The organism is Kaistia algarum (assembly GCF_026343945.1).
Classification (GTDB): domain Bacteria; phylum Pseudomonadota; class Alphaproteobacteria; order Rhizobiales; family Kaistiaceae; genus Kaistia; species Kaistia algarum.
The window spans coordinates 1024636-1081699 of the sequence record NZ_JAPKNJ010000002.1; the positions used below are offsets into that span (position 1 = coordinate 1024636).

The following is a 57064-nucleotide window of genomic DNA, read 5'->3' on the forward strand; positions in this document are numbered from 1 at the left end:
GCCCTTGTCGTCGGCGATTCCGCAACCGATGCGGCCGCGCGCCTCGGCGCCGCTGACCGGGTCATAGCGGCGATCGCGCCGGCACTCTCGGTGCCGACAGCCGAAGCCTATGCCCGTATCGCCCGCGACGTCATGGCGACCGAGGCGCCAGATCTGATCGTCATGCCCTATTCGGCGACCGGCCTCGATGTCGCCCCGGAACTCGCCGCGCGCTGCGAACTTCCGATCGTCGCTTATGTCGTCCGCCTCGACCGTGGGGATGACGGGGTCGCCGCGACATCGCAGATCTATGGCGGCAAGGTCATGGCGAAGACCAGGATCACCGGCCCGGCGATCGCGATGCTCAACCCCGGCAGCTTCCCGGAAGCCGCCGCATCGCAGGTGGCGGCCGGAGCTCTCGCGTCGCTTGACCCCACTCCCCTCCTCTCCAACCTGCGCGTCGAACTCCTCGGCGAGGATCAGCCCGATCTCGCCGAGATCGATATCGCGACCGCGGAGCGCATCGTCTGTGTCGGGCGCGGGATCGGCGACGAAGGCAGCATCGAGATCGCACGCGAACTGGCCGGGCTGCTGGGCGCCGAGATCGCCGGCAGCCGACCTGTGGTCGACAATGGCTGGCTGCCGAAGCTGCGCCAGGTCGGCAAGTCCGGGCGCAAGGTCAAGCCGAGGCTCTATCTCGCCCTCGGAGTCTCCGGCGCACCGGAGCATCTCGAGGGAATGTCGCGTTCGGATCTGATCATCGCGGTCAACACCGATCCCAAGGCGCCGATCTTCGGTGTCGCCCACTATGGCGCGACCTGCGATCTGTTCGATCTCGTCGCAGCGTTGAACGACCGCCTCCGCGCGCCGGCCGGAAGCTGAGATGGCGCCCACCCTAACGCTCTGGCTGCTCGTCCTCGCGGCTGCCGGCCTTTTCGCCTGGCGCTCGCGCCGTTTCGCGCGCGCCGTGCTGGCGAGCCCGAGGGTGATGCGGACCGACCAGCCCGGGCGGCGGTTTGCGGGCGTGCTGGAGGCGGTCGGCCTTCACAAGCGCCTGCTGATGCGGCCGTTCTCGGGCGTGCTGCATGCGCTGATCTTCGCCTCGTTCCTGGTTCTCTTCACCGCGATCATCGAAGCCTTCGGCTCGGGACTGCTGCCCGGCTTCTCGCTCGACGCGATCGGCGGCAAGAGCTGGATCGCCCTGCTGCAGGACATCTTCGCGGTGCTGATGCTTGTCGGCGTCGGCATGGCGGCCTGGCAACGCTACGTTATCCGGCCGAAGCGGTTCGAAGGTTCGAATGCCACCGATGCGACGATCATCTATGTCCTGATCTTCGCGATCGTCGCCTCGATGCTGCTGGAAGCGGCGTTTGGCATCCTGGCCGGCGAGCCGTCCGCCTGGCGCCCGGTCTCCGGCGCGATCGCATCGGGCCTTGCGGGCCTGCCCGTCTCCGCCGTGGCGGCGGAGCACGTCTTCTATTGGGTCCACATCGCCGCGATTCTGACCTTTCTTGTCTACATCCCCACTTCCAAGCATCGCCACATGTTCCTGGCGGCGCCCAACGTCTACCTGCGCAATCTCGGCCCCAAGGGACGGACTCCCGACGTTCCGCCGGGCCGGGAGACGCCGGGGATCGAGCGGCTCGACCAGTTCGACTGGAAGCAGAAGCTCGATCTCCTCGCTTGCACCGAATGCGGCCGCTGCCAGGCCGTATGCCCGGCCTATGCCGCCGGTCTGCCGCTCAGCCCGAAGCTGCTGATCACCGACCTTCGCGATGCGATCGTTCCCGAAGGAGAGGCCCGGCCGCTTCTCGGCGGCGTCATTGCCGAAGAGACGTTGTGGGCCTGCACCACCTGCCGCGCCTGCATGGAGGTCTGCCCGGTCGAGATCGAGCATCTGCCGAAGATCATCGACATGCGCCGCCAGCTGGTCGATGCGGGCTCCATCTCGCCAGGGCTGCAGGAGGCGTTCTCCAACCTCTCGCGGGCCGGCAACTCCATGGGCAAGCCGGCCAAGATGCGGGCGCGCTGGACCAAGGGCCTTTCCTTCGCGATCAAGGATGCGCGTGAGGAGCCAGTCGACGTGCTCTGGTTCGTCGGCGACTACGCCTCCTATGATCCGCGCGTTCAGGAGACGACCGTAAAGGTCGCCGAACTCCTCCACGCCGCCGGCGTCGATTTCGGCATATTGTTCGACGCCGAGCGCAACAGCGGCAATGATGCGCGCCGCGCCGGCGAGGAAGGCCTCTACGAGACGCTGGCACAGGCCAATATCGACGCGATCGAGGCCTGCAACTTCAGCCGGATCGTCACCACCGATCCGCACAGCCTCAACGCGCTGAAGAACGAATATCAGAGCTTCGGCAAGCGTTTCGACGTCCTGCACTACACGGCCCTGCTGGCCGAACTGATCGATGCCGGCCGGCTCGCCATCGCGCCGTCATCGGGCGGCCGCGTCACCTATCACGATCCCTGCTATCTCGGCCGCTACAATGGCGGCTTCGACGCGCCGCGCAGGCTGATCGAGGCCGCCGGCTACCAGCTGCATGACATGCCGCGCTGCCGGGAGAATTCCTTCTGCTGCGGCGCGGGCGGCGGACGCATCTGGCAGGGCGACGAAGGCGTCACCGAACGACCGAGCGAGAACCGTATCCGCGAAGCGCTTGCGCTCGGCGATGTCGACCGCTTCGTCGTCGCCTGCCCGAAGGACAAGGTCATGTACCAGGCGGCGGTCGACGCTCTGGGTGTCGCGGATCGGATGCGCGTCTACGACGTCGCCGACCTTCTTGAAATCAGCGCGGACGGCCGGAACCGCGAAACGCAGTCATCGCCGCTCGAATCATCGGCGGCCTAACGATCCGCCAAGATGGCGGTGCGCCCTCCGACGGGCGATAGAGGGAGGTTACACATGGCGCTCGGAACGATCGGCTTCGTCGGTGTCGGCAAGATGGGCAATCCGATGGCGAAACGCCTCATCCAGGCCGGTTACGAGCTTGTGGTCTATGACCGCGACGCGGCGGCGGTGGCCGATCTCGTGGCAGCCGGCGCAAGCGCGGCAGCCAGTGCCCGCGCGGTCGCCGACGCGGCCCCGATCGTGATCGCCAGCCTGCCCTCGCCGCAGATTCTGGAAGCGGTGGTGATCGCCGAGGGCGGCATCATCGACGGCAAGGCAATCCGCGTATTCATCGATATCTCGACGACCGGCCCGCGCATGGCCGCGAAGGTCGCTGCGGCGCTGGAGGCGCGTGGGATCGCGTCGGTCGACTCGCCGGTGTCGGGAGGCCTTGCCGGGGCACGCAACGGCAAGCTCGCCGTCATGGTCTCGTGCCCGAACGATACCTACCCGGCGGTGGAGCCGATCCTCGCCATTTTCGGCCGCCTCTTCTTCATGGGCGAGACGCCCGGGGCGGCACAGACGATGAAGCTCGCCAACAACCTGCTGGCCGCCGCCGCGCTCGCTGTCTCGTCCGAGGCGGTGGTAATGGGCGTCAAGGCTGGGCTTGATCCCAAGGTCATGCTCGACGTCATCAATGCCGGCAGCGGACGCAACAGTGCGACTGAGGACAAGTTTCCCAAGTCGATCCTGCCGCGCACCTTCGACTTCGGCTTCGCCACTGGTCTCTCGTTCAAGGATGTGCGTCTCTGCCTCGACGAAGCGGAAGCCATGGGCGTCCCCATGGTGGTCGGCAGCGCCGTCCGGCAGATGCTCTGCATGACCAATTCGCTCTATGGCCCGGATTCGGACTTCACCAGCATGGTCAAGGTCGTCGAGAACTACGCCCATGTCGAGGTCGGCAAGGCTGTCGAGCCAGCCGTCGTCAAGGCGGGGTGAGGACATGAGCGGAGGAGACACGTACCGGATCTTCGCGATCCGCTACGGCCATCACGAGCGGCGCTCCTGGGAGAATTTCCTCGGCGGCGACAGCCATGGCGTCGATATGCCGCTCGACTATTTTGTCTGGGCGATCGTCGGCGACCTGCGGACCTTCGTGCTCGACACAGGCTTTGACCGGGCCATGGCGACGAAGCGCGGACGGCATATCGTGCGCGAGGTCGAGACGGGTCTCGCGATGATCGGGATCGACCACGCCGCCGTCAGCGACGTGATCATCTCGCATCTCCACTACGACCACGCCGGCAACAATCACCTCTTCCCGGCCGCGACCTTCCATATCCAGGATGCGGAGATGGAGTTCGCGACCGGGCGCTGCATGTGCCACGACATCATGCGCCATCCCTTCGAAGTCGACGATGTGACGGCGATGGTGCACCGGCTCTATTGCGGCCGCGTCGCCTTCCATGGCCAGGACGAGGTGATCGCGCCCGGCATCAGCGTCCACCGCACCGGAGGCCACTCCCGTGGCCTGCAGGTCGTCCGCGTCGAGACCGCGCGCGGCGCCGTCGTGCTCGGCTCCGACGCCGCACATTTCTACGCCAACATGGACCGCGAGCGGCCGTTCCCCGTACTCGACAGCGTCTCCGACGCGCTGGAGGGGGTAAAACGGATGCGCCAGCTCGCCAGTTCGCGGAACCACATCATTCCGGGGCATGATCCGCTGGTCTGCCGCCTCTATCCGAAGGCGATCGACGGGGTCGACGACATCCTGCGGCTCGACCTCGATCCGATCGGGCCGTAGAGCGTTTTCGAGCGAAGTGGGGACCGGTTCGCGTGAAGAAAACGCGACCTAATAAAGCGATAGCGCCTATCCCGCCTTCTTCGACCCCGGCCGCCAGGGCTGCGTCGTGATGATGTCGCGAACCTCGGTTCGAACCGTGCGGATCACGGTGCGGATCATCGAGTTCATCGGACGTTGCGACGAGGTCGCGAGCAGGAGCGTGCGCGTGATGCGCGGCTCGAACGGCCAGACATGGATGCGGCCAGCCTCGACGAGGCCATGCACCGACGCATAGGGCAGGATCGTATATCCGGCCCCCTCCTCGACCAGCAGCAGGGTCGAAGGCATCGCCTCCAGCTCCATCTCGATGCGCGGATAGATGCCGTGCTCGGAAAGCAGCGTATCGATGAGGCGTCGCAGCCCGTGCGGGCGGCTCGGCAGGATCATCGGCAGGGTCGCGAAGACATCGAGCCCGACAGGCCCGTCGCCAAGATCGTGGAGCGGCGGCTCAGGACCGAGCAGAAAGAGCTCGTCCTCGACCAGCGGCTCGGTCAGCACCGAGGGATGGTTGGGCGAGTTATAGAGCACGGCCGCGTCGATGCGGCCCGAGGTCAGCCATTCAAGGCAATGGCCGCTGAAGCCCTCGATAACCTGAAGGGCAATGTTGGGGAACTCGTTCTTGATCTTCTTGACCAGCGGGACGGTCAGCACCGTGCCAACGGATGGCGGCACGCCCAGCACCAGCTTGCCCTTCGGCGAGGCTTGCAGCATGCCGATCTCGCTCCGCGCATGGGAGACGCGATCCAGGATGTCCTCGGCGTGGATCTTGAGCAGTTGTCCCGCTTCGGTCAGCACGACGCCACGGCCATTGCGATAGAAGAGTTCGACACCGAGAGCGTCCTCCAACGCCTTGATATGCCGGGTGATCATCGGCTGCGTCACCGAGAGGGCCAGCGCCGCCTTGGAAAGGCTTCCCGCCGCCGCTACGGCATGGAAGACCTGCAGCTGTCTGATTTCCAATGTTCCAACCCATCCGGCACCGGAGCGCTTTCGCTCGCCGATGCGTGAGATTTTGGAACGATTTTATAGAAGACGGCGATCCGGCGCGAGCCGATATATCCGATATCGGCCCATCGACGGGACCACGTCGCGCTTCAGATGATCGACCGGCGGGAGGCGATGCCGCCATCGACCGTCACAATGGTGCCGGTGACATAGCCCGCGCGATAGGAGGAGAGGAAGACGATCAGGTCCGTCACCTCATGGACATGGGCCGGACGGCCGAGCGGATAGGTGCTTTCGAGTTCACCGTAGCGGCTCTCGTCGCCGAACATGTCCTTCGCGCGCTTCTTCAGCATATTGTAGATACGGTCCGTGTTGACCGGACCTGGATTGACACCGACGACGCGGATCTTGTCGTCGAGGCTGGAGCCGCCGAGCGCGCGGGTGAAGTGCATCAGGCTCGCATTGCCCACGGCGCCGGCGATGTAGCGCGGGTCGGTGACCTCGCCGCCATTGCCGATATTGTTGATGATGACGCCGCCGCCCGCCGCCTTCATGCGCGGATAATAGAGCCGGCACAGATTGATATAGCCGAAGACCTTCAGCTCCCAGCCGGCGCGCCACTTGGCCTCGTCGACGTCGAACAACGAGCCTGAGGGGATGACGCCAGCATTGTTGACGAGGATGTCCACGTCGCCGACGGCATCCGCGAGCCGCTCCGCCGCGCCGCTTTCCGTCAGGTCCATGGGGAAGAGCTCGACCGAGAGCTCGGGCGCTTCGGCGAGTATCTCGGCGCGGATCGCATGAAGCTTCTCGACATTGCGCGCCGTCAGGCGCACCTCGCAGCCTTCATCGGCAAAGGCCCTGGCAAGCCCGGCCCCGATCCCCTGCGAGGCACCGGTGATGAGCACCTTCTTGCCGGTCAGACGCAGATCCATGAAATTCTCCTGTTGTGGCAATGGGTCGGGCCGGTTGCGGCATGCGACGCGCTCGCATGGACCCGGCCGCTCGTGAAGGGTGAATGGGCGCGGCTCATCGATCCGATCCGATCGTGCGGACATCGCGCCAGAACGCCATGGTGCTGGCTTCCTCCGGCGGGACGGAGCGGGAAAGCTGGCCATGCTCGAACAGGAACCGCTCGGCATCCCGCACGCGGGCGGGATCGATATAGCCGATGCCCCTCGCCGCCCCATCCCCGAGACGGGCGAGCGCGGCGACCTCGCGGATCATGATGGCCTGATGCGCGGAATCGAGATCCGGGCTGCGGCGCAGGACGGCGGCGACCGCCTCGTCCTGCCGTTCGAAGGATCTGTGCCATCCGCGCAGGCTCGCCGTCAGGAAACGGCCCACGACATCGGGCCTGTCCTGCAAGGTGCTATCCGCGGCGATGATCGGATCGCGCGGGATGACGATGCCGAAATCGGCCGGATCGAACGCAACGAGATCGTCGATGCCGGACGCTTCGAGCTTCGGCAACTGGTTGTAGAATGTCGCCGCGGCGACGGCGACCTCGCCATCGACGAAAGGCTGCATGCTGGCCGCCTGCACCACCTCGTCGACCGTGGAGAGATCCACGCCGGCCCGCCGCAGCATCGCACGCAGGATGAGATGCACGCCGGTGTACCACGTGCTCACCCGCCGGCCCGCGAAGTCCGCCAGCGACCGGATGCCGGATCCGCGCCGGGCAATATAGACGACATCGATCTTCTGGAAGAGCGCGGCGATCGCCACCACGGGGAGACCTTCGGCACGCGCCGCGAGCACGCTCTCGAGGCCCCCGCCCTGCGCGAAATCCGCTTCACCCGTCGCGACGGCGACCTCCGGATCGACACCGGGGCCCCCGACGCGAATATCGACGTCCAGGCCGGCCTCGGCATAATAGCCGGCGTCCTCGGCCAGATAATATCCGGCGAACTGGGCCTGATGCAGCCATTTGAGCTGAAGCGAGACGTGATCCGTCATTCCTGCCCGTCCCGTGTTGCTTCCAAAACAGCCGAGAGCGGCACGGGCCTGAGCGGGATACGTGGCGGGTTGAAGCCAGCCTCGCGCGGCGTGATGCCGGTCTCGGCGGCTGCGATGTCCGCGATGGCGGCGCCGCAGATGCGTCCCTGGCAGCGTCCCATGCCGGCCCGCGTCCAGATCTTGGCGCCCGCGACGGCGTCGGTCCCCGCAGCGAAGGCTGAAGCGATTTCGGCGCGCGTGATTTCTTCGCAGCGGCAGACGATCGTGTCGTCCTGGGCCAATGTCGCGAGGTCGGCGGGCGGCGCATAGAGCCGCCCGAGGCCATCGGAAAAGGCACGCGCCCGGGCGAGCTGTTCCCCGAGGCTCGCGCGCTCGCTCTCGTCGCCTGCGGTATCGGCGCCGAGGTCGGCCGCAGCAGAGAGCCCGGCGAGGCGACCCGAGAGCCGGGCCGGAACGGCGCCGGCAATGCCCGTGACTTCCCCGGCGGCATAGACGCCTTCAACCGAGGTGCGTCCGCTCGCCCGGTCCGTGATGCAATGCCAGCCGCCGAGCGCCGGATCATGCTCGTGCCGGCAGCGCAGCAGCGCCGTCAGCTCGATCATCGGCCGGAAGCCCCAGCCGACCAGCAGCGCATCGATCCCGCCGATGGTCTCGGAACGATCGCGATCGATTCGCCCGCTGCGATCGACCGGCGCGATGCGGATAGCCGTGACGCGCTCATCGCCGATCGCCTCGGTGACGATCCAGCCGCTGCGCCGCTCGGGAATGGCACGGGCCGCCACCAACAGCCTAGCCGCCTCGCGCCAGCGGCCGGGATGGCGCGCGAGATGAGCGATGATCGCCAAATCGGTGTGCCGGGCCTCGATCAGCGCAACCGGCGGCTTGCCGAGCTTCACCAGCGTCTCGGCCACCGCCAGCAGGAACGGCCCGCTGCCGGCGAGCACGACTCGCTCGCCGGCACTCGCCCCGCCGAGCTTGGCGAGGCGCTGGCCGGCGCCCGGCGTCATGACACCGGGCAAGGTCCAGCCGGGGAATGGCATCGCGCGGTCATGCGCGCCGGTCGCGACGATGATGGCGCGCGGCACGAATTCGATCGGGCCGTCCGCCGTATTCGCCAGAACGCGCCGATCCGGAAAGGCAGCGAAAACCTCGGCGCCGGCATGGAAGGCAACACCGCTGGCCTGGGACTTGGCGATGGCCGCCGCCCCCTCCTCGCCCTGCACGGAGAGCGGCGCAGCCCCCGTCGGGTCCTGCATCCAGTATTGTCCGCCCGGACGAAATCCGGCGTCGACGAGGTCGACCGCAATGCCCGCTTCCGCCGCGGCCCGCGCGGCTTCGAGACCGGCCGGGCCGCCGCCGACGACGAGCAGATCCGTCTCGATCCGCCTCATGGGTCCACTCATGAGCGCACCGTCTCGACGCGCATGCCGGCGCGGATCGGCGTCACGCAGGCGCGTACGCCCTCGCGCCCATCGACACGGACCAGGCAATCGAAGCACACGCCCATGCCGCAGAAGAGTCCGCGCGGCGCGCCGTCCTTCGCCGTATGACGAAGCACGGCATTCAGCTCGCGATGGAGCAGCGCGCCCAGCGGGCGCCCCGCCTCCGCCTCGACCGCGCGGCCATCGAGATCGATGGTGACGAGCGCGCTCATGCGGCCGCCCTCCTGTCGAACCGGGCCGGGTCATAGAGATCGCGCCGGAACGGGCTTTCGCGGCCGGCGACGAGGTCCGCGATGATGCGGGCCATGCCGAGCGAGCGCACGAAGCCGGTACCGCCATCGCCCGCGGCGACGAAGAGGCCGTCCGGCCCCGCCGGCCCGGTCAGGAAACGATCATCCGGCGTCACCGCCTCGTAGCGCACCCAGGAGCGCAGCAGGTCGATCTCTGCGAACTTCGGAAAGAGGAAGAGCAGTGTCGCGATGGAATCGCGGATGAAGGCGCGGTCGACCTCGGGAATATCGTCCGGACTGCCGGCCGCCGTGACGCCGCCTTCGAGGACGGTGTTGAACAGGATCTGGCCGCTCATCGCCTGCTGGATCTGCGTATAGCCGGCATCGACGCCGCCTTCCGCCTTGCAGGCACCGACGACGGTGCGGATCGAACGCGGGACCGAGACGGTGGCGAGACACTGCGCCTTGCGCGGCACGATCGGCAACTGGACACCCGCCGTCGCCGCGAGCTTCGCGGTCCACGGGCCGCCGGCAATCACGACGATCCCCGCCTCGATCGGCCCATCGGCCGTCTCGACGCCCGCGATGCGCCCGCCGACGACCCGCAGCGCCGTCGCCGGATTTCGGCTCACCAGCGTTGCCCTCGCCGCCTGCGCGGCTTCGAGCAGGCGGCGCACGGCGAGGAAGGGATTGACGACGGCCGAATTCGGCGACCAGGTCGCGGCATGGATCGGACCGGTCAGCTCCGGCTCGATGCGGCGCACGGCCTCGGGATCGAGCAGCGTCGGCGAAAGGCCGGCTGCGGTCTCGATGCCGATCCACTCATCGGCGGAGCGGCGCTCGCTCTCCTGCTTCAGGAACCGCAACTGGCCGCAGCGGGAATATTCGAAGTCCGGCGCGGCCTCGGCAAACGCCGCCCATTCGTCGCAGCACCATTTGAGGAGCGGCAGTTCGTCCTCGTCCATCATATGCGTGCCAATACAGGCGAGGCTCGCGCCGGAGACCGCGCCGCCCGGCACGCCCTGCTCGATGATGACGACGCGGCGGCCCGCAACGGCGAGCGCGCGCGCAACGGCCGCGCCCACCACCCCGGCGCCCACGACGACCGCGTCCGCCTTCATGCCCGCACCCGGTTTCATCCCCATGCGGCGCTCCGCACAGCCTCCGGCGCAGCGCGCCAGAAGCGATCGTCGACCAGACCCTCTTCCGCCGGCGCGTGCCCTTCGACTTCCGACATGGCGACCAGCGCCTGGCGGATATGCTTCGGATCGGGATAGCCGAGCCCCTGCGTCAGGGTCGCGCCGGCCAGCGCGAGCGCGCGGATATCGGCCAGCTGGCCCTCCTGTTCGAGCCGCGCCATATCCGGCCGCAGCCGGCAGCAGAGCGCGATCGCTGCTTCGAGATTGTGGAAGGCCTTGGTCCAGCCCGTCAGCACGGCATTGACCACGGCCTGAACGATGTGCGGGTTGGCGGCGACGAAATCGCGCCGGGCGATGAGCCCATCCTTGAGCAGCGACGCGCCATAATCGGCGGCGCGGAAGAGGACGAAATCGTCGAGCGATCCGGCCGCGTGCTCCAGATGATGGATCTCGTGATAGGTCGTCATCTGCGCGCAGTCGACACGACCGTCCATCATGGCGCCGACCGTGTCGCCCACCGCAATCCGCTCATAGGCGTCGAGCGCGAGGCCGGCGCGCTTCAGCATGAAGGTGAGTTCGAGGTCTTCGCGGCCCGGCCAGACGCCGATGCGATGGCCGGCAAGATCCGTGGGCCGCGCAATGCCCGCACTGCGCCGTGCTGGATAGACCAGCGCGCTCTCCTGCTGGATCGCGAGCAGGAAAACCAGTTCCTCCGAACGGCCGCTTTCCAGCATGTGCGACGGGCTCGCCACGGCGAAATCGACGTCGCCATCCAGCAGTGCCGCGATCGGGCCCTTGGCGAAATCGAGCGGCACACATTTGAGGTCCAGCCCGACATCGCGCGCCAGCCCCTCATGCTCGGCGATCAGATAGCCGGCGAATTGCGGCTGCGGGTGCCAGAGAAGGCGGATCTTGATGGGCTGCACGTCGCCTCGCCTATCCATAACGCTTGCCACCGGCGAACCAGTCGTCGAACCGCTCCGCCGTCGAGACCAGCACGTTGCGCTTCCTCTGGTAGGAGCGGAGCGCGTCCCAGCCATTCTCGGTGCCGTAGCCGCTGTCGCCGAACCCGCCCCAGATCGAGCGCGGATCGTTCTTGTGATGATCGTTCACCCAGATCATGCCGGCCCGCACCTTGCCGGCCATCCGGTGCGCCCGCGCCACGTCGCGCGTCCAGATCGAGGCGCCGAGCGCATAGGGCGTGTCATTGGCGATCGCGAGCGCCTCGGCCTCGCCGGAGAACGGCGTCACGGCCGCGATCGGGCCGAAGACCTCCTCGCGGAACAGCGTCATCGACGGTGCGACATCGGCGAAGACCGTCGGCTCGACAAAGTTGCCGCCCGAGAACGGTGCCGGAAGAGACGGCACGCCGCCACCCGCGACGAGCCTTGCGCCTTCCGCCTTGGCGGTCTCGATATAGGCGAGGCAGCGGTCGCGCGAGGTGGCCGAGATCACCGGACCGATATCGGTCGCAAGGTCGGCCGGATCGCCCTGCCGCAGCGCCTCGACGCGCGCCACGAAGGCCTCGATGAACGGCTCGTAGATCGCCTCCGCGACGATGAAACGGCTGGCGGAGACGCAGGTCTGTCCCGCCGCGACGAAGGCGGCGAAGACGGCGCCGGCCGCCGCTTCGTCGATGTCGCTGTCCTCGAAGATCACGACCGGCGTCTTGCCGCCGAGCTCCAGCGTGCAAGGCACGAGGCGCGCGGCAGCCGCGGCCGCGACCTTGCGGCCCGTGCCCGTGCCGCCGGTCAGGTCGATATGGCGGACGGCCGGTGCGTTGCAGACGAGCGAGCCGGTCGTGCCGTCGCCGGTGACGACATTGACGACCCCCGCCGGAAGGCCGGCCTCGCGGCACCATTCCGCCAGCAGCAATGGGGTGGCCGGGGCGAGTTCGGATGGCTTGACCACCACCGTATTGCCGGCGGCGAGCGCGGCGGCCAGCTTCTTGACGAGAATGAGGATGGGATGGTTCCACGGCGTCAGCAGCGCGCAGACGCCATGCGACTCATAGGCGGTATAGGAGAGGAAGCCACCGCGCAGGCGATTGGATTCGCCTTCAAGGCCCGCGGCGATGCCGCCGAAATAGTCGAGCCACTCCGGAATACGGCCCATCTGCGCGCGCATCTCGCGGATCGGCCGGCCGGTGATCGCCGATTCGAAGGTCGCCAGCTCGCCGATGCGGCTGCGCACGATCTCGGCCAGTGCGCGCAGATGCCGGCCACGGTCGAGCGCATCCAGCGCGCCCCAGGCCGGCGCCGCCGCCGAAGCGGCGTCCATCGCCGCCGCAACATCGTCGGCTCCCGCGAGCGGCACGGCGCCGAAGCGCGCGCCGCTGGCGGGACTGACGACCGGGATCATCGCCGCCGAACGGGCCTCCTGAAAGGCGCCGCCATAATGCAGCAGCCGGCCCGACAAGAACGGCAGTTCCGCCCAGCCTGCGGTGTCGGCCGTCATCGCTTCGGCTCCGGCCGCGCGAGGCCGAGATGGTCGCGCAGCGTCGTACCTTCATAGTCAGCGCGAAACAGGCCGCGCTCCTGCAGGATCGGCACGACCAGATCGACGAAATCGTCGAAGCCGCCGGGGAAATAGGGCGGCATGATGTTGAAGCCGTCGGCGGCGCCGTTCTCGAACCAGTGCTGCAGCGTATCGGCGATGGTCTCCGCCGAGCCGCACAGGACCCAGTGCCCGCGCGCGGCGGCCGTCAGGTTATACAGATCGCGCAGCGTCATGTTCTCGCGCTTCGCCTTGGCCAGCATGACGCTCGCAAACGCATGATAGGCGTCGGAGGGCTTCAGATCGTCCGGGATCGGGCCATCGAGATTATAGACGCTCATATCCTTGCCGAAGCGATCGGAGAGCATCGCGAAGGCATTGGTCGATGAGACGAAACCCTGCAGCGTCTTCAGCTTGTCGAACGCCTCGCGGTCGGTGCGCCCGACGACCGGCATCACGCCCGGCAGCACCGTCACGTCCTCCGCGCGGCGGCCAAATTCCGGCAGCAGCGCCTTGAACGACGCATATTGCTGCTGCGCCTCGGCGAGATCCTGCACGACGGAGAAGACGACGTCGGCCGTGCGCGCCGCCAGGCGCTGGCCCGGAGCCGAGCCGCCGGCCTGCAGCACGATCGGCTGGCCCTGCGGCGAGCGGCCGATATTGAGTGGCCCCTTCACCTGGAACCATTTGCCGTCGTGATCCAGCGCATGGACCTTGGCAGGATCGATATAAAGCCCGCTCTCCCGATCCGCGACGATCGCGTCGTCGTCCCAGCAATCCCAGAGCTGCTTCACGACGCCGACGAATTCCTCGGCGATCTCGTAGCGCAGCGCATGATCGGGGTGTTCACGCCCGAAATTGGCGCCGCTCGCCGCATTCGACGTCGTCACCGCATTCCAGGCGGCGCGGCCATTCGAGATATGGTCGAGCGAGGCGAAGGCGCGCGCCGTGCTGAACGGGTCGCCATAGGTGGTCGAGGCCGTCGCACCAAGGCCGATATGGCTTGTCGTGACGGAGAGGGCCGAAAGCATCGTCAGCGGCTCGAGCCGGGCCGTATAGGACGGATGCGCGGCCGGATCGGCATAGAGATTGTCGCCCATGAAGATCAGGTCGAACTTGCCGCGCTCGGCAATCCGCCCGATCTCCTGAATCTGCTTGAGGTCCTGGAAGCTGTCGAAGGCGCCCGGATAGCGCCAGCCGGCGATATGGCTGCCCGTTCCGAGGATGAACAGGCCGAGATGGATCTGTCGCTTGGTCATTTGAGCACCGAAATCATCATGTCGGCGAAACCGGCCTTATCGGCCTTGCGCACGATGCGGGCATTGGGCGTCTTCTTCTCCCAGCCTTCCACCAGGCCGGCCGGATAGACGGCGGAGAAGCCGCGCGTCGTCTCGCCGCCGACTTCCATCTCGACCACCGCCTCGACGCTTTCGAGGATCAGGCTTTCGTCGATCGCCATGGCGGTGGTCAGCGAATCCGGATGGGTGTTCATGATCGCGCCATAGCGCTCGCGCGCGGTCTTCATCGGCGTCTCCGATACGTCCATGTAGAATTTGGAGAGCTTCGTCCCGAGGCCGGCGATGCGCTCGATCGTGTCGGCATGGAAAAAGCCGGAGGAGAGCGTCAGCGTCCAGGTCGAGAGCGTGACGTTGAAGCCGGCTTCCAGCACAATCTTCGCCGCCTCCGGATCGACGTAGAAATTGAACTCGGCAGCCGGCGTGACATTGCCGACCGCGTTGTCGGTGCCGCCCATGATCCAGAGCTGCTTCAGCGCCTTGGCGATGCGCGGCTCCTTCAAATAGGCGAGCGCGATATTGGTCAGCGGCGCCTGCGCGATGATCGAGATCTCGCCCGGATTGGCCATGACGAGATCGATGATGGCGTCGATGGCGTGCTTCGCCTCGGGGCGCTGCTTCGCCTTCTCGAACACCATCTCGCTCATGCCGTTGGAGCCGTGATAGCTCGCGGCGCGCCAGCGGCCCATCAGCGGGCGGGCGCTGCCGAGATAGACCGGCACCTCCCCGCCCCGCCCCGCGACCTCGATCGTGTGCAGGGCGTTCTCGACCTGAAGGTCGAAGGCGACATTGCCATTGCAGATCGTCACCGCCTCCAGGCTGGCATTCGGATGCAGGAGACCGAGCAGCAGCGAAAAGCAGTCGTCGCCGGCCGTATCCGTGTCGATAATCAGGCGCGTGGTCACTTGGCTGCATCCAGGAATGTGAAGCCCATGGTGCGGGCGTGATAGTGCAGGCCGCCATCCTGGACGATCAGGAACATGGCGCGCTCGTCGCTGTCATTGTGATGGGAATGCGGCTCGGTCGCCGGCGTCACCAGCGTCGCGAAAGGTGACCAGTCGCAGCGCTCACCGCCGACCATCGAATAGCAGTTCTCGCCCTTCAGGATCAGCGTGATCGCCGCCGAATTGTGCCGATGCGCCCGCTGCTGCTCGCCGGCCGGAACGGTATTCAACGAGAGCGTCAGCGTCGGCAGGATGTTGCGGGCCGCCTCCTGGCGGTCGGAGGAGAAGATGAGCGCGATGCCTGAGGTCGTGGCGTTCTGCGCGGCTTCGATCACCTTCTGAAGCTGGAGCGCGATCTCGCCCGCCGGATAATGCACGGCGTCGACCGGCGCCTCGGCGGAATCGGCGGGGCGGAGCGAATCGAAGGCGAGCTGAGGCTCGTTTGTGACAACCCAGAGCACAGCGCCGCCATCAAGGGCCGAAAGGCTAGTCGGCACGCCGCCGGGTGCCAGAAAGACGTCGCCCGGGCGGAAATCGAAGGCCTCGGTTCCCGCTGCGACCGAGCCGGAGCCACGGATGACGTACCAGATGGCACCCGTTGCGCGGAAATCGGCGGTGAGCGTTTCCCGGGGAGCGATCGACGCATAGCGCGCCAGCATGAGAGGCGTCGTGGACGGAAAAGGCGAGCCTATCGCCGCCGACTGGTCGCAGGCATAGAAGCCGGTCGCGCCCGAAGAGAGGGCGAGTTCCGGCTCGCTCACGAAGCGCGTCGCCGGAACCGGCGGAAGCTTGACGTTGAATGCATTGCCGGAGTTGAAGAAGCGCGCCCGGGCCGCCGCGGGTCCATTGGGACCGGAGGGGAGTTGAACCGGCATCTCCGCCATGTCGATCGGAGCCGGCTTCGGCGCGGGCTGGCTGGTCATCGGATCTCTCCTCAAAGTACCGGACGGCGACGATGCCAGTCGGTCACGGTCTGATAGGCATGGGCGGCACGGCAAATCAGTGCTTCCGCGAACGGCCTGCCGGCGAACTGGAACGCCATGGGAATGCCGGAACGGCTGGCGCCGCAAGGTACCGTGATCGTCGGATAACCGCACACGTCGAAAGGTGCGTTGAACGGCCCGACAGCGAGAATGCCGTCAGGGTCGGGGCCCAGCGTCGACATATATTCAAGCGTCGGACCGGCCACGGGGATGGTCGGGACCAGCAGCAGGTCGATCGGGTCAAACATCAGCGCGATCGCACCATTGAATGAGCGCCGCGATTTCAAGGCCTCGGCCAGTTCGAACGCAGTGACGCGGCTGCCATGGTCCAGAAGCGCTGCCAACCGCTCGCCATATTGGTCGCGCATTGCGGGGAAGGTGTCGCGATGCGCGATGGCGGCCTCGACCGCGCATTGCGTATGCCAGCCATAGAGAATGGCCTGCGTGTCGGGAAAGCTCACATCGACGAAGCACGCACCGAGCCCGGTCATCACCCCGACGGCCGCCTCGATGGAAGCCAGCACCTCGTCGTCGGCCTTCGCCCGCATGAAGCTCCAGTCTATGCCGATGGTGAAGCCGGCAACGCCGCCCTCGATCTCGGCGAGATAATCGGGAACCACGTTCGGGGAAGCGGTCGGATCCAGCGGATCAGCCCCGGCGATCACCTGCAGCAGCGCGGCGGCGTCCTTCGCGGAGCGGGCCATGGAGCCGACATGATCGAGCGATTCGGCGAGCGGGAATACACCGTGGCGCGAGACGCGGCCCCAGGTCGGTTTGATGCCGGTCAGACCGCAGGAGGCCGAAGGCAGGCGGATCGAGCCACCCGTATCGGTGCCGAGCGTGCCATAGGCCAGGCCCGACGTGACGGCGACGCCGGAGCCGCTGGAGGAGTTGCCGGTCCAGTGTGCCGCGCCAAAGGGATTGATCGGCTCGGTGACCGTTGGATGATGCTGGGCATAGACGCCTTCGGTCGCCGTCAGCTTGCCGAGCAGGATCGCGCCGGCATCGCGCAGGCGCTGCGTCGTCGTCGATTCATGCGGCACCTGCCAGTCGGCGTAGATCGACGAGCCGAGGCTGGTCTTGATGTCGGTGGTGTAGAAGACGTCCTTCACCGCAACGGGAATGCCGTGCAGCGGGCTGCGCCGGAGACCGGCCGCGATCTCGGCATCGGCCCTGGCGGCGGCGGCCAGCGCCAGTTCCGGCTCGATGGCGACATAGGAATGGAGCGCGCCGTCAAAGCGGGCTACGCGCTCGATCATCAGTTCGGTGAGCGCGACGGAGGTTACCGTGCCGCTATCGAGATGCGGCGCCAGGGCCGTGAACTCCTCCGCCCAAAGTTGCTGCTCGGTCATGCCTTCATCCGACTGGGGATCGGCCGCGCATCGCGCCTGCCAGGATGGCGTATACAATAAATGACATTCTGGATAATCATTGCCCATAATGTGAGCGACGGCCGCCCATAAGCGTGGCGATGCGAGAGTTGGGTACCGCGAAGCTCGCGGATTGGACTCCTTATAGATGGGAGGCCGGCCTGGAGTGCCGAACTGCGACTGGCATGCATATTGCTGAGCACTTTCTGCATACATCAACCGGAGTGTCGGTCATGACGTTCTTCAAGCATGGACTTGCCATGGCGGTCGTCGCCGCGGCAGCCGCATGGTCTGCGACAGCGCCAGCCGGCGCCGCCGAGCCCGTTTCCGTCCGTCTCAAATGGCTGCCGCAGGCGCAGTTCGCCGGCGTCTATGTCGCCAAGGCCAAGGGCTTCTATGAGGCAGCCGGCCTGGACGTGACAGTCAATCCCGGCGGCCCGAACATCAATGTCGAAACGCTCGTCGCCTCCGGCGCCGATACCTTCGGCGTCGCTTCCGGCACCGAGGGCGTGCTCTATTCGCGCGAAAAGAAGCTGCCGCTGAAGGCGATCGCCATGTCGCAGCAGATGACGCCCTTCGCCTATGTCGCCTACACCGAATCCGGCATCAATTCGGTCAAGGACTTCAAGGGCAAGAAGGTCGCCACCTGGATGGTCGGCCCGCAATATACGCTCTACTCCGTGCTCGCCGCCGAAGGTCTGCCGCAAAACGAAGTCGACATCGTCTCGCAGCCCTTCTCGATGCAGCCTTTCATCGACAAGCAATTCGATGTCGCGACGGTCACGCTCTACAACGAGCTGAACACGCTGAAGGAACAGGGCATCGACAACATCAAGCTGTTCCTGCCCGATGATTCCGGCGTCACGACGCAGCAGGACGCGATCGTCACCTCCGAGAAGATGATCACCGAGAAGCCCGAGCAGGTTCAGGCCTTCCTGAACGCGACGCTCAAGGGCTGGAAATACGCGTTCGAGCACAAGGACGAGGCCGTCGACATTGTCATGGCGTCGGGCCCCGGCCTCGAGCGCAAGCATCAGGAGCTGATGCTGGCCGAAATCGAGCGCCTCATGGTTGCCAAGCTTGGCTCCTCGGAAGGTCTCGGCGCGATCGACCTCGTCTCGATCGGCAAGGTGCAGGACGATTTGATCAAGTTCGGCGCGATGAAGACGCCGGTCGACGTCAAGGAAGCCTTCGACACCTCGTTCTGGGAGAAGGTCCCGGCCGAAGACAAGAAGATGTAGGTTTTCGGCGCCGCCCCACAGCCGCCGAATACAGGCGACCCGCCGTAGACAATCGCGGTGGGTCGCTCAGCGCAGTTGCAGCAAGCAAGGAGAGCGGATGGCCGACCCGGCGGAAGCTCAGACCGAGGCGATGGCGCCCGGTCAGCCCTATATGGAACTCGTCAACGTCTGGAAACGGTTCGGCGATGGCGAGAAGCAGACGGTTGCGGTTCGCAATGTCGACCTGGCGATCCAGCCCGGCGAGTTCGTCACGCTGATCGGCCCCTCGGGCTGCGGCAAGTCCACGCTTTTCAACATGATCGCCGGCCTGCTGCCGCCCGATTCCGACGGCTCGATCCTCCTGAAGGGCAAGGCCCAGCAGGACGGCGCGCTGCTCGGCAAGGTCGCGTTCATGCCGCAGCGCGACCTGCTCTTCCCCTGGCGTACCGTGCTCGACAACGCAACGCTGGCGCTGGAAGTCGAAGGCCTGTCGAAACGCCTAGCTAGGCAGAAGGCCGAAGCCCTATTCCCGGAATTCGGTCTCGAAGGCTTCGAGCAACACTATCCGCACCAGCTCTCGGGCGGCATGCGCCAGCGCGTTGCGCTGATGCGCACTTTCCTATTTGAACGCGATCTGATCCTGCTCGATGAGCCCTTCGGCGCTCTCGACGCGCTGACGCGTTCGATGATGCAGCGCTGGCTGCTCGACATCTGGGCGAAGCACCGGCGTACGGTCCTGTTCATCACCCATGACATCGACGAGGCGATCTTCCTAGGCGACAAGGTCGTCGTCATGACAGCCCGGCCGGGCGCGATCAAATGTCAGGAAACGATCACGCTGCCCCGCCCGCGCGACGTCTCCGTGGTGACGACGCCGGAATTTATGGACGTCAAGCGAAGGCTCCTCGCCATCGTCGAGGAGGAGAGCCTGAAGACCTTCGCCAGCGCCATGGCGGCACGAGCATGACGATCCGCGACGCCGTCCGCACGCCCTATGCCGCGGTGCTGATCGTCGCGTTGCTCTGGCTTGTCTGCGTGCCGCTGTTCAAGATCGAGCCGCGCTACCTGCCCGCCCTCCCCGTCGTAATCGCCGATGCCGCCTCGGTCTGGCGTGAGCTCGCCGCCGGCTTCTGGCGGACCTTTTTGGAGACCGTGCTGGGCTTCCTCGCGGGCTCGCTGCTCGGCATTGCGTTCGGCATCGCCTTTGCCTCCTCGCGGCTGCTTGAGCGTGCGCTCTTCCCGATCTTCGTCGCGCTCCAGACCGTGCCCGTCATCGCCTTTGGCGCGATCGTCGTCATCTGGTTCGGCAATACGATCCTCGCCAAGGTCGTGATCGCGCTCTACCTTGCGTTCTTCCCGGTCGCGGTGAACACGCTGCGCGGCCTCGAACAGGCCGATCCGCAACGCATCGCGCTGATGCGGAGTTTCGGCGCCTCTCGCCTCACCCTCTTTCTCAAGCTGCAACTGCCGACGGCGGCGCCGAACATTATCATCGGCATGAAACTCGCCGTGGCGCTCAGCCTTGCCGGCGCGGTCGTTGGCGAATGGTTCGGCGATACGGTCGGTCTCGGCGTCATGCTGTTGCAGGCGCTTTACTTCGAGCAGATCGCCCGCGTCTGGGTGTTGATTATCGCCTGCGGGGTGCTCGGAACGCTGCTTTATGGCGCGCTCGCGCTTCTCGAAAGGAGGTTCGTATGGTGGCGACCCGATTGAAGTCGCTTGGCAACGCCCTCCCCGTCGCCGCGGCGCTCGTTCTGCTGCTGCTCGCCTGGCAGTTTGGCGCGGCGGTGCTGGACGTGCCGACTTACATCCTGCCGAAGCCGGCCGAGATCCTCGCAACCGCCCTGGGCCGCATCGGATTCTTCGGCGGGCAACTCTATGTCACGCTGGTCGAGGCGGTCGGCGGCTTCCTGATCGGATCCGCACTCGGCATTCTCCTCGCCGTGCTCATGATCCTGCTGCCGGTGCTGGAGATCATGCTGATGCCGCTCGCCATGGTCATCAATGCGGTGCCGTCGATCGCCTTCGTGCCCTTGGTGCTGCTCTGGTTCGGGCTTGGCATGAGTTCCAAGATCGCGATCGGCGCGCTCGCCGTCGTCTTCGTCGTGCTGCTGAATGTGCTGTCCGGCCTGAAGCGGCCCGACGCCGAGGCGATCAATCTGATGCGCTCCTTCGGGGCCAGCCGGATTGGCATTCTCTGGCGGCTCCAGCTCCCGGCCGGCATGCCCTCGCTGGTCACCGGCCTTCGCGTCGGCCTTGCCCGCAGCACCATCGCCGTCATCGTGGCGGAAATGATGGGCGCCTATAGCGGCATCGGGCAAGTCATCTATCAGGCGACCGCACAGGTCGATTCTCTCACGGTCTGGGCGGCGGTGTTCGTCGCCTCGCTGGCCAGTCTCGCGCTTTATGGCGTGCTGGTTGCCCTCGACCGCAAGCTCGTATGGTGGAGATGAACATGGCGCCGTTCCCGGCCAATGCCGATCCCGCGCTCGATATCGGCTCGACAGACGAGGCGGCGCTGCGCATCCAGCTCGCCGCCTGCTTCCGCCTCATTGCGCATTTCGGCATGGATGATCTGATCTACAATCACATCTCCGTCCGCCTGCCGGGGCCGGAGCATCATTTCCTGATCAACCCCTACGGCCTGTTCTTCTCGGAGATCGACGCCTCCTGCTTCGTCAAGATCGACCTCGACGGCAACAAGGTCGAGCCGAGCGACCATGAGGTGAACCAGGCCGGCTTCGTCATCCATTCGGCGATCCACTCAGGCCGCGAGGATGCGCTCTGTGTCCTGCATACGCATTCGGAGGCCGCGACCGCCATCTCGGCGCTGGAGGAAGGCCTGTTGCCGGTCAGCCAGTTCGCCATGCGTTACCAGGGCCATATGGGGGTCCACGACTATGAAGGGGTCGCGATCGATACCGACGAACGTCAGCGCCTCATCGACGATATCGGACCGCACAACACGCTGATCCTGCGCAATCATGGCGTGCTGACCACAGGCCGCACCATTCAGGAAGCGTTTATCCTGATGTATTATTTCGAGAAGGCGGCGCGGGTTCAGCTGCTCGCACAAACGGGTATCGCCGGCGGCGCCCATCTCGCTTTGCCGGGGGACGAGATAACCGACAAGGCGGCGCGGCAGTTCAACGACCATCACGGCGACATTCGTGCCCCCGGCACGCGGGAATGGCCGGCCTTCATCCGGCTCCTCGACCGGACCGACCCGAGCTATCGCAATTGAATCCAGGTAGTCGCTCGTTGCATACAGAACCGCATTTCGAGAATACAGCCATGGCGAGGTCCGCAAGCGTCGGGTGGGCAGGCCCACCGAACCGGACCGGATTGTTGGAAGCAGGGCGAAACAGGCGGGAATCATGACGGCGCGCGGACGCAGCCAGGCGGCAGTGACGGAGGAAGCGGTGACGATCCGCGTACGCAGCGGCACGCTCTCGGAGGACCTTCGCAACGAGCTTGAAGAGATGATCGTCTCGGGCCGTCTTCAGCCCGGCTCGAAGCTCGACGAGGCGGAAATCGCAACGCAGTTCGATGTCTCGCGTACCCCGGTGCGCGAGGCGCTGAAGGCGCTGATCGCCACGGGCCTCGTCGAGGTCAAGGGCCGGCAGGGCGTCACGGTCGCCACCATCTCGATCCCCATCCTGCTGGAGATGTTCGAGATGATGGCGGCGCTGGAGGGGCTGTGCGCCAAGCTCGCGGCCCGCCGCGCCACGCTGACCGAGAAGGCCAATCTGCGCGCCATCCACGCCAAGCTGATCGACGCGCTGGATACGAAGGATCCCGAGCGATTCTACGCCGTCAATCATGAGTTCCATGACGCGCTCTACGATGCGGCGCATACGCATTTTCTCGCCGGCCAGACGCGGGCGCTGCGGCGCCGCGTGGCTGCCTATCGCCGCCATGTCACCCACCAACCAGGCCGCATGGCCGCGACCATCGGCGAGCATGAGCGAATCCTGGAAGCGATCGAACGCGCCGACGCGGAGACAGCTTTCCGTGCCGCGAGCGAGCATGTGAATCTCCTCGGCGACGATATGGCCGACTTCATCTCGTCGCTGCCGCCCGGTCTGACGCAGTCGCTATGAGAAGCGGCCTTCCAGCAGGCCGAGCGCCAAGGCGTTGAAGGCCTCCGGCGTTTCCAGCATCGGGAAATGACCGGTATTGCCGATGAGGCGGACGTCGAGGCCCGGAAGGTCGAGCAGTTCGTTGCGCGCGGCGAGCATCGCTGAATTGATCGTCGCGGCAGGGACGGCGAGTTCGCCCCAGCGCGCCTCGATGTCCCAGGCGAGCAGCGCCTCCAGAACGGCGAGCGCGACCGGTGGACGGGAGGAAGCCATGGCGTCCCCGATCCACGCGACGACCGCCGGATCGACCGAGGGATCGGTGATCGCGCCTACCATTCCGCGCATCGTGCCGGCGAAATCATCACCGAAAGCCGCACAGCGCTCGCGGATTTCCCCATCCGGCCGGCGGCCGTAAAAGGCGGCCTCGTTGAAGGTGTCGACGCCGAGCATGAAGCGGCATTTCGGGCCCAGCGCTAGCGCCGCCTCGACCGCGACCGCGCCACCCATGGAATGACCCACCAGGCCGACATCGCTGGCGCCCAGCGCATCGACAACGGCGGCAACATCGGCGCCGAAAGCTTCGATCGACCACCGCCGGTCGCCCCTCTTCGCGTTCGCCTCGCCATGACCAGGCAGGTCGATCGTGACAACGCGGAAGCGCAGCGAAAGCGGCTCGATCTGCGGCGCCCAGAAGTCCTGATTGCAGCTCCAACCATGGATGAACAACAGGAGGGGTCCCTCACCGCCATGGTCGCGCACCTCGATCGGGAGGCCGTCCGCGGCGTGGACCGCAAAGGTTCGCCGCAAGGTTTTTTCACTGCCGGGCGAAATGGCCGACAGAGGATTTCGTGACATGCGGGAGGTCCAGTGCTTCTATGCGACAGGCCAATCGTAATGCAGGAAGCTGCCCTTCGGCCTGCCCATTCGCGAGGCAATGACCGATCGCTATTTCCGCAATCGGCTGCCTTGACCGGGCTTATCCAAAGAAACGATAGTTGCATACAGAAATCATATCCCTGTGGACAATGACGCCATGACCGTCGTCGCAAGACCGATATCCGTTCCCGAAGCGATCCCCAGCGGCGGCCGCTTTTTCGCCATGAGGCTGGAGCCGGGCGAGGATGTGCTCGATACGCTGCAGGCCTTCGTTGCCGCGAACCAGTTGCCGGCCGCCGCCATCGTCACCGTCGTCGGCAGCCTGACTCATGCCATGATCCGCTACGCCGCCCAGCCGGGTGGCCATCTGCGTGAAGGCTTGTTCGAGATCGTTTCCATGATCGGCACGGTCGAGGCGACCGGCGGTCATGTCCACATCTCCTGCTCCGACCACAAGGGCGACATGTTCGGCGGCCACATGCTGTCCGGCTGCCTGGTGCGGACGACATGCGAGATCGTCGTGCTGGAACTCACCGATCTTTCGTTCAGCCGCGAAACATGCGCCCTCTCGACCTGGGACGAACTCGTCGTTCGCCGGCGCGCGGTATGATGGACCCGAAGCGCTCCCGCGAGCCGGAAGGGCAGTGAAGTGGCGAGTGCCGCGAAGAACAAGGCCAGCAAGCCGTCCCTGCTCTATTCGGCAGGCAACAGCTTCCTGCACAAGGCCAACCCGCTGACGAGCCTCTGCCTGCTGCTATGGATGATCTCGGCGGCGATCGTGCTGCCGACGGCGGGATCGGCAACTGTGGCACTTGCCGCAATCCTGGTGGCGCTGGTCACGGGCGTGGGCCGACGGGCGGTCAAGCGGCTGCTGATGACGATGGTGCCGATCGGTGTCGCGCTCGTCGTCGTGCACGGCCTGCTGATCGACCGGCAGGATTTCGCCGCCCTGGGGCCGCTTCAGGTCAGCACCACCGGCCTCGACTATGCGCTTCGGGTGTTCATGCGGGTCGCCGCCATGCTGATGGCAACCTTGCTCTTCGTCACGACCACGCACCCGTCCGAAATGCTGAAGGCGCTCGACCAGCGCGGCGTGCCGCCGGGTGTCGGTTATCTGATTGCCAGCCCCCTGCTGCTGATCGAGCCCTTCACCGAGCGGGCGCACGCGATCCGCGACGCGCAGCGCGTGCGCGGACTCGACCTGACCGGCTCATGGAAGGCCCGGGCCAAGGCTCTGCCGGTGCTGCTCGTTCCGCTGATCACGCTGGCGCTGTCCGATCTCGACCACCGCGCCTCGATCCTTTCCGGCAGGGCTTTCCGCGCCCATAACCGCCGAACCGTCATCAACGCACCGCCGGATTCGACCTTCCAGATATGGCTGCGCCGCCTTCTGCTGACCCTCGCCGTGCTCCAACTGGGATTGCCTTTGCTTTGGCGCCTCTGATCGAGATCCACGACCTTCGCTTCCGTTTCCCGCAGGCCGAGACGCCCATCCTGGACGGGCTTTCCCTGTCGATCGAGGCGGGCGAGCGCGTCGCCATCCTCGCGCCAAACGCTGCCGGCAAGACGACGCTCGCCAAATGGCTCTCCGGCCATCTGCCCGAGGGCGCGTTGAAGGCCGAACACGGCACCGTGACGATGGAGGGGCGCGACTGGACGGAATGGTCGATCGCAGACCGCGCCTCGGCTATCCAGTATGTCGGGCAGGTCCCCTCACAGCAGCTGACCGGTTGCGCCTTCACCGTCTATGAGGAAATCGCCTTCGGCCCGTGCAATCTCGCGCTTCCGGAAGCGGAAATCCGCCAGCGCGTCGAGGAAGCGATGGCGATCTGCAACGTTGCTCATCTGGCCGAGCGCGATCCGTTCACGCTCTCCGGGGGTGAGCAGCAGCGGCTTTCCATCGCCGCCGCGCTCGCCATGCGTCCGCGCGTGCTCGTCCTCGACGAGCCGACCTCCAATCTCGACCCGGAGTCGCGCGACGATCTGATCGAGCAGATCGACAAGTTGCCGGGCGGGTTGACGATCGTCGTGCTGGAAGTGGCGCTTCGCCCGTCGCTGGCGCTCGCCGACCGTTTCATGCTGCTCGAAGCCGGGCGGATCTTGGTAACCGGCACGGCGAGCGAGGTGTTGAACGATCGGCGCTGCATCGAGGCGCTCGGCATGACCTCGGTCGCCGCGACAGCCGCCGCATTGCGCGAGGCCGGCGCCTGGCCAGAGGAACGGCCGCTGCCGCTGACGCTCGCCGAGGCGCGTCCCTTCTTCGAGGCCTCCCATGCTATCGGTTGAACACGTCAGTTTCGCGTATGTGGAGGACAAGCCGGTCCTCAGCGATATCCACTTCTCGGGCCAGCGCGGCGAGGTACTGGCGATCGTCGGGCGCAACGGCGCCGGCAAGAGCACGCTGCTGCGCCTCCTCAACGGGCTCTACCAGCCGGCCGCCGGCCACATCACGGTGGACGGCATGTCGACTTCGGACACGCCGATCCACGAACTGGCCCAGCACATCGGCACCGTCTTCCAGGTGCCGGAGCAGCAGATCTTCAATGCGACGATCCATGGCGAGATCGCCTTCGGACCGAAGCAGCAGGGTCTGACCGGCGAGGCGCTGGAAGCACGGATCGCCGAGGTTCTGGACCGGATCGGGCTATCGGGATCCGGCGCGATGCACCCCCTCGACATCGACGCCTCGGCCCGCCGTCTCGTCGCCGTCGGGTCGGTGCTCGCCATGCGGCCGCCGATCCTGCTGCTGGACGAACCGCAGCGCGGGCTCGACAGGGCAGCCATGCAGCGCCTCGAGACGATCATCGCCGAGGAAAAGGCTGGCGGATCGCTGATCGTCCTCGTCTGCCACGATATGGACTTCGTCGCGCGGCGGGCCGATCGCGTGCTCGGGCTGGCCCGCGGCGTTCTGGCGGCGGACCTGCCGACGGCGGCCTTCTTCGCCGACGAAGCGCTGACGGAGGCCGTGGGTGTCGAGACGCCGGATGTCCTGCGCCTGTCGCTTGATCTTGGCCTGTCGCCGAGCCTGACGCCTGACGCCTTCGCAAGAGCCTATCTGGCGCGGCGGGGCACCGCCGGCGAACCGGGGCTTGACGGCGCATGAGTCGCGCGCCTAGTTTTCGCATTGCAGCATCGGACCCAAAAATGGGCGAGGCTGACAGCCGATCCGGCCTTTCGCATTCCGTTTCAATCTCGTCCCCGATTGCAAAGGGCAAGAAGCCTGGCGTCGGCATCCAGCTTGGAAAGCAGGATCCGCCATGGTGAAAGACGGCAAGCGCCACATCGACAGTTTGAAGGACGGCCGCACCATCTATATCGATGGTCGCAAGGTCGTAGACGTCACGACCGACCCGGCCTTCGCCAAGTCCGTTGCCACGTCAGGCGGGTTCTACGACTACCAGTCGGCCCCGGAAAATCTCGAGGCGATGACGTTCGTGTCGCCGAAGACCGGCGACCGCGTCAGCCGCGCCTGGCAGTTGCCGCGCAACCCTCGCGAACTGGTCGAGCGTCGCGAAGCGCTGGCGCGCTGGGCACGGCTGACCTGCGGCATGGTGGGCCGTTCGCCCGACCACGTCGCTTCGACGCTCGCCGGCTTCCGCATGGGCCTGCCCGCCTTCCGCGATAATGACCCGGCCCGCGCGGCAGCGGTCGAATCCTATTTCGACTATGCCCGCGACAATGACCACTACCTCTCCTACGTCATCATCAACCCGCAATCGGACAAGGCGAAGACCGCCAGTGGCCAGCCTGACCCGCATCTGGTCGCGTCGATCGTCGATGAGGATTCCGCGGGCATCACCATTCGCGGCGCCAAGATGCTGGCGACGAGCGGCATCATGGCCAACGAGATGCTGGTCTCCGGCTTCAACGCGCTGCAGGCGGGCGACGAGGCCTATGCCTTCACCGCCATGCTCCCGGTCGGCACCAAGGGCCTGACGCTGATGTCGCGCCGCTCCTATGAACAGGCGGCGACGTCGGAATTCGACTATCCGCTGTCGACGCGCTTCGACGAGAACGACGCCGTCGTCTATTTCGACGACGTGAAGATCCCGTGGGATCATGTGTTTGTCTTCAAGGATCTGAAGATGGCGCAGGCGCAGTGGCACGACACGCGCGCTCACGTCTTCCAGAACTACCAGTGCATGATCCGCCTGATGGTGAAGCTGCAGTTCCTGCTCGGCCTCGCCCGCAAGATCGCCGAGATCAACAACATCATCAATTATCCGCAGGTTCGCGAAACGCTCGGCCTGCTTGCGGCCAAGGTCAACAATATCGAGGCGCTGATCGTCGCCATGGAGGCGGCCGGCGAGCATTTCAACGGCTATTACGTGCCCAACCGGACGATGCTCTGCACGGCACAGGTGATCGCGCAGACCACCTACCCGGAAGTGGCCGAGGCGATCCGCACCCTGTCGGGCGGCGGCATGATCATGGTCCCCTCCTCCTATGCCGATTTCGAGACGCCGGAGACGCGGGCGATCATCGAGAAGACGCAGCGCTCGGTAGCGACGAATTCCGAAGGCCGCGTCAAACTCATGAAGCTCGCCTGGGACGCGATCGGCTCCGAGTTCGGCTCGCGCCATCTGCAATATGAAATGTTCTATTCCGGCCCGACCTTCGTGACGCGCGGCAATTCTTTCCGCTTTTTCGATTGGGACGGCGTCAAAGGCTTCGTCGACGGCTTCATGGCAGGCTATGGCCTACCCGAGGCGACGAGCCTCCGTCCCGCGGCGGAGTGAGGGCGGTGGACATGCCGAACCCGCCGAGCGCCGACGAGATCGCCCGCCTGGCCTTCGTCGATCACGGCCGCGCGCCGCTGCGCCTTAAGGAAAGCGGCCCGCTTTCCGACCTCACCTTCGCGGTCAAGGACCTGTTCGACATTGCGGGCTATCGCTCGGCCTGGGGCAATCCGGATCAGCTCCGCGACGGCGCGCCCGCCGTCGCGACGGCGCCTGCCGTGCTGGTGCCGCTGGTCGCTGGCGCGACCATGATCGGCAAGACCAACACGGACGAAGTCGCCTGCGGCATGTTCGGCATGAACCCGCATTTCGGCACGCCGATCAATCCGAAGGCGCCCGACCGCGTACCCGGCGGCTCGTCGAGCGGCTCGGCCTCGGCGGTCGCGGCGGGGCTGGCGGATTTTGCCCTCGGCACCGACACGGGCGGCTCGATCCGCGTGCCCGCCAGCTTCTGCGGCCTCTATGGCCTCCGCACGACCTATGGCCGCGTCTCGGCGGCCGGCGTCATGGCGATGGCGCCGAGCTTCGACACGGTCGGCTGGCTGGCGAACGACGCCCGGACCCTTCGCCGCGTGTCGGAGGCTTATTTCGGGCCGATCGGCACGGCGAGGCCACCACGGCTGATGATCGCCCGTGACGCGTTCGACATTCCGGTGGGCGGCATTGGCGAGGCGCTGCTGTCCGTCGCCCAATCACTAGGGACAGCCCGCGAAATCACGCTCTATGAGGAAGGCGTCGAGCATTGGCTGGACACCTTCCGCCCGCTGCAATTGCACGACCTCTGGTCGACGCTCGGCGCCTGGGGAACTGCGCCGGGCCGGAACCTGTCGCAGGCCGTCCACGAGCGCATCCAGCTTGCCTCGACCGTGAAGCCGGAGACCGTCGCTGCCGCCGTGCCGCGCCGCGAGGCGCTGACCGATCGGCTCGTCGACCTCCTCGGCGATGACGGCATGATCGTCATCCCGACGGCGCACGACCTACCGCCGCTGCGCAGCGCGCCCGTCTCGGCGCAGATCGCCTTCCGCGAGAAGACGCTGGCGCTCACTTCCGTCGCGAGCCTGACGCGCCTGCCGCAGATCGCCATTCCGGCGGCGAGCTTTGAAGGCTGCCCGATCGGACTTTCGCTGATCGGCGGTCCGCGCTCGGAAAAGCAGCTTCTCGCCTTCGCCGAAGCGATGGGCGACCTGACAACACGGCCCTCATCATGAAGATGGTCCGCGACGGCGATCGCGATTTCGTCGGCTACGGCCGCAATCCGCCCGACGCGAAATGGCCCGGCGGGGCGCGGCTGGCGCTTGTCGTCGTGCTCAATGTCGAGGAAGGCGCCGAGCCGTCGATCCCCGATGGCGACGGCGCCACGGAGGCGGCGCTGACGGATGCCATTCCGGGCGAGGTCGCTGCCGGAAAGCGCGATTTCGTCGCCGAGACCTTATTCGAGTATGGCTCGCGCGTCGGCTTCTGGCGGCTCCACGATCTCTTCGCGGCGCGCGGTGTTTCCCTCACCATCAATGCCTGCGCGCAGGCGCTTGTCCGCAACGGCGAAATCGCGGCCGCGATCCGTGACAGCGGGCTCGACCTTTGCTGCCATGGCGATCGGTTCCTGCGCCACTACCGGATGAGCGAGGCCGAGGAGCGCGGCACCATCGCCGCCGCCTATCGCGGTATCGAGGCGGCGATCGGCAGGCCGCCGCTCGGCTGGCAGAGCCGCTATTCCTCCAGCGAGGCGACGAGGGCGCTGCTCGTCGAGCATGGCGGATTTCTCTATGATTCCGACTCCTACGCCGATGATCTTCCCTACTTCGTTGAAGTCGCCGGCAAGCCGCATCTCGTCGTGCCGCATTCCTTCACCCATAACGACAACCGCCTCGCGACGGCGAAGCTGGGCACCGCCAACGATTTCTACGATCACCTCGCGGCGGCCTTCCGCGTCCTCCATGCCGAGAGCGCACACACGCCCCGTATGATGACCGTCAGCCTGCATTCGCGCATCTCCGGCCAGCCGTCGCGTTTCGAGGCTGTGCAGCGCTTCCTCGATCTTGCCCAAAGCCATGAGGGCGTCTGGTTCGCCGGCCGGTCCGAGGTTGCGCGCCACTGGATCGCGACGCACCTGTCCGAGACGACCCGATGAGCGCGGCTCCCCTTCTCCTTGCCGGCGGAATGGTGGCTGACCCGCTCGCGGGCGAGGCCAGCCGGAGGGACCTCCTGATCGAGAATGGCAGGATCGCCGCAATCGCCGCGCCGGGCGCGATCGGTCGCCCTGACGCCCAGCGCTTCGACGCCTCCGACCGGCTGATCCTACCGGCTTTCGTCAATGCGCATACGCATGGCCACGCCAATCTGGTCAAGGGCGTCGCCGAGCGCTGGACGCTCGAGGCCTCGCTCACCAACGGGCCGTGGCTTGCCGGAGCACGCGATCCCGAGACGATCTATCTCTCGACGCTCCTCGGCGCGCTCGACATGTTGTCGAAGGGCTGCACGAGTTGCTTCGATCTCGTCTACGAGTTCCCGCGCCCGACGCTGGAAGGGTTCCTGGCGGTGGCCAACGGCTATGCCGATGCCGGCATGAAGGCCGTTCTGGCGCCGATGGTCGCCGATCTCAATCTGTTCCAGGCGGTTCCGGGCCTGATGGATTCGCTCCCCGAAGATCTGCACGAGACCGTCGGCCGATTCCAGCTGGCCAATGGCGACGAGACAATCGCAGCCATGGAGGCGATCTTCGCCGCGCGCGACCGCCTGCCGCCGGGCATCTCCCTCGCCATCGCGCCGACGATTCCGCATCACTGCTCGGAGCGCTTCCTGATGCAATGCGTGGATCTGGCCGAGCGCCATGATCTGCCGATCCACATGCACATCGCCGAATCGAGGCTTCAGGCGACTTCAGCGCGAAAGCTCTGGGGCGTTTCACCCGTCCGCCGCCTTGCCGATCTCGGCGTGTTGCGGCCTAGCTTCATCGCCGCTCATGCCGTCTGGCTCGACGGGCGCGACCTCGACATCCTCGCCGCGCATCACTGTTCGGTGGCGCAGATACCGGCCAGCAATTTCCGCCTCGGCGCCGGCATTGCCCATGTCCGACCGATGCTGGAGCGCGGCCTACGCGTCGGTCTCGCCACCGACGGCGCCAATTCCTCCGATGCGCTCTCCATGCTGCAGGCCACCCGCCTCGCCTCCTATGCCTCGCGCGTCTTCGATGCGCCGCGCGAAACATGGCTTGATGCCGCGGAGACGCTGCGCCTCGCAACTTCCGGCGGCGGCGCCCTGCCCGGCCTTGGCCATTCCGGCCGCATCGAGACTGGCGCTGCCGCCGATCTCGTCCTTTTCGATCTCTCACACATCGATTTCATGCCTTTGACCGATCCCCTCAATCAAATTGTCACCGCCGCCGACTCCGCCTCGATCACCGATGTCTTCGCGGATGGACGGCATGTCGTCGCCGGCCGAAAGCTCCAGACCATCGATCCCACAACGCTGCGTGAGCGCGTCGCCGATTCCGTCGCCCGGCTCTCCGCCAGTCTGGCCGATGCGCGCGCTCTAGCCGGCCGGTTGGAGCCGCATGTCGTCGCCTTCGCGGACAGCCAGAGGGATGAACCTTTGCCGGTCGCGCGCCATCTACCCGTCGAAGGGAGGGCCTTCGCATGAGCGACGCCTTCGATCCGGCGGAATTTCGCCGCGCCTGTTCGCTGTTCGCCACCGGGGTCGCCGTGGTGACGACGCATGTCGGCGACACATTCGCCGGCATGACGATCAATTCCTTCGCTTCCGTCTCGCTGGAGCCGCCGCTGGTCCTCTGGTGCCTCAAGGACAAGGCGCGCTCGCGCGGCATCTTCGAGACCGCAGGCCGCTTTGCCATCAATATCCTTGCGGCGGAGCAATTGAGCGAGGCGAAGCACTTCGCCAAGAACACGCTCGAGGCCTTCGAAGGCGGCGAGCCGATGATCATCTCACCGCGCGGCCTGCCACTCCTGCCGGGCGCCCTCGCCCATCTCGAATGCGAGACGCGCCATGTCTATGATGGCGGCGACCACCGCATCATGATCGGCGAGGTCGTCGCGCTTTCGGCACAGCCGGGCTCACCGCTCGTCTTCTTTGAGGGCCGGCTGACGGCAGGATTTCCCGAACTCGAACCCATCGGAACGCCATGACCATGGTCCGCATCGGCCACATCACGCCCTCGTCCAACACCTGGCTGGAGCCGCTGACCTATGCGATGAACCGGCAGCTGGATGGCAGGGTGACGCATCATTTTTCGCGCATCCGCGTCACCCACCTCGCGCTGGAGGCGACATCTGAAGCGCAATTCCAGCTGGAGCCGATGCTGGCCGGGGCACGATTGCTCGCCGATGCGCCAATCCAGGCGCTGGTCTGGAACGGCACATCGGCAAGCTGGCGCGGGCTCGAAAGCGATCACATGCTCTGCGACGCGATCAGCAACCAGACCGGCCTGCCGGTGTCTACCTCGACGATCGCCTTCTACGAGACCTTCGAGGAATTCGGCTGGAAGCGGATCGGCCTTGCGGTTCCCTACACCGCCGACATCACCGCCGACATCGGCACCGAATATGCCCGGCAGGGCTTCACGGTCACATCGGCGGGCTATCTCGGCATCCGCGAGAACATCGGCATCGGTGCCGCGTCGCCAGACGACATACGCTATGTCCTGCGCGAGGCGGCGGCCTCCAAGCCAGATTGCATCGCGGTGGTGTGCACGAACTTCAACGCGACCGAGCTGGTCGAGGAGATGGAGGCCGAACTCGGCATCCCGATCGTCGATTCGATCGCCATCACCTTTCGCGAGTCCCTGAAGATCGCCGGCGCGTGGGAGCCGATCTCCGGCTGGGGCAAGGTCCTTGCATCGGCCTGACGCGCGCATCCCGGCAAAAGCCGCAAAGCACAAGAGGTAAGCATGGCTAAGGAAATCTTCGTCGCCTATGGCATCGATGTGGACGCGGTCGCCGGCTGGCTTGGCTCCTATGGCGGCGAGGACAGCCCTTGCGACATCTCTCGAGGCGTGTTCGCCGGCGAGGTCGGCACGCCGCGGCTTTTGAAGCTGTTTGACCGCTTCGGCATCAAGACGACTTGGTTCATTCCCGGCCACTCGATCGAGACTTTCCCGGACGAGATGAAGGCCGTGGCAGCGGCGGGCCATGAAATCGGCATGCATGGCTATAGCCATGAGAACCCGCTGATGATGACGCGCGACCAGGAAGCCGCCGTGCTCGACAAGTCGATCGCGCTGATCGAGAAGCTCCAGGGCCGCAAGCCATCCGGCTATGTCGCACCGTGGTGGGAATTCTCGAACACCACCATCGAAATGCTGATCGAACGCGGGATCATCTACGACCACTCGCTGATGCATAACGACTTTTTCCCCTACTACGCCCGCACGGGCGAAAGCTGGTCGAAGATCGATTATGGCAAGCCGGCGGAAAGCTGGATGACGCCGATGAACCGCGGCACGGAGACGCCGCTCGTCGAGATCCCCGCCTCCTGGTATATCGACGATCTGCCGCCGATGATGTTCATGAAGGCGGCGCCGAACAGCCACGGCTTCGTCAACCCGCGCGATATCGAGGAGCTCTGGCGCGACCAGTTCGACTGGATCTACCGCGAATATGACTATGCCGTCTTCACCATCACCATCCACCCGGACGTCTCGGGCAGGCCCCAGGTGCTGGCGATGCATGAGCGGCTGTTCGGCCATATTGCGCGTCATCCGGGCGTCAAGTTCGTGACCTTCGAGGAAATCGCCAAGGACTTCCTGCAGCGCCATCCGAAGGGAACGCCCGGCCCGAAGCCGTAGACGGCGGTCTGCGCCATGTGCGGCCTCTGCGGTTCGTTCACGACCATCCACTGGAGCACCGGCCCCTCCCTTCCCTCTCGGCCCGCGGCCGGGAGAGTGGCTCTCGCCCGCATCGCCGCGCGGGCGGCCACTGGTACCGGCGTCGGCATTGCCGCCTGGGGCCAGGGGTTTCGCGTGACCGGCCCGACGGGCCGGACGGAACTGGTCGCCGATCTCGGCGCGCTGTGGGCAGCGGTTGATCGCCTCGGCCGTAGCGCGCCCGACCCTCTGGACGAGGCCTTTCTGCGTCGGATGGACGGCCCATGAGCGAGGGCGCCGACCTCATCCCCGTCGATGTGCTCACCGGCTTTCTCGGATCGGGGAAGACGAGCCTGATCCGGCGCCTCCTTGAGAGCGGCCGCCTGCGGGACACGGCGATCCTCGTCAACGAGTTCGCGTCGCTGCCGCTAGACCAGCGGCTGATTGCCCTTTCCGGCGGCAATGCCGCCGTCGTTGGCAATGGCTGCATCTGCTGCGCCGTCGACGGCAGCGTCCGCGACGCGCTGCTGAATCTGGCGACGAGCCGGGCTGCGGGAACGATCCCCGCCTTCAGCCGCGTCCTGGTGGAAACCTCGGGCATCGCGGATCCGGCCGGTCTGGTCGCGACGCTGGCCCTCGACCGCATGCTGAAACCGCGCTTCCGGCCCGGCCGCGTCGTGACGCTCGTCGATCTCTCGCAAGGCGCCGAGGCGATTGCCGACACCGAAGAGGCTCTGTCGCAAATCGTCTGCGCGGACCTCGTGCTGCTGACCAAGGCCGACTTGGCAAGTGAGGGCACCGCCGCATCGCTCCTGCCGCGCATCACTGCGATCAATCCGCTCGCCCGTATCCTTCTCGACGACGGCTCGCTTGACCCGTTCGATCCGGATGCCTTTCCGGTCGTGCCGGGCGCTCGCGGCGCGCGGACCTTTTCGGCTTCACCGTCCCAAGAGCGGCATGCCACCATCCGCTCCGGCGTTCTGCGCCTTCCCGGCCCTGTCGACTGGTCGGCCTTCGCAACTTGGCTGTCGCTGCTCGCCCATCGGCACGGCGGCAAGCTGCTGCGCCTCAAGGGGACGCTGACACTGGCCGGCGAAATCGGGCGTGGCCCGGTCCTCGTGCAATCGGTTCGCCATATCGTGCATCGGCCGGAGCATTTGCCGCCCGGCAGCGCACCCGACGACCTGGAACTGGTCGTGATCCTTCGCGATCTCGACCCCGCGCGGTTGCAGCGCTCTCTCGCCGCCTTCCTGGCCTCCACCCGCACAGCGCCGCCCGCGGCCATGACGACAGCCTGAAGAATGGGCAGAAGCTGCTCAGCCTTTCGTCATGATGCCGCCCACGGCCATGCGATGCTGCGATGCGGGATTGGTATGGCATTTGCTTCTCCGCGACGTGGCCGATCGACCGGAAATCCGGATCGGACTCCCCCTCGAAGACCGGGCTGCGCTGCGGCGCCGTGGCTCCCCCACGGACAACCCCCGTCGTCTTCGCCAGAACGAACCTTGTGGAGCTGACGCGATGACGACGCATTCCCGAGCCCTCGACGAACTCGCCGAACGGGCGCGGTTCGAGCTCGACTGCGTGAACTACCCGGCGCGGGAATGGGTTAAGCCGCGCAGTCATGGCGGGGAGAACGTGCTCGACGTAGCCATCGTCGGCGGCGGACAGAACGGCCTTGCTGTCGCCTTCCGCCTGCTGCGGGAACGCGTCACCAATATCCGCATCCTCGACAGGAGCCCCGCCGGCCTTTCCGGCCCGTGGCGAACCTTTGCCCGCATGCATACGCTGCGCACGCCCAAGCATGTCTCGGGCCCGGAACTCGGCACGGCGGCGCTTTCCATTCGCGCCTGGTTCGAGGCCAAGTACGGCGCAGAGGCCTGGGCGAAGCTGCACAAGATCGATCGGCGAGATTGGCATGACTATGTCGTCTGGCTGCAGCAGACCATCGGCATCGAGACCACGAACGACGCCGAGGTCACCGACATCGAGCCGCTTGAGGATGGCATCCTCGCCGTTCACGCCACGATCGGAGGCAAGTCGGAGCGCATCCTTGCCCGCAATGTGGTGCTCTCGACGGGCATCGAGGGCTCCGGGCGCTGGCTGATCCCTCGTATCGTCTCGGAATCGCTGCCGAAGGACCGCTACGCTCATACCGCCGACGCCATCGATTTCGAGGCTCTGCGCGGCAAGCGCGTCGCCGTGATCGGTGCCGGTGCCTCGGCCTTCGACAATGCCGCGACGGCGCTGGAGGCCGGCGCGATCGTGGACGTGTTCGCCCGCCGCGAGCGCCTGCCCTCCGTCAATCCGAACCGCTGGATCGAATTTGCCGGCTTCATGCGCCATTTCGGCGACCTGCCCGACGCCGACAAATGGAGCTTCATGTCGAATTTTCTCGCCATGAACCAGCCGCCGCCGCAGGAGACCTTCGACCGCTGCGCACGGTTCGGTACGTTCGATCTGCATCTCGGCAGCCCGATCGACGGCCTTGCCATGGACGGCGGCCGCATCCGCCTCGTGACGCCGCACCTGACCGCTCACTATGACTTCCTGATCGTCGGCACGGGCTTCTCGGTCGAGATGGCCGACCGGCCGGAACTTTCCCGCTTCGCCGACAAGATCGCGCTCTGGCAGGACCGCTACACGCCGCCGTCCGGCGAAGAGAGCCCGGTTCTGGCGCGCTATCCCTATCTGACGGGTGCCTTCCAGTTCACCGAGAAGGTCCCCGGCGCGGCGCCGTTCCTGAAGAACATCTACTGCAACACCTTCGCCGCCATGCCGAGCCTCGGCGGCGCAGCGGGCATTTCGCAGCTCAAATTCACAGCCGACCGCATCGCCTTCGGCATCACGCGCCAGCTCTTCCTCGACGATGCGCCCGGCTACGTCCCGGCCCTCAAGAGCTACGACGTAGTCGAACTCGACCTTTCCGCCTTCGAGGCAAACCGCGCGAAGCGGGCCGAGAAGGTCGCCTGAAACCCAGCCGAACGAGAATCATGGTCACTGTCACCAATCGCGCCCAGCGCATCGAGGAATCGGCACAGAAGATCGAGAGCCCCTTCGTGCTGGATCCCTCGCTCTGCCTCTACAGCCCGCAGGACAACGTCGATTCACTCACCCATCCGCGCATCGCGGCCTGGCTCGACTTCGTCCGAAACGAGTACGTCCCCGACCTGCCGAAGGCGAAGCGGCGGGTTCTGCTCTTCATGCCCTGCACGAAGACCAAGCCCTATCCCTTTTCGTCGGAACACAAAGCGATCAACCAGCGGCTTGCCGATTCCGGCTTCAAACCGATCGCGCGGCTTGATCTGCCGCAGGAATTGATGGCGCGGCTGGAACCTGAGTTTTCTCAGGACGTGCTCAATCTTGCTCCCCTGATGAACGATGCCGGGACGCTGATCCACCGCATGGTGATCTCCGAGCCGATGTCGGTAGTGCCCTATGAGCACATCGTCGCCTATAACGGCCTGCCCTCGCCGGCGACCGCCTATGACGATCCGGGCCTGTTCGAGAAGCGCGGCAATGCCGTCTCGCCCTGGCGCGACAACTCGACGGCAACGGCGATCTCGGCGACGCGCTGGCGCTGGGGCGAGGAGGAAAAGCGGCATTATGTTTTGATGCACAATGAGATGGCCAAGGCGGTCGCCGATGTGGTGGCGCGGATCCGGCCCCATTATGACGACGTCATCGCCTGGGTGGCGCCGGGACTGACACATCGCAGCTTCGTCATCGGCAAGGGCGAGCGCGCGGCAAACAATGTCGCGTCGAGCCGGCTGGTCGGCGCCGAGCGCATCCCACTCCTCGGCGCCAATGACTTTTTGCCGAAGGCCGAGGCGATCCGGGCGCTGCCGACCCTCGACGATTGCAAGGACGCGATCGGCCGGCTCGCGAACCGGCTCGGCATCGACACCGTGCAGGCGACCGGAATCTATGCCCGAGGCGGGGCGAATGCGACACCGCTGGCATTGCCGGAACTCCTCGACGTGCTCATCGCGCAGATCTCGACGCCTAGGAAAAAGTGAAGAATGTCAGGACTTAAGCTCAAGATCGGCGTCAGCGACAGCGACCGGACCCGCCCTATCGCCAATGGCGAAGTGATGATCGACGGCGTGGTGCCCGAGGTCACGCTGATGGGGGTGCAGGCTCTCTTCAACCGGCAGCTCAAGGAGCATTATTTCGACGTCTGCGAATTCCCGCTCGCGACCTATCTCCGGACGCTGGAGCGGCCCGAACGACCCTATCTGGCGGTACCGCTGTTCCCCTCGCGCCATTTCCGCTTTTCCAGCGTCTTCGTGAACAAGAAGAGCGGCATCGAAAAGCCGGCCGACATGGCCGGAAAGCGGATCGGCCTCATGGTCTTCGACATGGCCGCCGCCGTCTGGCAGCGCGGAATCTTCGAGGAATTCCATGGACTTCCGCGGAACGCGCCGATTTATGTAACCGGCGGGCTCGAAGCCCCGCGCTCCGGCGACGAGCATCCGCAGGTCTATCCGCCGAAGTTCACGATCGAGCATCGCACCGACAAGAGCCTCGCCGAACTGCTGGCTACCGGCGAGATCGACGCGCTCTACACGGCAAGGGCGCCGAGCACCTGGCCTTCGGAAACAGTGGGTCGCCTGTTCGAAGATCCCAAGACCGTCGAGCTAGAATATTATCGCGAGACGGGCATCTTCCCGCCCATGCATATTCTCGCCATCAAGCAACCACTGGCGAAAGAAAACCCAGCCCTGGCGAAAGCGCTGTTCGACGCGTTCTCCGAGGCGCAGAAAATCGCCCGGGCGAAACTGTTCGACCAGGTGGCGCTCTCGACCATGCTGCCCTGGGCGCTCGAATCGCTGCTCGAGGCGGAGCGGGAGCTAGGGACCGACTATTGGCCGGTCGGCCTCGCGAAGAACCGGACCATGCTGGAGACGGTCATCCGCTATCTGCGCGAGGACGAACTGATCACGACCGACTTCGCGCCTGAGGATCTGTTCGAAGGCTCGGACATCCTTTCAACCTGAGGAGCGGCATCGATGACGGCGATAGGCTTCGGCTGGCGGGAGCTTTCCACCGACGCGGTGCCGGCGCGCGAGCGGCTCGACTATTGGCTTCAGGCGACCAACAGCCTGTTTCCGCCGACGCGCCTCTCCCGCAACAGCTTCGAAGGCTTCTATGGCCGGGTGGGGTCACTTCAGCTCGGCGAGGTGACGCTGGCGGACATCGTCTCGACCAGCCTCGAAGTTTCGCGCACCGAGGCGGAAATCCGGGCGAGCGATGATCGCTGGTACGAACTCACCATTCAGATCGAGGGCGAATGCGCCTTCGCCTTCGAGCAGGACGGGCGCGATCTCGTCACAAGGCCGCATTCCATGGTGCTCTATGACAGCCGCCGGCCTTACCGGATGCGCCTCTCCGGCCCTTACCGGCAGATCGCGCTCAAGGTTCCGCGTGCGGCCTTGCGCGAGCGCGTACCCTCGGTCGACCGGCTGATCGCGCAGCCGATCGACGCGACGCGCATTCCCGGCCGCTTCATCGTCGATTTGGCAGCCGGCCTCTGCGACCGTCCAGGCGAGATCCAGCCGGCGCTCGCGGGGCGGTTGGAGACGCATCTCCTCGAACTCCTCGCCACTGCGCTGATCGGTGCCGACCCCGAAACAATGTCGGCAAACAGCCTCGCTCAAGTCGAGCGTATCAAAGCGCATGTTCTCGCAAGGCTCGACGACGCGGCGCTCTCGCCCCGCTCCGTCGCGGCCGAACTGGGCATCTCGCTCCGCCGGCTCTATGAGCTGTTCGAGGCCGAGGACCAGCCGTTGGCCCGCTTCATCCAGGCCCAGCGGCTCGACCGCATCCGCCGCACGCTGGCCGATCCGCTGAAGCGCGGCCTGCCGATCGCGACGATCGCATTCGACTGCGGATTCAAGGATTTTTCCCATTTCAGCCGCGCCTTCCGCAAACAGTTCGGCATCGCGCCGGGCCAGTATCGCAGCGAACGGCTCCACTGAACGACCGGCCGCACGCCCTGCCATGTTTTTGCGCCAGCGCAGCAATGGTCGCCGGGCGGGGCGCGCGGTCTAGTCGGGTGGAATGCGAGCCTCCTTTCTTCACCCCCCAGGCAGAAGTGAAGGGATGACATCGCGCCAACGACAGGAACGGATGGAAACGACGATGGCCTTCAAGGAGCTGGATACGCAGAGCTGGCAGGTGCTCGACCGGGCGCACTACCTGCACCCCTCCACCGACCATGCGAGCCTGCGCCAGATCGGGGCGCGCGTCGCGGCGCATGCCGAGGGCATCTATGTCTGGGATACGGATGGCGAGCGGCTGATCGACGGGCTCTCCGGCCTCGGCAATGTGAATATCGGCTATGGCCGCAAGGAACTGGTCGACGCCGCCGCGGCGCAGATGCTGGAACTCTCCTACTGCCAGTCCTTCTTCAAGACGACGCACCGTGCGGCGATCAGCCTGGCCGAGAAGCTGACCTCGATGCTGCCCGCGCATCTCAACCACGTCTTCTTCCAGTCCTCGGGCTCCGAGGCCAACGAGACCGGCACGCGTCTCGCGCGGCGCTATTGGGACCTGCTCGGCAAGCCAGAGAAGCGTATCTTCATCGCACGTGAACTCGCCTATCACGGCTCCTCGCATATGGCGGCCAGCCTTTCCGGCATCTGGCCGATGCACAAGGCCGGCGGCGACCTGCCGCTCTCCAACGTCACCCACATCAAGACGGCCTACCAGTATCGCAACGGCGCCGGTATGGACGCGGACGCGTTCGGCGTGCTCGCCGCCTCGTGGCTCGAAGACAAGATCCTGGAGATCGGCGCGGACAACATCGCCGCCTTCGTGGCCGAGCCGGCGCAGAGCGCGGGCGGCGCGATCTGCCCGCCCATGACCTATTGGCCGGAGATCCAGCGCATCTGCAAGAAATACGACATCCTGCTGATCGTGGACGAGGTCGTGATGGGCTTCGGGCGCACCGGCGAGTGGTTCGGCTGCTACAAATACGGCATCGAGCCGGACATCATGCAGGTCGGCAAGGCGATCACCTCCGGCTACCTCCCGCTTTCGGGCACGATCATCTCGGACCGCGTGGCCGACGTGCTGATCGACCAGGGCGGCACCTGGGATCACGGCTATACCTATTCGGGCCATCCCGCCTGCTGCGCCGTCGCGCTCGAGAACATCCGCATCCTCGAAGAGGAAGGGATCGTCGAGAATGCCGGCAAGGAGCTGGCGCCCTATTTCCAGGCCAAGCTCGACGCTTTCGCCGAGCATCCGCTGATCGGCGATATCCGCTATGTCGGCCTGATGGGCGGCCTCGAAATCGTCAAGGACAAGGCGTCCCGCGAGGCCTATCCCTACGAGGCCCATATCGGCGATTTCTGCAGCGCCGAGGCGCTGAAGCGCGGGCTGGCGCTGCGTGCCAATGGCGACACGATGAGCCTGATGCCGCCGCTGATCACGACGAAGGCCGAAATGGACGAGATTTTTGACATCACCCGCGAGTCACTGGATGCCACCGCCAAGCACTACGGCGTCACGGCATGAAGCGGGCGACCGGCCTCGTCTGGCATGAACTCCTGATGTGGCACGACACCACGGCGCTGGCCGGATTCCTCAAATCCGGCCGCGGCGTGGTCGAGCCGGACGAGGCTTCCGAGAGCCCGGCCAGCAAGCGCCGGATCAAGAACCTGCTCGATGTCGCCGGTCTCGCCGAGAAGCTGACCCCGATCAAGCCGCGCGAGGCAAGCGACGCGGAGCTCACGCGCGTCCACGCACCGGCCTATCTCGCGAGGCTCAAGGAAATGAGCGCGAGCGACGGCGGCGACGCCTGCCTCGGCGCGATCGGCGGTGACACGCCCTTCGGCCCCGGCGGCTATGAAATCGCCGCGCTGGCGGCGGGCGGCATGCTGGAGGCCGTCGATGCGATCGTCGCGGGCAAGGTCGCCAATGCCTATGCTCTGGTCCGCCCGCCCGGCCACCACGCCGTCGCCGCGCATGGCTATGGCTTCTGCATTTTCAATCATGGCGCACTGGCCGCCCGCCATGCGCAGGCGGCCCATGGTCTTGCCCGCGTGGCGATCGTCGATTGGGACGTGCATCACGGCAATGGCGCGGAGAGCATATTCTTCGAAGATCCGTCGGTGCTGACGATCTCGATCCACCAGGACAATTGCTATCCGGCGAATTCCGGCGCGGTCGAGACGATCGGCGCCGGCGCGGGCGAAGGCGCCAATCTCAACATTCCGCTGCCGCCCGGCTCCGGCATCGATGCCTATCTCGCCGTGATGGACCGCGTCGTGCTGCCGGCGCTCCATCGCTTCAAGCCCGATTTCATCATCGTCGCATCCGGCTTCGATGCCGGCGCCTATGATCCGCAGGCGCGCATGATGCTGGACGGCGAAACCTTCGCGGCCATGATGAAGCGAATCCTCGTCGCCGCCGATACGCTGTGCGGCGGGCGCGTCCTCGTCACGCATGAGGGCGGCTATCACCGCCCCTCGGTCCCCTTCCTCGCCATGGCCCTCGTCGAGGCGCTCTCCGGCGAGAAAGGCACCGTCGACGACCCGTTCCAGACCCTGATCGCCGGCATGGCGTGGCAGGACCTTCAGCCCCACCAGGACGCGGCGATCGCCCGCGCCGCAGCGAATGTGGCGCGCGTGCCGGCAAACGAACAGAGACAAGCCTCGTGACCGACACCACCCTCTTCTATATCGACGGCGCCTTCGTTCCTGCGGTGAACCCGCGACCGCATGATGTGATCAACCCGGCCACCGAGGAGCCGGCCGGGCGGATCAGCCTCGGCTCGGCCGCCGATGTCGACCGTGCCGTCGCGGCGGCCCGGCGCGCCTTCCCGGCCTTTGCCGCGACGAGCAAGGAAGAGCGGCTCGCCCTGTTCGCGCGCATCGTCGAGATCTTCAAAGCGCGGCAGGGGGAACTCGCTGCCGCCGTCACCGCCGAGATGGGCTCGCCGAAATGGCTGTCCTGGGCACTGCAGACGGGTTCGTCGATTATCTATTTCGAGAGCTTCGCCAAGGTCTTGGCCGGCTTCGACTTCGAACAGCAGCATGGGCAGTCGCGCATCGTGCTGGAACCGATCGGCGTCTGCGGCCTGATCACGCCGTGGAACTGGCCGCTCAACCAGATCGTCACCAAGCTCGCCCCCGCGCTCGCCGCCGGCTGCACGGTCGTGCTCAAGCCCTCGGAACTTTCGCCCCTCTCCGCCTTCCTCCTCGCCGAGGTGATGCACGAGGCCGGCGTGCCGAAGGGCGTGTTCAACCTCGTCAACGGCACCGGCCCGGAGGTCGGAGCGGCGATATCGCGTCATCCCGATATCGACATGATCTCCTTCACCGGCTCGACCCGCGCCGGCATCCAGATCGCGAAGGACGCCGCCGATACCGTCAAGCGCGTGCATCAGGAACTCGGCGGCAAGTCGGCCAATATCGTGCTGCCCGACGCCGATCTCGACCTCGCCGTGACCGACGGCGTGAAGCGCTGCTTCATCAATTCGGGCCAGTCCTGCATCGCGCCGACGCGTATGCTGGTGCATCGCAGCCAGCATGACGAAGTGATCGCCCGAGCGAAGGCGGTGGCGGAGACCATGGTCGTCGGCGATCCCACACTCGACGAGACCACGACCGGCCCGGTGGCGGGCGCGGCGCAGTTCGCCAAGGTCCAGGGCATGATCGAGGCCGGCATCGCCGAGGGCGCGACGCTCGCCTATGGCGGGCCGGGCCGGCCGCAGGAATTCAACCGCGGCTACTTCGTGCGCCCGACCATCTTCGCCGACGTGAAGGCTGACATGCGCATCGCGCGCGAAGAAATCTTCGGGCCGGTGCTCTCGATCCTAACCTATGACGACGAGGACGAGGCGATCCGGCTTGCCAACGACACGCTCTACGGCCTCGCCGGCTATGTCTATTCGCGCGACCTGGACCACGCCCGCGCAATGGCGAGAAAGATCCGCGCCGGCCGCATCTTCATCAACAATCCCTGGTTCGATTTCGAAGCCCCCTTCGGCGGCTACAAGCAATCCGGCAATGGCCGCGAGCTCGGCGAACATGGATTGCGGGAGTTTCTGGAGGTGAAGGCGGTGCTGGGCTGGGATCCGGAGGCGGAGAAGTGATGGTGACGTCGGCGACGAGGGATCTCCGCTTGAACCCTCCCCTTGAGGGAGGGTCGAAAACGCCCTCGCGTTTGCGGGGAGGGGCTAGCTTCGGCGAAGCCGAAGCGTACTGCACCGCGACGACGAAGCGCTCTGCGTCTCCGAATGAAGCGACCCCTCCACAAAACCGCTTTGCGGTTTTGACCCTCCCTCAAGAGGAGGGTTCAAGAAAGAAGGCGTGCTCGATTCTTCACCTTTCCCAGAGGGAGAGGTCGACGGCGAAGCCGGCGGGTGAGGGGTTAGGGAATTCTCCGGATGAGGCCGTAACCCCTCACCCGGCCCTATCGGGCCGACCTCTCCCTCTGGGAGAGGTAAAGAATGAAAGAGGCCCCCATGCGCCTCTGGCTTAAGGACCCCATCGCCGTCCTCGCCGAGGGAGCCGAGCGCGGCATTGTCGTCGAGGGTGGGCGGATCGTTGAACTGGTCGGCGCGGGCGCGCCCGATCCCGTGCACGACACCGTCTTTGACGCGGCGCGGCATGTGATCCTGCCGGGCCTCGTCAACACGCATCACCATTTCTTCCAGACGCTGACGCGCGCCCATCCGGCCGCGATCAACAAGGAGCTCTTCCCCTGGCTGAAGGCGCTCTATCCGCGCTGGGGCTCGTATCTGAACCGCGACCGGTTCCGCCTCGCCGTGCGCGCCGCCTTGACCGAACTCCTGATGTCCGGCTGCACTACGGCGTCCGATCATCTCTTCGTCTTCCCGGCCGACATGCCCGACGCGGTCGACATCGAGGCCGAGGAAGCGGCCCGGCTCGGCATGCGTATCGCGCTGACACGCGGCGTCATCAACATGGGCACCAAGAGCGGCGGTGTCGCCGACGAGCGGCTGATGCAGGATGACGACGCCGTGCTCGCCGATTGCGAGCGCGTCATCGGCCGCTATCACGACCGCTCGGACGGTGCGATGACCACCGTCGCGCTCGCACCCTGCGCGCCGTTCAACGTGACGCGGCGGATGATGTGCGCGGCGGCCGACCTCGCCGAAAAGCATGATTGCCGCCTGCATACGCATCTGGGCGAGACCGAGGACGAGAACGATTTCTGCCTGTCGCGCTTCGGCATGCGCCCGCTCGACTATCTCGAATCCGTCGGCTGGTTGAACGAGCGCGTCTGGCTGGCGCATGGCATCCATTTCGATGATGGCGAGATCGCGCGGCTCGGCCGGCACCGCGTCGGCGTCTGCCATTGCGCGACGTCGAACATGGTGCTCGCCTCCGGCATCTGCCGCACGAAGGAACTGGAAGCGGCCGGTGCGATCGTCGGGCTCGGCGTCGACGGCTCGGCCTCCAACGACGCCTCCAACATGATGGAGGAGGTCCGCCACGCGCTGATGATCGGGCGGTTGCGCTACGGTGCCGAGGCGGTGACGCATCTCGACGCGCTGCGCTGGGCCACGGAAGGCTCGGCGGCGCTGGTCGGGCGCTCGGATATCGGCCAGATCGCTGTTGGCAAGCAGGCGGATTTCGCGCTTTTCACGCTCGACGAACTACGCTTCTCCGGCGCCGGGGACCCGATCGCCGCGCTCGTGCTCTGCGGCGCGCATGCGGCGGATCGCGTCATGATCGCGGGCGAGTGGCGCGTCGAGGGCGGCGCGCCCGTTGGCGTGGACCTCGCCCGGCTGCGGGCGGAGCACGGCGAGGCCGCCAAGGCGTTTCTGGCAGAGCCATGACCTATATGACGATCAACACGTCCCCCGAAGCCGCGATCGACCTGATCATCGACCAGGCCGGCAAGACCTTCCCGACGCCTCGCGGCCCGGTCGTCGCGCTCGCACCGATCTCGCTGAAGGTGGCGCGCGGTTCGTTCGTTGCGCTGATCGGCCCCTCCGGCTGCGGCAAGTCCACACTGCTGCGCATGGTCGCCGGGCTCGAACAGCCGGACGACGGCGCGATCCTGATCCGCTCGAAGCATCCCGAGCAGTTCCGGAAAGACGGCGAACTCGGCATCGCCTTCCAGGATCCGGCCTTGCTGCCTTGGCGCAGCGTCTTCGCCAATGTCGCCTTCCCGCTGCAGATCCTCGGCCGCCCGATCAAGCCGAACGCCGATAAGATCCGCGCGCTGATCGAACTGGTGGGGCTCAAGGGCTATGAGGAGGCGCTGCCGAGCCAGCTTTCGGGCGGCATGCGCCAGCGCGTCGCGATCGCCCGCTCGCTCGTCTCCGATCCTTCCGTGCTGCTGCTCGACGAGCCCTTCGGCGCGCTCGACCAGATCCTGCGCCGCCAGATGAATGTTGAACTGCAGCGCATCTGGGCGGCGCGGCAAACGACGACGCTGCTCGTCACGCACGGCATCGACGAGGCGGTCTTCCTCGCCGACGAGGTCGTCGTCCTGCATGCCAATCCGGGGCGCATCGCAGAGATCATATCGGTTCCGTTCCCCCGGCCGCGCACGCCCGACCTGTTCTCGAACCCCGATTTCCACGCGCTCTGCGACCGCCTGACGACGAGCCTGCATGGGCCGGGAGCGCTCGCATGAACGGGGCGATACGCGAGAACGCGCGCGTCCTCTTCGGCGTGCTCCTGTTCTTCGCGCTCTGGGAATTCCTCGGCAGCCAGACGAGTTGGGGCGTCGCCATGTTCCCGGCGCCCTCGCGCATACTGTCGCAGGCCTTCGCCGATCGCGAGCTCTATGCCCTGCACGGAATTGCGACGATCCGCACCTCGGCGATCGGCTTTGCGATCGGCTGCTCGTTCGCCCTCCTCGCCGCCTTCCTGTTCTGCCTGTTTCCAGCGCTGGAGCTCGCTTTTCGCGGCGTCAACATCGCGCTCTTCGCTATGCCGGCGATTGTGATCGGCCCGCTGCTGGTGCTGTTTTTCAACGGCGACTGGCCGCAGACCATCCTCGCCGCGCTGATGGTCTATTTCCCGGCCATGTCGGCGACGCTGCTCGGCCTGCGCCAGGTCGATCCGCGCCTTGCGGATCTCGTCGCGGCCTATGGCGGCGGCGAGGCGAAGCTGATGCTGCATGTGCGGCTGCGCGGCGCCCTACCCTCGCTCTTCGCCGGCTTTCGCGTCGCCGCGCCGCTGGCCGTGCTCGGCGCGGTGCTTGGCGAATTCGGCTCGGGCACGCGCTGGGGCTTCGGCGCGTTCCTGCTCTCGGCGCTGCCGCAGGGCAACCCGGCCCGACTCTGGGGCGTCGGCCTCGCGGCCAGCGCCATCGCGCTCGCCGGCTATGCCTTGTTCCTTCTCCCCGGTCGCCGCCTGACCACAACGACTTCGGTTGTCACGCTCTCGGCCGTTTCGCCGGCCGCGATCGGAGTTTCGGCCGGGGGCCGGACAAAGCGTATTGTCTATGCCGCAGCGGCACTCGCCCTGCCCTTCCTGCTCTGGTGGCTGATGGTCACGCTCACCAAGGTGAGCCCGATCATCGCGCCGGGGCCGGTGCAGACGGTGATGTTCCTGTTCGAAGGCAAGGGAGCCGCGGCGGCGCGTCATGCGCTTGGCCTGGCGCTCGGCCAGACGCTGCCGGTCGCGGCGCTCGGCCTCTTCGCCGGCCTTGCCTTCGCCTTCGTTCTCGCGGGTCTATCGTTGGTCGCCCCGGCGCTAGCGCGCGCGATGATGCCCGTGGCGATGGTGGCGCAGAACATGCCGCTGGTCGCCGTCGTGCCGCTGGTGACGCTGATATTCGGCCGCGGTGTCACGGCGTCGGTATTCATGGCCGTGCTGGTGGTGTTCTTCCCGGCCTATGTGCTGCTGCAACAGGGCTTCACGACGGTGCCGCGCGCGGCAAACGACCTCGTCTCCACCTATGGCGGCGGAAGGCTCAAGACCCTCGTCTTCGTCGCCGTCCCCTATTCTATCGGCCATCTCTTCGCCGCCGCCCGCCTCGTCGCGCCGCAGGCGCTGCTCGGCGTCATGGTCGCCGAATGGCTGCTCACCGGCGTCGGGCTCGGCAATCTGCTCAACGTCTCGCGCGGCGGCCTCGACTACGACATGATCTGGGCCGGCGCACTGATCTCGATCCTCATTTCGGTCGCCGCCTATGAGGCGGTGGGCCTCATCGAACGAAAGGTCGTGCGCCGATGACATCCGGAATCCGCTGGCACCACGCCTCGCTGACCGTCGCCGAGATCGACCCGGCCATCACCTTCTTCGGCGCCGTCTTCGGGTTCGAACCGATCTTCATCGAGCGCGGCCTTTCCGACGACATCGCGGCGCTGACCGGCAAGCCCGGTCTCTCGGCCGATTTCACGCAGATGCGCTCCAGTGCCTATCCGCTGATCCTGGAGTTGATCGCCTTCCATGCCGAGGGCGATATTCGCCCCCATGGCGATGCCCTGCCCTGGCGGCCCGGCGCCGGGCATGTCGCCTTCCATGTGGATGATTTCGATAGTGTGGTGGCGACCGTCGTCGCCCATGGCGGCACGGTCATGGGCCGCGCCATCGAATTCCCCGGTGGCCGCTCGATTTACTGTCGGACGCCCGGCGGGGCCTTCATCGAGATCGAACATCTCCACGAGGCAACACCATGATCGAATATTCACCCCCAGCCGATCTGATCGAACGCTGGCGGTTCCATGAACAATAAATGAGCAATACATGCCCAACACATAAACAGTCTATCCGGGTGGACGCCCAACATCGTTGTTGAACTCATATTCCTCGTCGTTACTATGCCGCCATACGGTTTCGATGGACCGGAAATTCGGGTCGAACCCAGAGCGGTTGATATCTAAGCGCCGAGCCGGATCGGGCTGCGCGCCATTGCCGGGCTGTGAGCGGATCGAAGCCCGCCTCCGCCACGGCAAGCAGCAACCGACAGCACGGACCCGAAACCATAGAGACCAGCGCATGCCGGCGACGGCACCGGCGCCTGGCCGATCCGAAGGAGTTCTTTCATGAAGTCCACATTGACCCGCCGCGGCTTCGGCATGGCAGCGCTCGCCGGCCTTGCTGCCGCCACCCTGCCGCCCGGCCGCGCCCGCGCCGCCGGCACCCCGCTCAATTTCCAGTCGATCTGGATCAACGATCCCGAATTCTCCGGTTATTTCATTGCGCTCGACAAGGGCTATTACACGGCCGAAGGCCTCGACGTGAACTACATCCCCGGCGGCCCGGACGTGATCCCGCAGGCCTCGCTTCTGACGGGGAAGGCCGATATCGCGCTGACCTCGCTGATCGAGACGGCGAGCGCCGTCTCGGAGAAAGGCGCCCCCTTCAAGATCGTCGGCGCGCAGTTCCAGAAGAGCCCCGACAGTGTCATCAGCCTTGAGGCCACCGGCATCAAGACGATGAAGGACCTCGCCGGCAAGACCGTCGCCTGCTCACCGCTCAGTCTCGGCACCTTCAAGGTTCTGCTCGGCTTGAACGGCGTCGCCGAGGATCAGGTCAAGATCGTCCCCTATGCCTTCGATCCGACCCCGCTCGCCACGGGCCAGGTCGACGCGGTGGTCGATTTCATGACCTCGCTGCCCTTCATCGTCGAGCAGACCTCCGGCAAGAAGGCCAGCTATCTGCTGTTCTATGACTACGGCATGCCCTTCGGGCAGGACTTCGTGACCGTCACCGAGGACACGCTGAAGAACCGCCGTAAGGACGTGGTCGGCTTCCTGCGTGCCAGCCGCAAGGGCTGGGACGATGATTTCGCCGATCCGCTCAAATACACCAAGGAATTCGAGAACAGCTGGTACAAGGGCAATGGCTACACGCCGGAGGCGTCCGAGTTCCACTCCAAGATCCAGATTCCGCTGATGCAGAACCCGAAGGGCGTCTTTACGATTGATGACGAATCGATCGAAAAGAATATCGCCTCGCTCGAAAAGATCGGCGTAAAGGCGAACAAGGATCTGTTCGATACCTCCATACTCGCCGAGCTCTGATTACCAGAGCACCCCCGGATACACGTAATGGTAAACCTCTTCACGCCCCTGACACTCAGGGGCGTTACTTTCAAGAACCGGATCCTCGTATCGCCCATGTGCCAGTACGCGGCCGTGGATGGTCACGTCACGGACTGGCATATCGAGCATCACGGCCGTTTCGCCCTTGGCGGCGTCGGGGGTGCGCTGGTGGAGGCGACCGGCATCCTGCCCGAGGGCCGGATCACACCCGATTGCCTCGGTATCTGGGACGATGCCCATGTCGCGGGGCTTGCCCGCATCGTGGCGGGATATCACCGCCAGGGCGCCGCGATCGGCATCCAGCTGAGCCATGCCGGCCGCAAGGGCAGCTCGACCCCACCCTGGGACGGCGGCTGGGCCATTCCCGCCGATGACCCGCGCGCCTGGCAGACCGTCGCGCCCTCGGCGATCCCCTATCACGAAGACTGGCCGGTGCCGCATGCGCTGAGTATCGATGAGATCGCCGGGATCACGGCGGCCTTCGTCGCCGCGGCGAAGCGAGCCGTCGCCGCCGGCTTCGACTTCGTCGAGATCCATGGCGCCCATGGCTATCTGCTGCATTCCTTCGTCTCGCCGGTCTCGAACGAGCGCACGGACGCCTATGGCGGCACGGCGGAAAACCGGATGCGCTTTTCGCTGGAGGTCGCGAGCGCGGTCCGCGCGGCGATCCCCGACACCATGCCACTGTTCTATCGCGCCTCCTGCATCGACCGCATCGAGGGCGCCGGCCTGACGCTCGACGACACCGTACCGCTCGCCATCGCGCTGAAAGGCGTCGGCGTCGATTTGATCGATTGTTCGGCCGGCGGCGTGCTGGTCCGCACCAATCCGGGCCATATCAAGGAAGGCCCCGGCTTCCAGATCGGCTTCGCCGACCGCATCCGCCGCGAGGCCGGCATCGCCACCATGGCGGTCGGCGGGATCACCGAGGGCCGTCAGGCTGACGCGGTGATCACCGAGGGCAAGGCGGATTTCGTGGCGATCGGCCGCGAGATGCTGTCGGATTCGAACTTTCCCTATCGCGCCGCGCTGGCGATCGGCATCGAAAAGCCGGCCTTCGCGCTGCCGCTCCGCTATGCCTTCTATCTCCAGTTCCGGGAGCCGGCATGAGCGCGAGGCTCGCTCAGGTCCCGCTTGGCAAGAGCGGCATCAGCGTCTCGCGCGTCGGTTTCGGCTCGGCTCCGCTCGGCGATTTCTTCGAGAGGCTCGATGAGCGGACCGCCATCGGGACCGTCGAGGCGGCGTTCTCTGCCGGCATCAATCTGATCGATACCTCGCCGCATTATGGCAACGGCCTCGCCGAGCATCGCGTCGGCACGGCGCTGCGCGCGGTCCCTCGCGAGGCCGTCGTGATCTCGACCAAGATCGGCCGCGTCATGACCCCCGGCGCGTCCCGCTTCGACGAGCCCGCGCCGCCGCTCGCGCGCGGCTTCGTCGGCAGCCTGCCGCACCGTCCGCGCTTCGACTATTCCTATGACGGCGTCATGCGCTCCTTCGAGCAGTCGCTGCTGCGCCTCGGCACCGACCGGATCGACATTCTCCTCGTGCACGATATCGACCCCTGGTCGCAGGGCGAGGACATGGTCGAGATCCGCTATCGCGAGGTGATCGACAGCGGCTATCGCGCCCTCGACGAATTGCGTTCCTCGGGCGTCGTCCGGGCTATCGGTCTCGGGCTCGACGACCACGATTATTGCGAGCGCTTCCTGCGCGACGCCGATTTCGACGCGGTCCTGCTCGCCGGCCGCTATTCGCTGCTGGAGCAGCCGGCCTTGCCAACGCTGCTGCCGCTGGCGCTCGAAAAAGGCGTCGGCGTGATGCTCGGCGGCATCTTCAATTCCGGTATCCTCGCAACGGGCGCCATTCCCGGCGCGCGCTACAATTATGAAGCCGCTTCGCCGGAGATCATGGCGCATGTCGCCCGGATCGAGGCTGTCTGCGCGGGCCATGGCGTGCCGCTGGCGCGCGCCGCCGTGCAGTTTGTCCTCGGCCATCCAGCGGTCTCGACGCTGGTCCTCGGCGCCGTCAAGCCGGCAGAGATCGCCCGCAACCTCGCCGCGCTCGACGAGCCCGTACCCGCCGCGTTGTGGGACGAACTCAAGGCCGAGGGCCTGCTCGATCCAGCCGCGCCCACGCCATCCGAAACAACAACAACCATGCCTTCCCGGGAGATCGCCTGACATGCCGCTGAACGCCCCCGCCACCACGCTCTGGATCGACACCGACACCGGCTCCGACGACGCTGTCGCGCTCGTCATCGCGTTCAAGCATCCCGGAATCGAGATTGCCGGCATCTCCGTCGTTGCCGGGAACTGCTCGCTCGATAAGGCGCTGCAGAATGCGCTCTACACGCGCGAGATCTGCGGCGCGGAGCACGTGCCCGTCTATGCCGGCCTCGCCGTGCCGCTGATCCGCGGACCGTTCCATGCCGAGAACGTGCATGGGGTCGACGGCATGGGCGATATCGGCCTGCCCCTCTATGGCCGCGTGCCTGACGAAGGCCACGCCATCGACAAGATGATCGAGGCGATCCTGGCCCGGCCCGGCGAGATCACGCTGGTCACGCTCGGCCCGCTCACCAACATCGCCGTCGCGCTCGCCCGCGAGCCGCGGATCGCGAAGGCGGTTAAGCATTGCGTGATCATGGGCGGAATTGGTGACGGACCCGGCAATGTGACGCCGGCTTCGGAATTCAATATCTACGCCGACCCCGATGCGGCGCGTATGGTGTTCCAGTCCGGCATGCCGATCGTGATGTGCGGCTGGGATGTGTCCTGGCGCTATGCCGTGGTCGAGCCGGCCGATACGGACGAGCTGAAGCGGGTCGGGGGAAAGCTCGGTGATTTCTGCGTCGATATCCAGCGCTTCCTGGTCGAGTTCGCGACCAAGGTTTCGGGCCTGCCGGGCATCGATCTGCCCGATCCGATCACCGTGGCGATCGCCATCGATCCGTCGATCGTGACGAAGTCGAGCGAAGCTTATGTCGAGGTGGTCAATGGCGACGGCCCGGCGCTCGGCCAGACCATTATCGACCGCAAGCTGCATGCCGGAAAACCGGTCAACGCCACGGTCGTTGACGTCGCCTCGCGCGAGAAGTTCATGGCGATGCTCACCGCCGCCGTTTCCGGCTCGCCCGCATGAGCGCGGCGGAGCCAACCTCTTTCTTCCGGACGCGATGCTGCGTCCCCGCCTTCGCAGGCAGCGGTGAAGGGCCCTCCCCTCGCCGCGATTGCCGGGTTCTGCGCTTGATCCCCGGCCAACCAGACCGGCGAAAACGCCGGCGAGCTGACGCATTCACATCTTCCTGCTGGGGAATATCATGAAGTTCGACAACAGAACGCTCGTCCTGATGGCCGCGGCCATCGTCATCAATATCGTCGTCGGCCAGATCGTATCCTGGGTGAAGCTGCCCTTGTTCCTCGATTCGATCGGCACGGTGCTTGTCGGCATCCTGGTCGGGCCGATTGCGGCTGCCGTCGTCGGCACGCTCGCCAACCTGATCTGGGGCCTGCTCTTCGATCCGGTCGCCGCCGCGTTCTTCCCGGTCGCGCTGGTGATCGGCCTCACCGCCGGCATCCTCGCCCGCTATGGCTGGTTCTCCAGCTTGGCGAAGACAATCGTTGCCGGCGTGATCATCTGCGTGATCTCGACGATCGTCTCGATCCCGATCGTCGTCTACATGTTCGGCGGCGTCACCGGCTCAGGCACCGATTTCGCGACCGCCTATATGCTGGCCATGGGCCAGAACCTGATCCAGTCGGTCGCGATCTCCAACCTCGTGCAGAACATGGGCGACAAGATCATCACCGCGGTCGTCGCGTTCCTGATCGCCAGCCGCCTGCCGCGCAACCTGACCTCGAGCCTGCCCTTCTTCGCCTATTCGCGGACCTAGGACATCCCGTCTCGAAACTCCGGAGGGCCGCGTCCGCGCGGCCCTTCTTCGTTTCAAAGCCCGAAATAGTCCCGGTACCAATCCACGAAGCGCACGACACCGGTATCGACCGGAGTCGACGGTCTGTAACCGGTGAGCGCTTCGAGCAGTTGCGGCGCGGCGAAGGTGCGCGGTACGTCGCCGGGCTGCATCGGCAGCATGGTGCGGATCGCCGGTCGGCCGAGCGCGGCCTCGATCGTCTCCACGAAACGCATCAGTTCGACCGGCTGGCCGCCACCAATATTGACGGTGCGGTACGGCGCCTCGGGCGACAGTGTATCGACCCCGTCGACGCGGTTCAGTTCCGACGGCACGACCTTCACCAGTCGTAGGATCGCCTCGACCAGATCGTCGACATAGGTGAAGTCGCGGCTCATCCGCCCCTCGCCATAGATCTCGATCGGCTCGCCCTTCAGGATCGCGGACACGAACTTGAACAGCGCCATGTCCGGCCGGCCCCAGGGGCCATAGACCGTGAAGAAGCGGAACGCGGTCGTCGGGAGATGGAAGAGATGGGCATAGGCATGAGCCATCAATTCCATGGACTTCTTCGAGGCGGCGTAGAGCGTCAGCGGCTCGTCCGCCCGGTCCAGCTCGGCAAACGGGATCTTGTCGTTGGCACCATAGACCGAGGAGGTCGAGGCGAGCAGCAGATGGCGCGGCTGCACCGCCTTTGCCAGTTCCAGCACGTTCCACGAGCCGACGAGGTTGGAATCGACATAGGCCTTCGGATTTTCGAGGCTGTACCGCACGCCGGCCTGCGCGGCGAGATGCACGATCACCTCCGGCTCGGCCAGCGCCGCCGCCTCGTCCAGAGCCGTCCGATCCTCCAGGTGGCCAATCACCGGTCGGAAGCCGTTGGACTGCGCCAGAATCGCGTGACGTCGCTCCTTGAGAGCCACGTCGTAATAGGGCGTCATCGCATCGAAGCCGACGACGAAATGCCCCTCGTCGAGCAGCCGCCGAGCGAGGTGAAAGCCGATGAAACCGGCGGTCCCGGTGATGAGATAGCGCATCTCAGTCTACGCCTCGCCGTCCGCGGCCGGGTCGACGATATCCTCGTTCGGCCGGCCGACCGAAATATAGCGGAAGCCGTGGCGAACGATTTGCTCGCGGCGATAGACGTTGCGGAGGTCGACGAGGACCGGGCTCGCCATAACCCCTCTCAACCGCACGAAATCGAGCGCGCGGAAGGCGTCCCATTCGGTGACGATGACCAGCGCATCGGCGCCTTCGGCTATGTCGTACGGTCCGGAGCCGAACATGACATCGTCGAGCAAGAGCCGCGCCTGCTCCATGCCCTGCGGATCGAAGGCGCGCACGCGGGCGCCGCCATCCTGCAAAGCCTGGATCAGCGCGAGCGAGGGTGCCTCGCGCATATCGTCGGTGTTAGGCTTGAAAGTGAGGCCGAGCACGGCGATCGTCCGGCCGCGCACCTCGCCGCCGAGAGCCTGGAACACCTTCCTCGCCATGGCGCGCTTGCGCGTTTCGTTGACGGCGACCGTCGTTTCGACGAGGCGCAGCGGCGTGCCGTAGTCCTGCGCGGTCTTGACCAGAGCGACTGTGTCCTTGGGGAAGCAGGAGCCGCCGAAGCCCGGCCCGGCGTTCAGGAACTTGGTACCGATACGGTTATCGAGGCCTATGCCCCGCGCCACTTCCTGCACATTGGCGCCGACCTTCTCGCACAGATCCGCCACCTCGTTGATGAAGGCGATCTTGGTCGCGAGGAAGGCGTTGGCCGCGTATTTGATCAGCTCGGAGGTGCGGCGCGAGGTGAAGAGCAGCGGCGACTGGTTGAGGAAGAGCGGGCGATAGACCTCGCTCATCGGCTCGCGCGCCCGCTCGTCCTCGATGCCGATGACGATGCGGTCGGGACGCTTGAAATCGGAGATCGCGGCGCCCTCGCGCAGGAATTCCGGATTGGAGACGACGACGATTTCGGCCTGGGGATTGGTCTCGCGGATAATGCGCTCGACCTCGTCGCCGGTGCCGACCGGTACCGTCGACTTGGTGACCACGACGGTGAAACCGGAAACGGCGGTCGCGATCTCGCGCGCCGCGCCATAGACATAGGAGAGATCGGCATGGCCGTCGCCCCGCCGTGACGGCGTCCCGACGGCGATGAAGACGACATCGGCACCAGCGACGGCCGGCTGCACATCCGTCGTGAAGGCAAGCCGGCCGGAACGCGCGTTCATGCCGACGATCTCGGCCAGTCCCGGCTCATAGATGGGCATTTCGCCGCGTTCGAGCGCTTCAATCCGCTCGGCGCTCTTGTCGACGCAGACAACCTCATGGCCAAAATCGGCGAGGCAGGCACCGGAGACGAGGCCGACGTAACCCGAGCCAATCATTGCAATTTTCATGAATGCGTCCGTCCCTTTGCCCGACCGGCACATCGCTCCGGGCGGCCAGACCGTCCAGCGACAAGGAATCGCTGAGCCGCTCTATCCTTTTGTTCTATTGCGTGTTCTTCACACGAACCGGTGCTCGATCCGCACGAAAGCGCTATAGGCATACACGCAATCCGCTGCTCGTTCAGGTCGTTTGTGACGCCCGAACCGCGGAGGGCGCGCCGTGCCATTGTGCCGCTATCGCCCGGGCATGTTGCAGAAAGATGAAGGCCCGACCCGGCCGCCGCCGGTAGCTTTCCCCAGGGCACGTTGCCGGCGTTCCCCACCCACAGAAGATGCAACGTCATATTGCATCGCACAATCGATGTCGCAGCGCTTCCATAGGAAGGAAAATTGGGCGATACTGATGTGTCGCTTTCAAACGCGATGCGGCGGGTCGGCGTACCCTTTTCGGTGCGAATCGGCTCTCCGCCAGGATTTCGGGCGATGTCGGGGGGCCACCGGCATCGTTCGAAGGGGATGGGCTGGGGCGAGTTCGGGAATATCTCATGGAACGGATACGGCGTCGCGAACTCATCGCCCGCCTCGGATCGCCGCCCGT

54 protein-coding genes (1 of these 54 cut by a window edge) are annotated in these 57064 nt (G+C 65.9%); 39 read left to right on the plus strand and 15 right to left on the minus strand.

The features are described from left to right. The 4 genes in view from OSH05_RS18015 to OSH05_RS18030 are tightly spaced (at most 54 nt apart) and all read left to right on the plus strand, a layout consistent with a single transcriptional unit that may run on beyond the window. Positions 1–861 carry the 3' portion of an electron transfer flavoprotein subunit alpha/FixB family protein gene (locus OSH05_RS18015; protein WP_104220361.1) on the plus strand. The gene continues 108 nt to the left of window position 1, outside the view, so only the last 861 of its 969 coding nucleotides appear in the window; its start codon lies beyond the left edge, outside the window; it ends in the stop codon at positions 859–861. A 1-nt stretch (position 862) separates the two neighbouring features. Next, complete coding sequence (locus OSH05_RS18020; protein WP_104220360.1) at positions 863–2833, plus strand: heterodisulfide reductase-related iron-sulfur binding cluster; 1971 nt, start codon at positions 863–865, stop codon at positions 2831–2833. 54 nt (positions 2834–2887) lie between these two features. Beyond that, on the plus strand, positions 2888–3811 hold the full coding sequence (locus tag OSH05_RS18025) for an NAD(P)-dependent oxidoreductase (RefSeq protein WP_104220359.1): 924 nt from the start codon (positions 2888–2890) through the stop codon (positions 3809–3811). Positions 3812–3815: 4 nt separating this feature from the next. After that, on the plus strand, positions 3816–4616 hold the full coding sequence (locus OSH05_RS18030; protein ID WP_104220358.1) for an N-acyl homoserine lactonase family protein: 801 nt from the start codon (positions 3816–3818) through the stop codon (positions 4614–4616). Between the two features lie 66 nt (positions 4617–4682). Here OSH05_RS18030 and OSH05_RS18035 read toward each other — a convergent pair whose 3' ends face one another. The 12 genes from OSH05_RS18035 to OSH05_RS18090 form a co-directional block, all read right to left on the minus strand. Further along, a complete protein-coding gene (locus OSH05_RS18035) occupies positions 4683–5615 on the minus strand; it encodes a LysR family transcriptional regulator (RefSeq protein ID WP_104220357.1) in 933 nt (310 codons plus the stop codon). A gap of 134 nt (positions 5616–5749) precedes the next feature. After that, the gene (locus tag OSH05_RS18040) at positions 5750–6535 is read right to left on the minus strand and encodes an SDR family oxidoreductase (RefSeq protein ID WP_104220356.1); all 786 of its coding nucleotides are present in this window, start codon (positions 6533–6535) and stop codon (positions 5750–5752) included. Between the two features lie 94 nt (positions 6536–6629). Next, complete coding sequence (locus OSH05_RS18045) at positions 6630–7559, minus strand: ABC transporter substrate-binding protein (RefSeq protein ID WP_104220355.1); 930 nt, start codon at positions 7557–7559, stop codon at positions 6630–6632. Then, entirely contained in the window at positions 7556–8962 is a 1407-nt protein-coding gene (locus OSH05_RS18050) for an FAD/NAD(P)-dependent oxidoreductase (protein WP_104220354.1), read from the minus strand. Before OSH05_RS18050 ends, OSH05_RS18045 begins: the two co-directional genes overlap by 4 nt. Continuing rightward, a complete protein-coding gene (locus OSH05_RS18055) occupies positions 8959–9213 on the minus strand; it encodes a (2Fe-2S)-binding protein (protein ID WP_104220353.1) in 255 nt (84 codons plus the stop codon). The genes OSH05_RS18050 and OSH05_RS18055 overlap by 4 nt, the downstream gene beginning before the upstream one ends. Further along, the gene (locus OSH05_RS18060; protein WP_104220352.1) at positions 9210–10376 is read right to left on the minus strand and encodes an NAD(P)/FAD-dependent oxidoreductase; all 1167 of its coding nucleotides are present in this window, start codon (positions 10374–10376) and stop codon (positions 9210–9212) included. Before OSH05_RS18060 ends, OSH05_RS18055 begins: the two co-directional genes overlap by 4 nt. Then, on the minus strand, positions 10367–11296 hold the full coding sequence (locus OSH05_RS18065) for an ABC transporter substrate-binding protein (RefSeq protein WP_165801662.1): 930 nt from the start codon (positions 11294–11296) through the stop codon (positions 10367–10369). The genes OSH05_RS18060 and OSH05_RS18065 overlap by 10 nt, the downstream gene beginning before the upstream one ends. A gap of 10 nt (positions 11297–11306) precedes the next feature. Continuing rightward, complete coding sequence (locus tag OSH05_RS18070) at positions 11307–12827, minus strand: aldehyde dehydrogenase family protein (protein ID WP_104220350.1); 1521 nt, start codon at positions 12825–12827, stop codon at positions 11307–11309. After that, a complete protein-coding gene (locus OSH05_RS18075; RefSeq protein WP_104220349.1) occupies positions 12824–14125 on the minus strand; it encodes an LLM class flavin-dependent oxidoreductase in 1302 nt (433 codons plus the stop codon). The genes OSH05_RS18070 and OSH05_RS18075 overlap by 4 nt, the downstream gene beginning before the upstream one ends. Continuing rightward, positions 14122–15066 carry a nucleoside hydrolase gene (locus tag OSH05_RS18080; protein ID WP_104220348.1) on the minus strand — a complete coding sequence of 315 codons (945 nt, stop codon included), beginning with the start codon at positions 15064–15066 and terminating at the stop codon, positions 14122–14124. The genes OSH05_RS18075 and OSH05_RS18080 overlap by 4 nt, the downstream gene beginning before the upstream one ends. After that, on the minus strand, positions 15063–16028 hold the full coding sequence (locus OSH05_RS18085) for a cupin domain-containing protein (protein WP_104220347.1): 966 nt from the start codon (positions 16026–16028) through the stop codon (positions 15063–15065). The genes OSH05_RS18080 and OSH05_RS18085 overlap by 4 nt, the downstream gene beginning before the upstream one ends. 11 nt (positions 16029–16039) lie before the next feature. After that, a complete protein-coding gene (locus OSH05_RS18090; protein ID WP_104220346.1) occupies positions 16040–17440 on the minus strand; it encodes an amidase in 1401 nt (466 codons plus the stop codon). A 251-nt stretch (positions 17441–17691) separates the two neighbouring features. Here OSH05_RS18090 and OSH05_RS18095 point away from each other — a divergent pair, with 251 nt between their 5' ends. The 6 genes from OSH05_RS18095 to OSH05_RS18120 all read left to right on the plus strand — a co-directional run bounded on the left by OSH05_RS18095 (position 17692) and on the right by OSH05_RS18120 (position 22781). Continuing rightward, complete coding sequence (locus OSH05_RS18095; RefSeq protein WP_104220345.1) at positions 17692–18699, plus strand: ABC transporter substrate-binding protein; 1008 nt, start codon at positions 17692–17694, stop codon at positions 18697–18699. Positions 18700–18796: 97 nt separating this feature from the next. Further along, complete coding sequence (locus OSH05_RS18100) at positions 18797–19645, plus strand: ABC transporter ATP-binding protein (RefSeq protein ID WP_104220344.1); 849 nt, start codon at positions 18797–18799, stop codon at positions 19643–19645. Beyond that, positions 19642–20391: an ABC transporter permease gene (locus OSH05_RS18105; protein WP_104220343.1), complete on the plus strand. Its 750-nt coding sequence runs from the start codon at positions 19642–19644 to the stop codon at positions 20389–20391. Before OSH05_RS18100 ends, OSH05_RS18105 begins: the two co-directional genes overlap by 4 nt. Continuing rightward, a complete protein-coding gene (locus tag OSH05_RS18110; protein ID WP_104220342.1) occupies positions 20373–21131 on the plus strand; it encodes an ABC transporter permease in 759 nt (252 codons plus the stop codon). Before OSH05_RS18105 ends, OSH05_RS18110 begins: the two co-directional genes overlap by 19 nt. A 2-nt stretch (positions 21132–21133) precedes the next feature. Continuing rightward, a complete protein-coding gene (locus OSH05_RS18115; protein WP_104220341.1) occupies positions 21134–21922 on the plus strand; it encodes a class II aldolase/adducin family protein in 789 nt (262 codons plus the stop codon). A gap of 133 nt (positions 21923–22055) precedes the next feature. Beyond that, the gene (locus OSH05_RS18120) at positions 22056–22781 is read left to right on the plus strand and encodes a GntR family transcriptional regulator (protein ID WP_104220340.1); all 726 of its coding nucleotides are present in this window, start codon (positions 22056–22058) and stop codon (positions 22779–22781) included. Here OSH05_RS18120 and OSH05_RS18125 read toward each other — a convergent pair. Then, positions 22776–23615 carry an alpha/beta fold hydrolase gene (locus OSH05_RS18125; protein ID WP_104220339.1) on the minus strand — a complete coding sequence of 280 codons (840 nt, stop codon included), beginning with the start codon at positions 23613–23615 and terminating at the stop codon, positions 22776–22778. The genes OSH05_RS18120 and OSH05_RS18125 overlap by 6 nt on opposite strands. A 178-nt stretch (positions 23616–23793) precedes the next feature. Between OSH05_RS18125 and OSH05_RS18130 the strand changes: the two genes are divergently transcribed. The 29 genes from OSH05_RS18130 (at position 23794) to OSH05_RS18270 (ending at position 54070) form a co-directional block, all read left to right on the plus strand. Next, positions 23794–24246: a PPC domain-containing DNA-binding protein gene (locus tag OSH05_RS18130; RefSeq protein WP_104220402.1), complete on the plus strand. Its 453-nt coding sequence runs from the start codon at positions 23794–23796 to the stop codon at positions 24244–24246. Between the two features lie 39 nt (positions 24247–24285). After that, a complete protein-coding gene (locus OSH05_RS18135; protein ID WP_104220338.1) occupies positions 24286–25080 on the plus strand; it encodes an energy-coupling factor transporter transmembrane component T family protein in 795 nt (264 codons plus the stop codon). Next, a complete protein-coding gene (locus OSH05_RS18140; RefSeq protein WP_165801661.1) occupies positions 25068–25922 on the plus strand; it encodes an energy-coupling factor ABC transporter ATP-binding protein in 855 nt (284 codons plus the stop codon). The genes OSH05_RS18135 and OSH05_RS18140 overlap by 13 nt, the downstream gene beginning before the upstream one ends. Continuing rightward, positions 25909–26739, plus strand: a complete 831-nt coding sequence (locus OSH05_RS18145; RefSeq protein WP_104220336.1) for an energy-coupling factor ABC transporter ATP-binding protein — start codon at positions 25909–25911, stop codon at positions 26737–26739. The genes OSH05_RS18140 and OSH05_RS18145 overlap by 14 nt, the downstream gene beginning before the upstream one ends. A gap of 154 nt (positions 26740–26893) precedes the next feature. Next, complete coding sequence (locus OSH05_RS18150; RefSeq protein ID WP_104220335.1) at positions 26894–28375, plus strand: 4-hydroxyphenylacetate 3-hydroxylase family protein; 1482 nt, start codon at positions 26894–26896, stop codon at positions 28373–28375. 11 nt (positions 28376–28386) lie between these two features. Further along, positions 28387–29583 (plus strand): amidase, encoded by a 1197-nt coding sequence (locus OSH05_RS18155; protein ID WP_133163137.1) that lies wholly within the window; start codon positions 28387–28389, stop codon positions 29581–29583. After that, positions 29580–30503: a polysaccharide deacetylase family protein gene (locus OSH05_RS18160; protein WP_266352726.1), complete on the plus strand. Its 924-nt coding sequence runs from the start codon at positions 29580–29582 to the stop codon at positions 30501–30503. The genes OSH05_RS18155 and OSH05_RS18160 overlap by 4 nt, the downstream gene beginning before the upstream one ends. Continuing rightward, positions 30500–32011 carry an amidohydrolase family protein gene (locus tag OSH05_RS18165; RefSeq protein WP_104220333.1) on the plus strand — a complete coding sequence of 504 codons (1512 nt, stop codon included), beginning with the start codon at positions 30500–30502 and terminating at the stop codon, positions 32009–32011. Before OSH05_RS18160 ends, OSH05_RS18165 begins: the two co-directional genes overlap by 4 nt. Next, positions 32008–32514 carry a flavin reductase family protein gene (locus tag OSH05_RS18170; protein ID WP_104220332.1) on the plus strand — a complete coding sequence of 169 codons (507 nt, stop codon included), beginning with the start codon at positions 32008–32010 and terminating at the stop codon, positions 32512–32514. The genes OSH05_RS18165 and OSH05_RS18170 overlap by 4 nt, the downstream gene beginning before the upstream one ends. Then, positions 32511–33233, plus strand: coding sequence for a maleate cis-trans isomerase family protein (locus OSH05_RS18175; RefSeq protein WP_133163136.1), 723 nt, complete (start codon positions 32511–32513; stop codon positions 33231–33233). Before OSH05_RS18170 ends, OSH05_RS18175 begins: the two co-directional genes overlap by 4 nt. A 42-nt stretch (positions 33234–33275) precedes the next feature. After that, on the plus strand, positions 33276–34172 hold the full coding sequence (locus OSH05_RS18180; RefSeq protein ID WP_104220330.1) for a polysaccharide deacetylase family protein: 897 nt from the start codon (positions 33276–33278) through the stop codon (positions 34170–34172). Between the two features lie 96 nt (positions 34173–34268). Then, positions 34269–34478: a hypothetical protein gene (locus OSH05_RS18185; RefSeq protein WP_104220329.1), complete on the plus strand. Its 210-nt coding sequence runs from the start codon at positions 34269–34271 to the stop codon at positions 34476–34478. After that, complete coding sequence (locus OSH05_RS18190; RefSeq protein WP_104220328.1) at positions 34475–35488, plus strand: CobW family GTP-binding protein; 1014 nt, start codon at positions 34475–34477, stop codon at positions 35486–35488. The genes OSH05_RS18185 and OSH05_RS18190 overlap by 4 nt, the downstream gene beginning before the upstream one ends. 223 nt (positions 35489–35711) lie before the next feature. Further along, positions 35712–37163 carry an NAD(P)-binding domain-containing protein gene (locus OSH05_RS18195; protein WP_104220327.1) on the plus strand — a complete coding sequence of 484 codons (1452 nt, stop codon included), beginning with the start codon at positions 35712–35714 and terminating at the stop codon, positions 37161–37163. 20 nt (positions 37164–37183) lie between these two features. Next, positions 37184–38209 (plus strand): hypothetical protein, encoded by a 1026-nt coding sequence (locus OSH05_RS18200; RefSeq protein ID WP_104220326.1) that lies wholly within the window; start codon positions 37184–37186, stop codon positions 38207–38209. 3 nt (positions 38210–38212) lie between these two features. Beyond that, positions 38213–39190: a substrate-binding domain-containing protein gene (locus OSH05_RS18205; protein WP_104220325.1), complete on the plus strand. Its 978-nt coding sequence runs from the start codon at positions 38213–38215 to the stop codon at positions 39188–39190. 12 nt (positions 39191–39202) lie between these two features. Beyond that, positions 39203–40171: an AraC-like ligand-binding domain-containing protein gene (locus OSH05_RS18210; RefSeq protein WP_104220324.1), complete on the plus strand. Its 969-nt coding sequence runs from the start codon at positions 39203–39205 to the stop codon at positions 40169–40171. Between the two features lie 163 nt (positions 40172–40334). Beyond that, positions 40335–41714 (plus strand): aminotransferase, encoded by a 1380-nt coding sequence (locus OSH05_RS18215; protein ID WP_104220400.1) that lies wholly within the window; start codon positions 40335–40337, stop codon positions 41712–41714. Next, entirely contained in the window at positions 41711–42859 is a 1149-nt protein-coding gene (locus OSH05_RS18220; protein ID WP_104220323.1) for a class II histone deacetylase, read from the plus strand. Before OSH05_RS18215 ends, OSH05_RS18220 begins: the two co-directional genes overlap by 4 nt. Then, positions 42856–44295, plus strand: coding sequence for an aldehyde dehydrogenase family protein (locus tag OSH05_RS18225; RefSeq protein WP_104220322.1), 1440 nt, complete (start codon positions 42856–42858; stop codon positions 44293–44295). The genes OSH05_RS18220 and OSH05_RS18225 overlap by 4 nt, the downstream gene beginning before the upstream one ends. 357 nt (positions 44296–44652) lie before the next feature. Then, positions 44653–46008, plus strand: coding sequence for an 8-oxoguanine deaminase (locus OSH05_RS18230; RefSeq protein ID WP_104220321.1), 1356 nt, complete (start codon positions 44653–44655; stop codon positions 46006–46008). Next, complete coding sequence (locus tag OSH05_RS18235; protein WP_104220320.1) at positions 46005–46814, plus strand: ABC transporter ATP-binding protein; 810 nt, start codon at positions 46005–46007, stop codon at positions 46812–46814. Before OSH05_RS18230 ends, OSH05_RS18235 begins: the two co-directional genes overlap by 4 nt. Then, on the plus strand, positions 46811–48364 hold the full coding sequence (locus tag OSH05_RS18240; protein ID WP_104220319.1) for an ABC transporter permease: 1554 nt from the start codon (positions 46811–46813) through the stop codon (positions 48362–48364). The genes OSH05_RS18235 and OSH05_RS18240 overlap by 4 nt, the downstream gene beginning before the upstream one ends. Beyond that, on the plus strand, positions 48361–48810 hold the full coding sequence (locus tag OSH05_RS18245; protein WP_104220318.1) for a VOC family protein: 450 nt from the start codon (positions 48361–48363) through the stop codon (positions 48808–48810). The genes OSH05_RS18240 and OSH05_RS18245 overlap by 4 nt, the downstream gene beginning before the upstream one ends. A gap of 366 nt (positions 48811–49176) precedes the next feature. After that, positions 49177–50157 (plus strand): ABC transporter substrate-binding protein, encoded by a 981-nt coding sequence (locus OSH05_RS18250; protein ID WP_104220317.1) that lies wholly within the window; start codon positions 49177–49179, stop codon positions 50155–50157. Between the two features lie 27 nt (positions 50158–50184). Further along, positions 50185–51288, plus strand: a complete 1104-nt coding sequence (locus OSH05_RS18255; RefSeq protein WP_104220316.1) for an NADH:flavin oxidoreductase/NADH oxidase — start codon at positions 50185–50187, stop codon at positions 51286–51288. Beyond that, complete coding sequence (locus OSH05_RS18260; RefSeq protein ID WP_104220315.1) at positions 51285–52358, plus strand: aldo/keto reductase; 1074 nt, start codon at positions 51285–51287, stop codon at positions 52356–52358. The genes OSH05_RS18255 and OSH05_RS18260 overlap by 4 nt, the downstream gene beginning before the upstream one ends. A gap of 1 nt (position 52359) precedes the next feature. Further along, a complete protein-coding gene (locus OSH05_RS18265) occupies positions 52360–53319 on the plus strand; it encodes a nucleoside hydrolase (RefSeq protein WP_104220314.1) in 960 nt (319 codons plus the stop codon). 178 nt (positions 53320–53497) lie between these two features. After that, entirely contained in the window at positions 53498–54070 is a 573-nt protein-coding gene (locus OSH05_RS18270; RefSeq protein ID WP_104220313.1) for an ECF transporter S component, read from the plus strand. 53 nt (positions 54071–54123) lie between these two features. Here the strand turns inward: OSH05_RS18270 and OSH05_RS18275 are convergent, their stop codons facing one another. Beyond that, the gene (locus OSH05_RS18275) at positions 54124–55125 is read right to left on the minus strand and encodes an NAD-dependent epimerase (RefSeq protein WP_104220312.1); all 1002 of its coding nucleotides are present in this window, start codon (positions 55123–55125) and stop codon (positions 54124–54126) included. 6 nt (positions 55126–55131) lie between these two features. Further along, positions 55132–56475 (minus strand): UDP-glucose dehydrogenase family protein, encoded by a 1344-nt coding sequence (locus OSH05_RS18280; protein WP_104220311.1) that lies wholly within the window; start codon positions 56473–56475, stop codon positions 55132–55134. Positions 56476–57064: the final 589 nt, after the last annotated feature.

Excerpts from the sequence above, each read along its gene's own strand:
- OSH05_RS18020 (WP_104220360.1), top strand. The coding sequence starts at position 863 with ATGGCGCCCACCCTAACGCTCTGGCTGCTCGTCCTCGCGGCTGCCGGC.
- OSH05_RS18025 (WP_104220359.1), top strand. The coding sequence starts at position 2,888 with ATGGCGCTCGGAACGATCGGCTTCGTCGGTGTCGGCAAGATGGGCAAT.
- OSH05_RS18030 (WP_104220358.1), top strand. The coding sequence starts at position 3,816 with ATGAGCGGAGGAGACACGTACCGGATCTTCGCGATCCGCTACGGCCAT.
- OSH05_RS18040 (WP_104220356.1), bottom strand. The coding sequence starts at position 6,535 with ATGGATCTGCGTCTGACCGGCAAGAAGGTGCTCATCACCGGTGCCTCG.
- OSH05_RS18045 (WP_104220355.1), bottom strand. The coding sequence starts at position 7,559 with ATGACGGATCACGTCTCGCTTCAGCTCAAATGGCTGCATCAGGCCCAG.
- OSH05_RS18050 (WP_104220354.1), bottom strand. The coding sequence starts at position 8,962 with ATGAGTGGACCCATGAGGCGGATCGAGACGGATCTGCTCGTCGTCGGC.
- OSH05_RS18055 (WP_104220353.1), bottom strand. The coding sequence starts at position 9,213 with ATGAGCGCGCTCGTCACCATCGATCTCGATGGCCGCGCGGTCGAGGCG.
- OSH05_RS18060 (WP_104220352.1), bottom strand. The coding sequence starts at position 10,376 with ATGGGGATGAAACCGGGTGCGGGCATGAAGGCGGACGCGGTCGTCGTG.
- OSH05_RS18070 (WP_104220350.1), bottom strand. The coding sequence starts at position 12,827 with ATGACGGCCGACACCGCAGGCTGGGCGGAACTGCCGTTCTTGTCGGGC.
- OSH05_RS18075 (WP_104220349.1), bottom strand. The coding sequence starts at position 14,125 with ATGACCAAGCGACAGATCCATCTCGGCCTGTTCATCCTCGGAACGGGC.
- OSH05_RS18085 (WP_104220347.1), bottom strand. The coding sequence starts at position 16,028 with ATGACCAGCCAGCCCGCGCCGAAGCCGGCTCCGATCGACATGGCGGAG.
- OSH05_RS18090 (WP_104220346.1), bottom strand. The coding sequence starts at position 17,440 with ATGACCGAGCAGCAACTTTGGGCGGAGGAGTTCACGGCCCTGGCGCCG.
- OSH05_RS18095 (WP_104220345.1), top strand. The coding sequence starts at position 17,692 with ATGACGTTCTTCAAGCATGGACTTGCCATGGCGGTCGTCGCCGCGGCA.
- OSH05_RS18100 (WP_104220344.1), top strand. The coding sequence starts at position 18,797 with ATGGCCGACCCGGCGGAAGCTCAGACCGAGGCGATGGCGCCCGGTCAG.
- OSH05_RS18105 (WP_104220343.1), top strand. The coding sequence starts at position 19,642 with ATGACGATCCGCGACGCCGTCCGCACGCCCTATGCCGCGGTGCTGATC.
- OSH05_RS18110 (WP_104220342.1), top strand. The coding sequence starts at position 20,373 with ATGGTGGCGACCCGATTGAAGTCGCTTGGCAACGCCCTCCCCGTCGCC.
- OSH05_RS18115 (WP_104220341.1), top strand. The coding sequence starts at position 21,134 with ATGGCGCCGTTCCCGGCCAATGCCGATCCCGCGCTCGATATCGGCTCG.
- OSH05_RS18120 (WP_104220340.1), top strand. The coding sequence starts at position 22,056 with ATGACGGCGCGCGGACGCAGCCAGGCGGCAGTGACGGAGGAAGCGGTG.
- OSH05_RS18125 (WP_104220339.1), bottom strand. The coding sequence starts at position 23,615 with ATGTCACGAAATCCTCTGTCGGCCATTTCGCCCGGCAGTGAAAAAACC.
- OSH05_RS18130 (WP_104220402.1), top strand. The coding sequence starts at position 23,794 with ATGACCGTCGTCGCAAGACCGATATCCGTTCCCGAAGCGATCCCCAGC.
- OSH05_RS18145 (WP_104220336.1), top strand. The coding sequence starts at position 25,909 with ATGCTATCGGTTGAACACGTCAGTTTCGCGTATGTGGAGGACAAGCCG.
- OSH05_RS18150 (WP_104220335.1), top strand. The coding sequence starts at position 26,894 with ATGGTGAAAGACGGCAAGCGCCACATCGACAGTTTGAAGGACGGCCGC.
- OSH05_RS18155 (WP_133163137.1), top strand. The coding sequence starts at position 28,387 with ATGCCGAACCCGCCGAGCGCCGACGAGATCGCCCGCCTGGCCTTCGTC.
- OSH05_RS18160 (WP_266352726.1), top strand. The coding sequence starts at position 29,580 with ATGAAGATGGTCCGCGACGGCGATCGCGATTTCGTCGGCTACGGCCGC.
- OSH05_RS18165 (WP_104220333.1), top strand. The coding sequence starts at position 30,500 with ATGAGCGCGGCTCCCCTTCTCCTTGCCGGCGGAATGGTGGCTGACCCG.
- OSH05_RS18170 (WP_104220332.1), top strand. The coding sequence starts at position 32,008 with ATGAGCGACGCCTTCGATCCGGCGGAATTTCGCCGCGCCTGTTCGCTG.
- OSH05_RS18175 (WP_133163136.1), top strand. The coding sequence starts at position 32,511 with ATGACCATGGTCCGCATCGGCCACATCACGCCCTCGTCCAACACCTGG.
- OSH05_RS18180 (WP_104220330.1), top strand. The coding sequence starts at position 33,276 with ATGGCTAAGGAAATCTTCGTCGCCTATGGCATCGATGTGGACGCGGTC.
- OSH05_RS18190 (WP_104220328.1), top strand. The coding sequence starts at position 34,475 with ATGAGCGAGGGCGCCGACCTCATCCCCGTCGATGTGCTCACCGGCTTT.
- OSH05_RS18195 (WP_104220327.1), top strand. The coding sequence starts at position 35,712 with ATGACGACGCATTCCCGAGCCCTCGACGAACTCGCCGAACGGGCGCGG.
- OSH05_RS18200 (WP_104220326.1), top strand. The coding sequence starts at position 37,184 with ATGGTCACTGTCACCAATCGCGCCCAGCGCATCGAGGAATCGGCACAG.
- OSH05_RS18205 (WP_104220325.1), top strand. The coding sequence starts at position 38,213 with ATGTCAGGACTTAAGCTCAAGATCGGCGTCAGCGACAGCGACCGGACC.
- OSH05_RS18210 (WP_104220324.1), top strand. The coding sequence starts at position 39,203 with ATGACGGCGATAGGCTTCGGCTGGCGGGAGCTTTCCACCGACGCGGTG.
- OSH05_RS18215 (WP_104220400.1), top strand. The coding sequence starts at position 40,335 with ATGGCCTTCAAGGAGCTGGATACGCAGAGCTGGCAGGTGCTCGACCGG.
- OSH05_RS18220 (WP_104220323.1), top strand. The coding sequence starts at position 41,711 with ATGAAGCGGGCGACCGGCCTCGTCTGGCATGAACTCCTGATGTGGCAC.
- OSH05_RS18230 (WP_104220321.1), top strand. The coding sequence starts at position 44,653 with ATGAAAGAGGCCCCCATGCGCCTCTGGCTTAAGGACCCCATCGCCGTC.
- OSH05_RS18235 (WP_104220320.1), top strand. The coding sequence starts at position 46,005 with ATGACCTATATGACGATCAACACGTCCCCCGAAGCCGCGATCGACCTG.
- OSH05_RS18240 (WP_104220319.1), top strand. The coding sequence starts at position 46,811 with ATGAACGGGGCGATACGCGAGAACGCGCGCGTCCTCTTCGGCGTGCTC.
- OSH05_RS18245 (WP_104220318.1), top strand. The coding sequence starts at position 48,361 with ATGACATCCGGAATCCGCTGGCACCACGCCTCGCTGACCGTCGCCGAG.
- OSH05_RS18250 (WP_104220317.1), top strand. The coding sequence starts at position 49,177 with ATGAAGTCCACATTGACCCGCCGCGGCTTCGGCATGGCAGCGCTCGCC.
- OSH05_RS18255 (WP_104220316.1), top strand. The coding sequence starts at position 50,185 with ATGGTAAACCTCTTCACGCCCCTGACACTCAGGGGCGTTACTTTCAAG.
- OSH05_RS18260 (WP_104220315.1), top strand. The coding sequence starts at position 51,285 with ATGAGCGCGAGGCTCGCTCAGGTCCCGCTTGGCAAGAGCGGCATCAGC.
- OSH05_RS18265 (WP_104220314.1), top strand. The coding sequence starts at position 52,360 with ATGCCGCTGAACGCCCCCGCCACCACGCTCTGGATCGACACCGACACC.
- OSH05_RS18270 (WP_104220313.1), top strand. The coding sequence starts at position 53,498 with ATGAAGTTCGACAACAGAACGCTCGTCCTGATGGCCGCGGCCATCGTC.
- OSH05_RS18275 (WP_104220312.1), bottom strand. The coding sequence starts at position 55,125 with ATGCGCTATCTCATCACCGGGACCGCCGGTTTCATCGGCTTTCACCTC.
- OSH05_RS18280 (WP_104220311.1), bottom strand. The coding sequence starts at position 56,475 with ATGAAAATTGCAATGATTGGCTCGGGTTACGTCGGCCTCGTCTCCGGT.